At 37.9% G+C, this 43,444-nt stretch carries 36 protein-coding genes; 20 read left to right on the forward strand and 16 right to left on the reverse strand.

Annotation, left to right across the window (positions count from 1 at the left end):
- Positions 1 to 316 precede the first annotated feature (316 nt).
- The gene (locus tag KCG35_RS15870; RefSeq protein WP_215820775.1) at positions 317 to 1,336 is read left to right on the forward strand and encodes a hypothetical protein; all 1,020 of its coding nucleotides are present in this window, start codon (positions 317 to 319) and stop codon (positions 1,334 to 1,336) included.
- A gap of 47 nt (positions 1,337 to 1,383) precedes the next feature.
- Here the strand turns inward: KCG35_RS15870 and serA are convergent, their stop codons facing one another.
- Positions 1,384 to 2,613 (reverse strand): phosphoglycerate dehydrogenase, encoded by a 1,230-nt coding sequence (serA, locus tag KCG35_RS15875; RefSeq protein ID WP_215820776.1) that lies wholly within the window; start codon positions 2,611 to 2,613, stop codon positions 1,384 to 1,386.
- 364 nt (positions 2,614 to 2,977) lie between these two features.
- On the opposite strand from serA, the gene KCG35_RS15880 reads away from it, so the two are divergent.
- Complete coding sequence (locus tag KCG35_RS15880; RefSeq protein ID WP_215820808.1) at positions 2,978 to 4,372, forward strand: D-2-hydroxyglutarate dehydrogenase; 1,395 nt, start codon at positions 2,978 to 2,980, stop codon at positions 4,370 to 4,372.
- Positions 4,373 to 4,454: 82 nt separating this feature from the next.
- Here the strand turns inward: KCG35_RS15880 and KCG35_RS15885 are convergent, their stop codons facing one another.
- Positions 4,455 to 4,721 (reverse strand): DUF4404 family protein, encoded by a 267-nt coding sequence (locus KCG35_RS15885; RefSeq protein WP_215820777.1) that lies wholly within the window; start codon positions 4,719 to 4,721, stop codon positions 4,455 to 4,457.
- 214 nt (positions 4,722 to 4,935) lie between these two features.
- On the opposite strand from KCG35_RS15885, the gene KCG35_RS15890 reads away from it, so the two are divergent.
- Positions 4,936 to 5,616, forward strand: a complete 681-nt coding sequence (locus KCG35_RS15890) for a fumarylacetoacetate hydrolase family protein (RefSeq protein ID WP_215820778.1) — start codon at positions 4,936 to 4,938, stop codon at positions 5,614 to 5,616.
- A gap of 75 nt (positions 5,617 to 5,691) precedes the next feature.
- Here KCG35_RS15890 and KCG35_RS15895 read toward each other — a convergent pair whose 3' ends face one another.
- Positions 5,692 to 6,801, reverse strand: a complete 1,110-nt coding sequence (locus tag KCG35_RS15895; RefSeq protein WP_215820779.1) for a DUF3103 family protein — start codon at positions 6,799 to 6,801, stop codon at positions 5,692 to 5,694.
- A 593-nt stretch (positions 6,802 to 7,394) separates the two neighbouring features.
- Entirely contained in the window at positions 7,395 to 7,748 is a 354-nt protein-coding gene (locus KCG35_RS15900; protein ID WP_215820780.1) for a hypothetical protein, read from the reverse strand.
- 533 nt (positions 7,749 to 8,281) lie between these two features.
- Between KCG35_RS15900 and KCG35_RS15905 the strand changes: the two genes are divergently transcribed.
- A complete protein-coding gene (locus KCG35_RS15905; protein WP_215820781.1) occupies positions 8,282 to 9,073 on the forward strand; it encodes a GDSL-type esterase/lipase family protein in 792 nt (263 codons plus the stop codon).
- Here the strand turns inward: KCG35_RS15905 and rtcR are convergent.
- Positions 8,988 to 10,592: an RNA repair transcriptional activator RtcR gene (gene rtcR / locus KCG35_RS15910; RefSeq protein ID WP_215820782.1), complete on the reverse strand. Its 1,605-nt coding sequence runs from the start codon at positions 10,590 to 10,592 to the stop codon at positions 8,988 to 8,990. The genes KCG35_RS15905 and rtcR overlap by 86 nt on opposite strands.
- A gap of 172 nt (positions 10,593 to 10,764) precedes the next feature.
- On the opposite strand from rtcR, the gene KCG35_RS15915 reads away from it, so the two are divergent.
- The 6 genes from KCG35_RS15915 to KCG35_RS15940 all read left to right on the forward strand — a co-directional run bounded on the left by KCG35_RS15915 (position 10,765) and on the right by KCG35_RS15940 (position 19,847).
- On the forward strand, positions 10,765 to 12,015 hold the full coding sequence (locus KCG35_RS15915) for an exonuclease SbcCD subunit D C-terminal domain-containing protein (protein ID WP_215820783.1): 1,251 nt from the start codon (positions 10,765 to 10,767) through the stop codon (positions 12,013 to 12,015).
- An 11-nt stretch (positions 12,016 to 12,026) separates the two neighbouring features.
- On the forward strand, positions 12,027 to 15,272 hold the full coding sequence (locus KCG35_RS15920; protein ID WP_215820784.1) for an AAA family ATPase: 3,246 nt from the start codon (positions 12,027 to 12,029) through the stop codon (positions 15,270 to 15,272).
- Positions 15,273 to 15,836: 564 nt separating this feature from the next.
- Positions 15,837 to 16,547, forward strand: coding sequence for a tRNA-dependent cyclodipeptide synthase (locus tag KCG35_RS15925; RefSeq protein WP_215820785.1), 711 nt, complete (start codon positions 15,837 to 15,839; stop codon positions 16,545 to 16,547).
- A gap of 305 nt (positions 16,548 to 16,852) precedes the next feature.
- Entirely contained in the window at positions 16,853 to 17,383 is a 531-nt protein-coding gene (locus KCG35_RS15930; protein ID WP_215820786.1) for a hypothetical protein, read from the forward strand.
- Between the two features lie 246 nt (positions 17,384 to 17,629).
- On the forward strand, positions 17,630 to 17,890 hold the full coding sequence (locus KCG35_RS15935) for an FmdB family zinc ribbon protein (protein ID WP_215820787.1): 261 nt from the start codon (positions 17,630 to 17,632) through the stop codon (positions 17,888 to 17,890).
- Positions 17,891 to 18,542: 652 nt separating this feature from the next.
- Entirely contained in the window at positions 18,543 to 19,847 is a 1,305-nt protein-coding gene (locus KCG35_RS15940; RefSeq protein ID WP_215820788.1) for an NAD(P)/FAD-dependent oxidoreductase, read from the forward strand.
- A gap of 90 nt (positions 19,848 to 19,937) precedes the next feature.
- Here the strand turns inward: KCG35_RS15940 and egtD are convergent, their stop codons facing one another.
- The 3 genes from egtD to KCG35_RS15955 form a co-directional block, all read right to left on the reverse strand.
- Complete coding sequence (egtD, locus tag KCG35_RS15945) at positions 19,938 to 20,909, reverse strand: L-histidine N(alpha)-methyltransferase (protein WP_215820789.1); 972 nt, start codon at positions 20,907 to 20,909, stop codon at positions 19,938 to 19,940.
- A 16-nt stretch (positions 20,910 to 20,925) separates the two neighbouring features.
- Positions 20,926 to 22,200: an ergothioneine biosynthesis protein EgtB gene (egtB, locus tag KCG35_RS15950; protein WP_309227408.1), complete on the reverse strand. Its 1,275-nt coding sequence runs from the start codon at positions 22,198 to 22,200 to the stop codon at positions 20,926 to 20,928.
- A 537-nt stretch (positions 22,201 to 22,737) separates the two neighbouring features.
- Complete coding sequence (locus KCG35_RS15955) at positions 22,738 to 23,622, reverse strand: zinc ABC transporter substrate-binding protein (RefSeq protein ID WP_215820790.1); 885 nt, start codon at positions 23,620 to 23,622, stop codon at positions 22,738 to 22,740.
- A 237-nt stretch (positions 23,623 to 23,859) separates the two neighbouring features.
- Between KCG35_RS15955 and KCG35_RS15960 the strand changes: the two genes are divergently transcribed.
- The 4 genes from KCG35_RS15960 to KCG35_RS15975 all read left to right on the forward strand — a co-directional run bounded on the left by KCG35_RS15960 (position 23,860) and on the right by KCG35_RS15975 (position 27,133).
- On the forward strand, positions 23,860 to 24,342 hold the full coding sequence (locus tag KCG35_RS15960) for a Fur family transcriptional regulator (protein ID WP_215820791.1): 483 nt from the start codon (positions 23,860 to 23,862) through the stop codon (positions 24,340 to 24,342).
- Between the two features lie 8 nt (positions 24,343 to 24,350).
- On the forward strand, positions 24,351 to 25,091 hold the full coding sequence (gene znuC, locus KCG35_RS15965; protein ID WP_215820792.1) for a zinc ABC transporter ATP-binding protein ZnuC: 741 nt from the start codon (positions 24,351 to 24,353) through the stop codon (positions 25,089 to 25,091).
- Entirely contained in the window at positions 25,084 to 25,875 is a 792-nt protein-coding gene (gene znuB / locus KCG35_RS15970) for a zinc ABC transporter permease subunit ZnuB (RefSeq protein ID WP_215820810.1), read from the forward strand. Before znuC ends, znuB begins: the two co-directional genes overlap by 8 nt.
- Positions 25,876 to 26,245: 370 nt before the next feature.
- Positions 26,246 to 27,133, forward strand: a complete 888-nt coding sequence (locus KCG35_RS15975; RefSeq protein ID WP_215820793.1) for a hypothetical protein — start codon at positions 26,246 to 26,248, stop codon at positions 27,131 to 27,133.
- Positions 27,134 to 27,214: 81 nt separating this feature from the next.
- On the opposite strand, the gene KCG35_RS15980 is transcribed toward KCG35_RS15975, so the two are convergent.
- The gene (locus tag KCG35_RS15980; protein WP_215820794.1) at positions 27,215 to 28,711 is read right to left on the reverse strand and encodes a M64 family metallopeptidase; all 1,497 of its coding nucleotides are present in this window, start codon (positions 28,709 to 28,711) and stop codon (positions 27,215 to 27,217) included.
- A gap of 399 nt (positions 28,712 to 29,110) precedes the next feature.
- Between KCG35_RS15980 and KCG35_RS15985 the strand changes: the two genes are divergently transcribed.
- Positions 29,111 to 29,443: a PilZ domain-containing protein gene (locus tag KCG35_RS15985; protein WP_215820795.1), complete on the forward strand. Its 333-nt coding sequence runs from the start codon at positions 29,111 to 29,113 to the stop codon at positions 29,441 to 29,443.
- Positions 29,444 to 29,609: 166 nt separating this feature from the next.
- On the opposite strand, the gene KCG35_RS15990 is transcribed toward KCG35_RS15985, so the two are convergent.
- The gene (locus tag KCG35_RS15990) at positions 29,610 to 29,864 is read right to left on the reverse strand and encodes a DUF2164 domain-containing protein (protein WP_215820796.1); all 255 of its coding nucleotides are present in this window, start codon (positions 29,862 to 29,864) and stop codon (positions 29,610 to 29,612) included.
- A gap of 191 nt (positions 29,865 to 30,055) precedes the next feature.
- Here KCG35_RS15990 and KCG35_RS15995 point away from each other — a divergent pair, with 191 nt between their 5' ends.
- From KCG35_RS15995 to KCG35_RS16010, 4 genes are all read left to right on the forward strand, one after another.
- The gene (locus tag KCG35_RS15995) at positions 30,056 to 31,057 is read left to right on the forward strand and encodes an amidoligase family protein (protein ID WP_215820797.1); all 1,002 of its coding nucleotides are present in this window, start codon (positions 30,056 to 30,058) and stop codon (positions 31,055 to 31,057) included.
- Positions 31,009 to 31,707 carry a gamma-glutamyl-gamma-aminobutyrate hydrolase family protein gene (locus KCG35_RS16000; protein WP_215820798.1) on the forward strand — a complete coding sequence of 233 codons (699 nt, stop codon included), beginning with the start codon at positions 31,009 to 31,011 and terminating at the stop codon, positions 31,705 to 31,707. The genes KCG35_RS15995 and KCG35_RS16000 overlap by 49 nt, the downstream gene beginning before the upstream one ends.
- A gap of 9 nt (positions 31,708 to 31,716) precedes the next feature.
- Positions 31,717 to 32,154, forward strand: a complete 438-nt coding sequence (locus KCG35_RS16005; protein ID WP_215820799.1) for a YqaA family protein — start codon at positions 31,717 to 31,719, stop codon at positions 32,152 to 32,154.
- 152 nt (positions 32,155 to 32,306) lie between these two features.
- Positions 32,307 to 34,568, forward strand: coding sequence for a carbohydrate binding domain-containing protein (locus tag KCG35_RS16010; protein ID WP_215820800.1), 2,262 nt, complete (start codon positions 32,307 to 32,309; stop codon positions 34,566 to 34,568).
- A gap of 110 nt (positions 34,569 to 34,678) precedes the next feature.
- Here the strand turns inward: KCG35_RS16010 and KCG35_RS16015 are convergent, their stop codons facing one another.
- Positions 34,679 to 35,548: an extracellular medium-chain-length polyhydroxyalkanoate depolymerase gene (locus KCG35_RS16015; RefSeq protein WP_215820801.1), complete on the reverse strand. Its 870-nt coding sequence runs from the start codon at positions 35,546 to 35,548 to the stop codon at positions 34,679 to 34,681.
- Positions 35,549 to 35,615: 67 nt separating this feature from the next.
- Entirely contained in the window at positions 35,616 to 36,203 is a 588-nt protein-coding gene (locus KCG35_RS16020; RefSeq protein WP_215820802.1) for an NAD(P)H-dependent oxidoreductase, read from the reverse strand.
- Positions 36,204 to 36,361: 158 nt separating this feature from the next.
- Between KCG35_RS16020 and KCG35_RS16025 the strand changes: the two genes are divergently transcribed.
- Positions 36,362 to 37,282, forward strand: coding sequence for a LysR family transcriptional regulator (locus KCG35_RS16025; protein WP_215820803.1), 921 nt, complete (start codon positions 36,362 to 36,364; stop codon positions 37,280 to 37,282).
- Between the two features lie 696 nt (positions 37,283 to 37,978).
- On the opposite strand, the gene KCG35_RS16030 is transcribed toward KCG35_RS16025, so the two are convergent.
- The 4 genes from KCG35_RS16030 to KCG35_RS16045 all read right to left on the reverse strand — a co-directional run.
- Positions 37,979 to 38,518, reverse strand: a complete 540-nt coding sequence (locus KCG35_RS16030) for a hypothetical protein (RefSeq protein WP_215820804.1) — start codon at positions 38,516 to 38,518, stop codon at positions 37,979 to 37,981.
- A gap of 32 nt (positions 38,519 to 38,550) precedes the next feature.
- Positions 38,551 to 39,048: an anaerobic ribonucleoside-triphosphate reductase-activating protein gene (gene nrdG, locus KCG35_RS16035; protein ID WP_215820805.1), complete on the reverse strand. Its 498-nt coding sequence runs from the start codon at positions 39,046 to 39,048 to the stop codon at positions 38,551 to 38,553.
- Positions 39,049 to 39,069: 21 nt separating this feature from the next.
- On the reverse strand, positions 39,070 to 41,190 hold the full coding sequence (nrdD, locus tag KCG35_RS16040) for an anaerobic ribonucleoside-triphosphate reductase (RefSeq protein ID WP_215820806.1): 2,121 nt from the start codon (positions 41,188 to 41,190) through the stop codon (positions 39,070 to 39,072).
- Between the two features lie 625 nt (positions 41,191 to 41,815).
- Positions 41,816 to 43,444: elongation factor G (locus KCG35_RS16045; protein ID WP_215820807.1), on the reverse strand; the 1,629-nt coding region annotated here is incomplete at its 5' end.

Below are 43,444 nucleotides of genomic sequence, written 5' to 3' on the forward strand. Positions count from 1 at the left end.
TTATGTCGTTTATGATTTCGTAATAATAAATATCTATTCTCTTGGCTGTAATAAAAAAGCCCCTTCTAAACTAGTATCAGTTCTCGTTATAATTTAGTTGTCGTACTAATAAGTGATAACATCACTTGTTAATAAAACTATTTTCCTTTCTTATTCGCTTATATCTGTGCCGTGTTTTGCTCAACCAGTAAGACTTAGTACATTATGTTTATTAGCAAACTGTAAAGATACATAGTTACTGGACTGGATAGGCTGTTATTTCAATAAGTAATTGAGCACGGACGAGACGCTAGCGTTGGCTGTAGAGATGATTGGCATGGACAGACAGTTTAAGTTGTACGCCTTTATTAAAGAAATAATCAAAGACACATTCTCCCTTAGTTGGCTTCTTTTTAAAGTCATGATTCCTGTGTTGATTATCGTAAAGATAATGCAAGAACTTGGTTTCATTGAGTACTTTAGCATGGCATTAGAGCCATTAATGGGGTTGATAGGCTTGCCATCGTCTATGGGGCTAGTCTGGGCAACAACGATTGTAACGAATATTTATGGTGGCATGGTTATTTTCTTTTCTATGCAAGAACCTATGACTGTGGCTCAAGTAACTGTGCTCAGCGCCTTGATGTTATTAGCACATGGCTTGCCGATTGAGGTGAGAATTACACAATTAGCAGGTCTACGTGTTTTATTTGTTGTCCTATTACGGCTAATTGGAGCCTTTATTTTTGCTTATGTGTTGCATGTTATTTACAGCAGTGGAAGTTGGTTACAAGAGGCGAATGTTATTATTTTTGAGCCTCAAGAGATAGATAACTCGTGGTTGGGGTGGGTTAAAAATGAAACTCTTAATTTAATTAAAATTGTTGGTGTTATTTTTTCTCTAGTTACATTGCTAAAGATATTACGCTTGGTTGGGGTTGAAAGAATTTTAATATTTCTTTTGAAGCCAGTTTTAAAAAGAATTGGAATTGCTGAAGAAGCGACAACAATTACTATTGTGGGGGTAACCTTAGGTTTAACCTTTGGTGGCGGACTGTTAATTCAGGAAGCGAATAAGGGACATGTTTCAGCAAAGGATATTTTTTTAGCAATGAGTTTGCTATCTATATGCCATAGCTTAATTGAAGACACTATTTTAACGTCTTTATTGGGGGGGCATATCTCAGGAATTTTATTTGTGAGATTAATATTTAGCTTATTGCTTATTTGGGGCTTGGCTTGTTTAGTGAAAAAATGCCAACCGAAAACGATGGAACGGTGGTTTATGAAGGATAAAAAAGAGGATTGTGATGGGCCTAGTGAACAGCCTTTAATTGAGAATAAACAAAGTACTTAAAACAAAAAAGCCAGGCATCTTGCCTGGCTTTTTATGTACACTGATTGTTAATAAAGTACACGGCAGCGGATAGTGCCATTGACATGTTGAAGTTTTTCTAGGGCTATTTGACTTTGTTCTGCTTCAACATCGATAACTACATAACCTACCTTATCTTTGGTATCAAGAAACTGTCCACTGATATTAATATTATTTTCAAAAAATATTCGGTTAATTTCTGATAGTACACCAGGAATATTTTTATGAATATGGAGAATTCTATGCTGTCCAGGGTGTGAGGGCAGGCCAACTTCAGGGAAGTTAACAGAAGTGATTGTCGTACCATTGTCACTGTACTTCACAAGTTTTTCTGCAACCTCTTTCCCTATATTTTCTTGAGCTTCTACTGTGCTTCCACCTATGTGTGGGGTTAGCAAAACATTATCTATCCCTCTTAATGGTGAGATAAACTCTTCAGTATTAGACTTTGGCTCGACAGGAAAAACATCAATCGCTGCACCTAGTAGCTTTTGGCTACGTAACGCTTCGGCTAATGCATCTATATTTACCACTGTGCCACGAGAAGCATTGATCAGTACACTGCCAGGCTTCATTGCTGCGATCTCATCAGGCCCAATCATGTATTTTGTGGATGGTGTTTCAGGGACATGAAGTGTAACGATGTCACAGAGACCAAGTAAACTTTTCATATCTGCCAGCTGAGTGGCATTACCTAAAGGTAGTTTGGTGACGACATCATAGAAGTAAACTTCCATACCAAGCGACTCAGACATTACGCTTAGCTGGCTACCGATATTACCATAGCCGATAATACCTATCTTTTTATTACGAATTTCATAGGCATTGGCTGCACTCTTTTCCCAACCACCACGATGGGCTTTCATGTTTTTTGCCGGAATAGTTCTAAGTAACAGAATTGCTTCTGCAAGGACAAGTTCAGCAACGGATCGAGTATTTGAAAAGGGAGCGTTAAAGACAACAATCCCTTTCTCCTGGGCAGAGGATAAGTCTACCTGATTAGTACCAATACAAAAGCAGCCAACTGCAATGAGTTTGTTAGCCGCTTCAAGTACTTTCGGCGTTAATTGTGTGCGTGAGCGTATGCCAATGAAATGAACATCTGCAATTTTTTCTTTTAACTCCTCTTCAGACAGTGCTGTAGAGAGGTGCTCAACATTGGTATAGCCATTAGCATTGAGTAGCTCAATCGCTGAAGGGTGAATACCTTCCAACAGTAAAAACTTAATTTTGTTTTTTTCCAAAGATGTAGTGGCCATATCAGGAAGTTACCATGGTCATGAATTCATCAGAGAGACAGGTTTTTCCCATAGTCCGGTACAACGAGCTTACATGGTAAGCATTATTATTATCAGCAGAGCGCACACACCATTTTAAATCCTTTTATTAGCACGTTCTGTTTAACAAATAGTTAGTTTGAGCGTAATAGGTAACAAAGTTGGTGTATCTAGCTACGTTCTCTGCATCGATGGCTCATTTCGCAAACTATAAGGGGGGATAATCATACCATAGTGTGTCAGAATTATGAGCAAGTAAAAGGATGAAACTTATTCAGTCACATCTTGAGAAAAGCTGAATAGGGATAAGGATCGTGAGAAAGTGAACGTTAGTGAGAGTAAACCAATGAGTCAAGCGGAAATCATAGCTCAACTAAAGGACGTCATTGTTGAGGGTAAGATACTTACTGATGCCGAATCACTTAGCTACTATGGTAAGGACTGGACAAAAGCATATAAGCCTGCCCCATTAGCCATTGTATTTCCTAGAAGTATTCCTGAAGTGCAAGCATTGGTTCGGTTTGCCAATAAGCATAATGTTGCCCTTGTTGCTTCGGGGGGAAGGACAGGACTAAGTGGTGGTGCAGTTGCAGCAGCTGGAGAAGTTGTAGTTGCTTTTGACTACATGAATAACATTACAGACTTCAACCCTATAGATCGGACTGTGATCTGTGAGCCAGGAGTAATCACTGAACAACTGCAGGCATTTGCCGAGGAGAGAGAGTTGTTTTATCCAGTTGACTTTGCTTCGGCTGGGTCAAGTCAGATGGGCGGAAATATTTCAACCAATGCGGGTGGTATTAAAGTTATTCGTTATGGTATGACCCGAGACTGGGTTGCAGGGTTAAAGGTTGTAACGGGTACAGGTGAGTTGCTTTCATTAAATAAAGCACTGGTTAAAAATAATACAGGTTATGACTTACGCCAGTTATTCATAGGTGGAGAGGGGACACTTGGCTTTATTGTTGAGGCTACGATGAAGCTGGTAAGGCCACCAAAAGACCTCACAGTGTTGTTGCTAGGGGTATCAGATATGACCTCTATCATGAATGTATTACATAGCTTCCAACAACAAATTGACTTAACTGCATTTGAATTTTTTTCAGAAAAAGCGCTGCAAAAGGTTGTGGCAAAAGGTGATGTTCAGCGTCCATTTGAGACTCAGGTAGATTACTATGCGTTGCTGGAATTTGAATGCTTAAATGAACAAATTGCTGAGCAAGCAATGGAGGTTTTTGAACTCTGCCTGGAGCAGGGCTGGGTTATGGATGGTGTGATGAGTCAAAGTTTGACTCAATTGCAGAACCTTTGGCGTTGTCGAGAGGATATTTCTGAAACTATTGCTGAGTGGACACCTTATAAAAATGATATCTCAGTTATTGTCTCAAAAGTGCCTGAGTTTCTTGCTGAGGTTGAACGGGTTGTTACTGAGCACTATCCTGATTTTGAAATAATCTGGTTCGGTCATATTGGTGATGGCAATATTCACTTAAATATTTTAAAGCCTGAGCAGCTAGATCAAGCAAGCTTTATAGAAAAGTGCCACCATGTTAGCCAGTGGGTTTTTGAAATTGTGGAAAAATATCAAGGCTCGGTGTCAGCAGAGCATGGTGTAGGCTTGTTGAAAAAAGATTTTCTACAATACACTCGTAGTGCTGTAGAAATTGAATACATGAAGGCTATCAAGTGTATCTTCGATCCAAACAATATTATGAATCCTGGTAAGTTGATTGACCTGTAAATAGAAGTAAAACTGTTTGACTGTGCCTAATGGGCTATTCATTTAGGCACAGTGCTATCAGACAAAGAACGTTTTGCTAGGACTATATTCCCATATTATTTAAAGTATCCAGTACTTGCCGTGTTGCAGAGGCAATAGCAGGGTGGCTTTCTGCAAACTTAATGGCTTCTTGTTCTAGACGATGCTTGAGTGCTTCAATGGGAGGCTCAGCTTTGGGAGAATTGATAGCTGTATTTATTTCGTCAGCTATTTGACGTAGTTCTGCTGTAGTACACTCATCAGCTGCCTCTACATCATCGATGACTTTCAGAAGCTCATCCATGTCTGGTTGCAAACGTTTTGGCGTCATAGCGGTCATCCTAAAAGCTTATGTATTTATAAAGATAATATGCCAGGATGTACTAATCTGGCAATTTTACTCTTTTCATTAACATGTGACATAAGGTTTTTAATAGTCAGTAAGACTTTTATGTGAAGAATAAAGCTTACGAACAAGTTTCTCTGAAAGAGTAGATGAGCTTTAAAGATATTTTCACTTATTAATCAATGAGGTGGGGGAGAGCGTGGTTCATTTTTTACGGTGGGATAATCAACAGCAGGTTGAGTGGCCATTAGGAAAAATTGTTTGTGTTGGAAGAAACTATGCAGACCATGCTGCTGAGTTGAATAATCCTGTACCAGACCAGCCATTACTCTTTATGAAACCAGCAACTGCTTATAGTGAAGTCACTTCTTCGGTGAAGATTCCGGTGAGTAAAGGTCGCTTACACTATGAAACAGAACTAGCACTATTGATTGGTAAGCCATTGTCGGCTTATACCAACACGAATCCAATTGATACGATTGCAGGGATTGGCTTAGCATTGGATTTAACCTTTAGAGATTTACAAACAACGCTTAAGCAAAAAGGACATCCTTGGGAACGAGCAAAAGCCTTCGATGGTTCATGCCCTATAACAAACTTTGTAGGTTACAACCCTGCTTGGTCTCTAGGGGATGTTGAGTTTTTTTGTTGGATTGATGGAGAGTTACGACAACACGGGCTGACTAAGGATATGTTGTTTTCTGTCACAGCGTTATTAGAAAGTATTAAAACTGAGTTTACCTTATTACCAGGTGATGTCGTCTTAACAGGAACGCCGGCAGGAGTGGGGCGATTACAAGGTAAGGAAGCTATTAGATTAATGTTACAGCACAAGCAGATTACTCTTTTGGATCAAACCTTTTCTACTTGTGCTGGGTAAGTCAATACTGCCCTAATACATTTAAAAAGAAAGTGTTTAGGGCAGCATGAGTGGTACTATATTCTTCTTAATAAGTTAGTAGGGTAATGTATAGGGCACAAGTGTTATTTGAGCATTGCTTGAGGCTCCATAATAGGCACTATAACTTCTAGCTCTTTCTAAGGTATAGAAAGAATCAACATAGTCGTCTTCATTGCTAAACCAATTATCAGGCATTGCTTCAACAATAGCTTGACCAATTCCTATAAGAATGCCAATTTCTGGTTGTCCTGCTGCGGATACAATCTTACTAACAGCCCCAATCAGTTGCTTAGAAAGTTCTTTATAGTTGTAATTGTCATCATGCTCATACAACATGATATTGGCAGCCCCAAAGCGATATTGCCCCCACATTAGCATGATTTGATTTGGATAATAGGTTTTTTTATCTTCATCTAGGTAAGGCATGTCGACAACGCTGAGTACTGCCTCGTTTTTTGTTGGATTAATCCCTGAAACAATGGCATAGATTTCAGAGCTGCCAAGAACCCAAGGTTCATGATCTTTGTTTAACCGTATTTCCGTCAACTTAGCTGTTTCACGCATTCTTTGATTGTTGTTACCACTGCTATATTGAGGAAGATCTTTTTTATTAAACTTTAATCCTGCTTTTGCTATTTCTTGGTTTAGAACTTTCAAGCCTGCCTGTAAATCTTTTTTACTATTTATATCGATAACAAAAACAGGTATGTCAGGCATTTCATTTGGATCTAAATAGTGCACATTTCCTTCTTTATCAAATGCTTCAATGGTTGACCAGTTTTGCTCATTACCATCTGGTACATAAGCTACTAACCAGTCGTCACCAGCCTCCCAGTCAGCAAGCATTGATTTATCAGCTAATCTTATTTGTAATAAATTGTCTTCGTATGTTGCAATGCCTTTTCTTTCCGAAAGGGACAGGTTTGCGGCGGAAACTTTTTTACTTAGATTTTGATTATTGGTAGTAGAAGTAAGCTGCTGTAAGCTCAACGATTGTTGATAACGATGAATATTCTGGCGCAATTGACTATCTATAACTTCACTCTGTAAAGCAATATCTTTAGCAAGTTCGCGAGTAATAGGGGCTATTTCAACAAACTCTGATTGAGCAAAGGTTACAGAAGATAGGCATGATAAGACAAAGCCTGCTAATGTTTTTCTCATTTAACACTCCTTGGTATTTACCTAATTGGTAGGCAAGGATGGTAGTTTTCATTAGTGAAGATAATATTATTAATATTTTAAATGCTGAATAAATTTAAAAATAATAACATTATCGATTTGTAAACTGAGTAGACACTATTAAATGAATACGCTTAAATTGTTTTGTTTCACATGTCAGTTATGGATTACAAACAACAGGCTAAGCGGTAGATATTTTTGCCGCTATTTTATTATTCTTTTGGAATTAACTAACACTAATGCACTTTTGGTGCTTGTTAGAGCAAAATACTAGTATAAATTACGCTTAAAATAATACTCAAAAAAGTGCTGCTGATTAATCCCTGCAGAGGTGCTTAACCAATAAGTAAATAATAACTTAAACTTTTTGTGGGTAATATTTTTAACTAAGCACTAATCTCTCTTTTGCTGAATGGTATAGCTCTAATTGTGCTTTTACTAATTAATCAAACTATGTTCTGGTTAGTTCTGTTGTTGATAAAGATCAAGTCATTAGTATCAGAAAAAATATTAAGAGCGCAAGCATTATTTTTGCACATTAAAAATAAAATTGAATTGTAATAAATGGTTAACAATTAGCGTGTGTTAATATACCAGTTGTTCTCTGTTTTAAGCTCATTACATAGATATCTTATTGCATAAGATGACAGAGAGGAATTATTCTTAGGCATACTATAAGAGACTACGATAGTTGACTCTTTAATCTGTACTTTATTGCCAATTGGTGATACAGAAATAATTGACTCTGCTGAAGATAAAAGTGACGTTTCATTCGATTGACAAATTAACACTCTATCAGGTGAAAAAACGCCGCCTTTACAAGAGAAGCCTATATCAGTCAAAACAGTTTTAGATTTATTTAATGCTCTATCGATAAATAGACTTTTATCATCATGACTGGTTTCTACAAAAGCTTGAACTGTACTCACTTGTTTCTTTGCTGAGCATGAACTAAGTAGGAATGTTGTTATGAAGATAAGGAGTATACAGGTGAATGTGAATAAAAAATGATTTGTCATATCTTCGTTGTTTGTTAAATCGTAAGTGTACTTCGATAAACATGATTGGTGCACTGATATCAATTGGCTAGTGCATACCTTATTTTTAGCCGCTTTTTTTATATGGTAAAAAGCTTACGAAAAAAAGACTGCTTAGGGAAGTTACTATTATAATATTTTAAGTAATATTTCGGATATTCGCACTGCATACTAAAGACGTTATGACACAATCAAAAGATGTTAGCTTTTGAGTTTATACTTTGTTTACTTAAGGTTTGTATTCTACATGGTAATACACGATGTAATATGACAACATAAAAACTAAACGAGTCGTAGTATTTTATCATATACAATGAACTTTGACTTTGAAGTGAGTCGCTATCTAAGTAAGAAAAATGATTTAATAGAATACTGATAAGTATCAGTATTAAACGCATGCTAAACGATTACCTACTGCCTACTGGATGGTAAATAAAAAACATACAGAATCACTGAGTAAACGAAAAGTTGTAACTGTCGTTTTATTGATGGTTACATGCTTAGCGATTGGATTTAAGTTAGGCTTAAACTCAGATGCTGACTCTCCATTAATATGGCAAGAAGAAATAGCAACGTTTCAAGCAGAAGACAGAAAGGATTCACCTAAGGCTGGTAGCGTATTATTTGTTGGTAGCTCAAGTATTCGCCTTTGGGAGACACTCGCTGATGACTTTGCTCCATTTAGTATTATTAAACGTGGTTTTGGTGGAGCAACGTTAAATGATGTGATCTATTATATTGAAGAAGTTATTTTTGCTTACCAGCCTCAGGCGATTGTACTTTATGTTGGCTCAAACGATATAAAGCCTCCCACACCTAAACCTCCAAAAGAAGTGTTGCAGCTAACGAAGCTCTTAGTCACTAAAATCCATAAGCGATTACCTTCAGTACCTGTATTTTACATAGCGATAAATCCTACACCAAAGCGTTGGCATTTATGGCCAACAATTCAACAAGCCAATAAGCTGATTAAAAACTATGCAGACAGAAAACCAAACATGATATTTATTGATAGCGCTGGACTCTTTGTGGACAAAGATCAAACACTTATACACTCTTTATTTAAAAACGATCAACTGCATCTAAATCAGACAGGTTATGCTCAATGGCTAGGAGCAATTAAGCCTGTACTTATGAAACACTTGATGAATGAAGCTGTTCAAAGCTCAAGTTATATTTTCCCAGGTATGTTCTCAGGCGGTGGGAATCGTTTGTAGTCTTTTTCTGCATTCTGGACACATTAAACAACTTTCTACCGGCTTCAGCTAAGTTTTTAGTGCTCAAGCATACCTCTATGACATACAAAAGCTGTTGTTGATCAAAAAGATCAATTTCTTCTAGCGTTTCTTTAGAAAGGAACTGCTGAAGCGTTCTAATTCGTTTATCGAGTAATGGTGTTGGCGATTGCCATGCTTTTTTGAGTCGGAGAATTTCTTCTTGTACGATATTTTCAGTAATCCGCCCTCCTGGTGCTAAGGTCGCCATTCTTAACACACATGCATTGAGATCCCGGAAGTTAGCTTTCCATAATGCAGCTGGTGATAAAGCAAAGTTTAAAAATAACTGTTTTGCATCACTATTAAATGTTACTAAGGAGCCATGCTGTTTGGCGAACTGCTGTAATTCATACTCAAGGTTTGGTTCAAGGTCTTCAATCCTTTCTCGAAGCCCTGGTAGCTCGTAGCTCCACAAGTTAATACGAGCCAGTAAATCTTCTCTGAACTTCCCTTCCAAGACAGCTTTGTGTAAATTTTGGTTTGTTCCAGCGATTAACTGGAAGTTACTTTGAATAGGCTGATCGCTTCCCATGGGGTAGAATGTCTTTTCTTCGATAGACTTCAAAAGCATAGCCTGCTCATCAAGTCCTAACTCGCCTATTTCATCCAGAAATAACAGTCCATCATGTGCCGTTTTTAATAAGCCCAAACGAGTTTGTAGTGCCCCTGTAAATGCCCCTTTTTTATGACCAAAAAGCGTCGACATAGCGTTATCGCCGTGTAATGTTGCACAGTTTACAGCGACAAACTCACCTTTAACTTGCCCTCGTTGTTTTTTTAGTGTGTAGATTTGTCTGGCTAGCTGTGATTTTCCTGCACCAGTAGGACCTGTGAGTAAGATAGGTGCAGAAGAGCGAATAGCGACTTGTTCAAGTTGGTTGATCAGTTTATTAAATTGAGCATTGTGGGTTGAAATACCAGATTTTAGTAATTGTTCTCCTGTCAGTTGTTCATGACGGAAACGCTGAGCTATTTGGTCATATTTAGATAAGTCCAAGTCGATGATGTGGTATTGCCCTTTGGCGCCAGCACTAGGTGAAGGCGAAGTTTGTAAAAGCTTACCAGGAAAATAGTGTGCTTCAGTCAGGAGGTAGAGGCAGATTTGAGCAACATGAGTGCCTGTAGTGATATGAATGTAATATTCGTCATTCTCGCGATCAAATGTATAGCTGTTCGCAAAGTCATGTAAAGCTCCGTAGACTTGTTCAAAGTCCCATGGGTCTTCCCAACTCACTTTATGGATGTTAACTACGGTATTGGGTGATACTTCATTAATATCTTCGGCTACTTTTTGCCCCATACGTGTATATTTGGGGTGAAGAATCATTTCAAATCGGTCAATGCTGAGTTCAGGGTGCATACAAACAGCCACGTTAGGGCGCCATTTATCCCAACGATTGTTACCACGGCCCTTTTGATCAAGTACTGTTCCCAAGAGGCTGATTACTACTGTAGCCATTTACTTATCCTGTCAGATATTTAATATCACATAAGATAATAGTAGAAAGGGTGGATCCCGTATATATGCCTTGATCAAACCCTTTAAAAATCGTGACTTTTACTAGTTCACATCGTTTACCTGTATTGGCAGGTTATACTGCAACAGATTTATTGTAAGGAAATCAGTACTGATGAGAATTCTTCACACTTCTGACTGGCATCTTGGACGTACCTTGTATGGCAAGAAACGTTATGCAGAATTCGAAGCATTTTTATCCTGGCTTATTTCGACGATCCAACAACATAACATTGAAGCTTTGTTAGTTGCTGGCGATATATTTGATACAAGTACTCCCAGTCATCGATCACAGGAATTGTATTATCGTTTTCTGTACGATGCTTCTGCAACCTGTTGTAGGCATATCATAATTATTGCAGGGAATCACGACTCTCCTTCATTTCTCAATGCACCAAAAACACTATTACGCGCATTAAATGTGCATGTGGTTGGCGCTATTACAGAAAGCCCTGAAGATGAAGTCATTACTTTGTATGATGAGTTGCAAATACCACACGCAATTATTTGTGCTGTACCTTATTTAAGGGACAAAGACATCCGTATGGTAGAGCCAGGTGAGACACTTGAAGAAAAAAATACAAAACTTGTCGAGGGGGTTAAGCATCATTACGAAAAGGTGTGTGCTATTGCTGAACAAAAACAAGCAAGCTACAAAAGTTCTGGATATACACATGTCCCCATTGTTGCAATGGGACACCTTTTCACTATGGGAGGGAAGACAATAGAAGGTGATGGTGTCAGGGAGTTGTATGTTGGGTCATTAGCTCATGTTGGAAAAAATGTTTTTCCATCTTCGATTGACTATCTTGCACTAGGTCATTTACATATTCCACAGTGTGTCGCTGATACACACCACATACGTTATTGTGGCTCACCAATTCCAATGGGCTATGGTGAAGCATCCCAACAAAAGAAGGTGGTTATTGTTGAATTTGACAACAGTGATAACAGGACAGCCTTAATTCATGAGTTAGATATACCTTGTTTTCAAAAGTTGGAGCGAATTTCAGGCTCATTCGCTGCGATTTTAGCTAGCATTGAGCAACTTAAAGCAGATAAAAGCTCAGCATGGTTAGAGATTGAGTATATCGGTAAGGAGATTGTTAGCAATTTGCGTGATATGTGTAATGAGGCGCTGAAAGGATCTGCTATGGAAATCCGTAGAATAAAGGATAAACGGGTTATAGAAGCTGTCATGCGAACGATGCAGGAGGAAGAAACACTTGATGATCTGAATGTAAATGAAGTGTTTGAGCGGTGTTTGCAAGCTAACAATATTCCTGTTGACGAGTACGCTGAACTCATAAGTGCATATAATGAAATCGTAAAGTCTCTCCATGAAGAAGACATAAATGCTGAATAGAGAGGCTGGTAATGAAGATTCTGGAGCTTAGATTTAAAAATTTAAACTCACTGTATGGTGAGTGGTTTATTGACTTTACTCATCCTGAATATGAAGCCAATGGTATTTTTGCACTAACAGGGCCAACAGGGGCAGGAAAGTCAACAATTTTAGATGCTATTTGTTTGGCTCTCTATGGCGCTACACCTCGACTGGGAAGAATAACAAAAAGTGGTAATGAAATTATGTCTCGGCAAACGGGAGAATGTTATGCCGAAGTAGTGTTTGAATCTCAAGCAGGGCGGTTCCGTTGTCATTGGGGGCAACATCGCGCACGAAAAAAAGCCTTAGGTAAACTTGCTGAAGCTAGACATGAGATTAGTGATGCTGATAGTGGAAAAACGATAGAGACTAAAAAAAGCTTAGTTCTAGGTGTAATTGAAGAGAAAACAGGAATGGATTTTGATCGTTTCACTCGCTCCATTCTTCTGGCTCAAGGTGGATTTGACACATTTCTTAAAGCAGATACAGAACAAAAGTCAAAAATTTTAGAGCAAATTACAGGTACTGAAATTTATTCCAGTATTTCACTTCATGTTCATCAGCGTTCACGCAAAGAGAATGAAGCACTAAATTTTCTTCAGGCCGAAGTGACAGGAATTAATATACTAGATGAAGAACAGGAAGGCAGTATTAAGCAACAAATGGCAATAAAGGAACAGCAAGCGCTTATAATAGAAACACAAATAAAAGAAAACATGAAAGCCATTGCATGGTTAACAAACATAGATGAGTTACGGAAAGAAATAAATCTTCTTAATAATGAAGAAGAAAAATTTCAGTTGGAGAGTAAACAGTTCATACAAGAACGTGAGCGCTTAAAACAGGGGTTAAAGGCTTCTGAGCTTGAAGGGAGCTATGCGGTATTGAATGAGGTTCGTAAACTACTAGAAACTGAGCAAATAAGCCTAAATAGTGAAGAAACGAAAGTTCCAAATTTGCAGTTAGATGTATCGAAAAAAGAAACATTATTAAAACAAACAGAGCAAAAGGTTATTGAAATTAAAAAGGCACAAAAAGCACTAGTGCCTTTACTTCAAAAAGTACGCTCAGTTGATCACCAGCTCACAAACAAAAAACAGGCAATAAGCCATTGTGAAGATGGTTGTAAAAAAGTGTCTGAAACTATTTTGCGTGAAGGTGACCGTCTCCAAAGCTATAAAAGTAAGTATCATTCATTACAAAATGAATTGGACGCTGTAGAGGTATATTTAGACCAACATCAGGCTGATGAGTGGCTTTTGAGTGGATATACAGGGGTAGAAACTCAACTAGAAAGGCTTAACACAATACAACATGATATATTAGAAAAAAAATCAGAAAAGCAAAGGCTTATAAGTCGTTTAAGTGAAACAGACAAGGGCTTGGAGTCTATCAATAAAGAACTAAAACAAGTTGGTCAGAAACAGTGCCAAGCAGAGGGTTTAATTCAGTTGAAACAGCAAGAACTAGAGGCGCTGCTCAATGGACGACTGCTTAGGGAGTTTTTTGCTGAAAGAGAAATGTTGTATAGGGAAATAGTTTTACTGCAAAAAATTTCGGATCTTGAATCTGAACGCACGAGACTGGAAGACGGAAAACCATGTCCATTATGTGGTGCTAAAGACCATCCTTATGCATTGGGAAATGTTCCAGAAAAAGAAGAGTGTGAAAAAAAGATTGCTGCATTAACAGATTTACTTGAAAAAGTGAATTTATTGGAAGAGGATATTAATAAGCAAGAAAAGATAAAACATAAATATCAACAAGAGCAAGTAAGCGCAGAAAAAAGACAGTTTATTTTAAGTGGTGAGCGTCAAATGATAGAAAAAGAATGCTTAGCTATAAATACTCTGCTGAGTAGTTTGACTCAGGAGTATGAGGAAGTGAAGCATTCGATACGCGATAAATTAAAGCCTCTAAATATAATAGAATTGCAAGAGTTTAATGCAGTCATATTACTTAAACAACTTAAAGAACGAATAACGAATTGGCAACTCCAGAAACAAAAAAAAGAGGTGTTAAGCCAACAAAAACTCCAGTGTGATGGTGAAATTAAAACGATTAATGCAGTACTTGAAACTCATAACTCATCTCTTAATGATAAACAAGCAGAACTAAGTGTTCTTCAAATAGAGCTGGAAGCATTGCACAAAGAACGTCATGATTTATTTGGCTCTAAAAAAGCAGATGAAGAAGAGAGTCGAGTAAGTGAATCTATTAGTGATGCTGAGCTTGAAGAAAAAAATGCTAGAGATAATTATATTTCAGGGCAGCAGCAATTAAGCTTATCTGAATCAAAGATTCAGGACTTAAAAATACAAATTGCTAAAAAGAAAGTAGATTTAAATAAAAAAGAATCTGAGTTTAAGGCGTTGTTATCTGAAAAATCATTTAGCAATGAGCAGGTATTTATTGATGCTAGATTGTCTGTAGACGAACGAAATAGACTGCAGCTGAAAGAGAGGGAATTGGAAAAGAAGAGAGTTGAGTTAGAACATAAGCAGAAAGATAGAGAAATGCGTTTGGCAACAGAAATTAGTAAAAATATTACTGACCTGACGCTTGATGAACTGGAATTTAAGCAGAAGGGTTTTGAAGAATCATTTACACAACTACGAGATAATATTGCTGAACTGAAACATAAGATAGCTGAAAATAGTGAGGCAAAAGCACGTGTTAAGGAAAAACAAAATAAAATTGAAGCGCAAAAAAAAGAGTGTCTTCGTTGGGAAAAGCTACATGCATTGATAGGCTCTGCTGATGGTAAAAAATATCGAAACTTTGCTCAAGGACTAACGTTTGAGCGAATGGTTTCACATGCGAATCGACAACTTGAGAAAATGACAGACCGCTATCTGCTGATTAGAGATGAAAAACAACCACTTGCGCTGAATGTTGTAGATAATTATCAGGCAGGAGAGGTAAGATCTACTAAAAACCTTTCAGGGGGGGAATGTTTTATTGTTAGCTTGTCATTAGCCCTTGGTTTGTCTCATATGGCAAGTAAAAATGTGAGGGTTGATTCATTGTTCTTAGATGAAGGCTTTGGCTCTTTGGATGAAGAGGCGCTAGATATTGCTTTGGAAACTCTGGCTGGACTAGAGCAAGAGGATAAGTTAATTGGAGTTATTTCACACGTAACAGCACTAAAGGAAAGAATTAGTACACAAATCCAGGTTAGCCCTCAAACTGGAGGGCAAAGTTTGATTGTGGGTCACGGTTGTAAAAGAATTTAGAAAATAATAAAACATATGTTCGTTTGTAGTGAATTTTATGTTTATTTTTCTTTACGAGTAAAGTGAAGCTATACTTATCCGTTGTCAACACATTTTTCGTGCTTGTTGACTACATCCATCATCGCTGTAACCACCAAGAGCGCTTTAATAAAAATTAAGGCTGTTATTGTTAGTCTTAAAGGCCAAGCTTGCGGAAAAACTCCACTATGTATTTGTACTAAATATAGTAATGCTGTGAGGAGGGGATATGTAAAGATAATAATGATTATTATTTTGAAATTGTACTTGTTGTTTGTGTCTTATAATTTGTAATTAATGAAACAATTAAAATTTCAAAATATGTTTGGTAATGAAGTATGAGGTAGTGGATAATTAAACCGTATGCAGTATTTTTTGTGAGCATCTTTTCGTTTTTGATAGTGTGTTTTTTCCTGGTTGAAATATGCACTTTTGAGCGTCCCGTTAGTAGTGAATGAATTAACGAGATAGCGAAGTGATATATAAAGTTGCATTATTAATATTTTTATATCTTGGGTTTTACTTAAGGTGATAGGGATATTAGCTATGGTTATGTATAATAATGTGATTAATCGGGTGTCAATTGTTAATAATCATAATAAATTATATCAAAAAGGGTACGGGAAACTTGGTAAAACAAGTATCCTTGTGGGTATTAGTCCTGGTAATGGCTATTTCAGTGAGAGCAACATAATTAGCATTTTATCTGGGATGTGCAAACACTCTCCTTTTGTTTATATTTTAGTTCCTGGAGAAATCCATATTCACAATTTTATTGGAATTGGTTATCCCGCTGATATGGCAAGAAAAAAAGCTAAAAGAGATATAAATCAAACTAATAATAGACTGGATCGTGCAGTAAATATTATGCAAACTGACCTAAGTATTGATAATTTCAGAATTATTGATTGGTTGAGTGAAATAGAAAGAAATATGGAGTATAAAAATAATTTATGCTTAATATTAGAGGAGTATAACTCTAATCAGGAATTCCAGTTGGCTGTAAATACGATAACCTACCGTTACATGTCTTCCAGAGCCAAAAATAGAAAGATAAATAGAATAAATGTATCAGAAGGTGTTTTGTATTATTTAAAAGAACTTTCACTGTTCGCATCGTTTGCAACTATTTTTGGTGAAAAAATAATAATAGCTTACTATAAGGTGTGGGGAGATGATTTAGTATACATTGAAAAGCTGTTTCCTGATTTTACAAGGTGCTGCTCCATGATTCAGTATGAAATCAGTAAAGTATAGTGGTTCTGATTTTAAGATTATAGTGAGTGTTATTTTAGTTATTGGTTTGTAGTTAATGGTTCTTATTCTATAAGGTTTCTTGGTATTATTCTTTCTTGTTATCAATTTGTTTTTGGTATAAATCACGCTGCGCTAAAAATTTGGTATGTGTTGTATAGTTTATGATAGGTGATTTTATTTTAACCAAAATTATTTTGCAAAAAATACATAAGCCTTACTAAGTAAGGCTAAGTGTGGAATAATTCTAATTAATTTACGCTGAGTAATCGTATATTGAAAATATGTATTAGGAAACAAAGGAAGTTATGATGAAAAGTGTAAATTTAAAAAGAATCCAAAAATATATTGGTATAGCTGTAATATCTGCTTTACCGCTCGCTAGTTTTGTTCAGGCTGACACAGAAAATTTTAGACCAGGTCATCATGGTGGTGGTTTTATATCTCCGATGATTGTCTTTAAATTAGCTGAGTCACAAGATATTGATAAAATTCTAAATGATTTAGAGTTAACGCCGGAACAAATCACCAATATTAAAACATTGGTTACTGAGGCTAAAGCTGAAAAAGATAAGGCTTTTGCTGAAGCGGGTGTGACTGAAGAGCAACTGAAGCAGTTAATGCAAAACGTGCATAAAGCTGCCAGACCTTCAATGGATAGTTTGAAGGAAGAACTAACAATCTCCAAGTATCAAAAGTTGCGTAAACTGCTGCATCCGGGACGGTCTGATAAGCCAGGCAAACCTGGTGATCCTGATCGTCCCGGTAAACCAGGAGGACCAACAATTCCTGATGAGCCAACGCCTCCAACTCCAGATGATGTGATTATCGTTCAATAATTAGTTGATCCCTAGGTTTGATTAATTTTATAGGCTGCTTAATGCAGCCTATTTTTTTGCTTTCACAAGAAGCTTGAAAATAGGGCTTCTATGATGAGAGCTGAAAGCATATCGTTTTTTTGGGGGGGGGGAAATCACCCTTCTCCATCACTATGGCCTTTGGTAGCATATAAGCTATAACTCAGGTATCTCTACCTGTAACAAAGCGTATATAAAGCTTAATCAATTGATGATGGGGTACTGGCAATGCCAACGTATGATTATCGTTGTCCAAGTAATGGGCAGGTTGTTGAAGTATTTCATGGTATGAATGAAGAAGTTCTTACTTGGGGAGTACTTTGTCAGCTAGCGAATATTGCTCCTGGAGATACAGATATCAATGCTGAGGTTATTAAGCTTGCAACAGGTGGTAATGTTGTGTCGAGTCATGCCTACAGAACAAATGAACCACCTTGTGCAACAGGGAGGCCTTGTTGTGGAGGAGGTAGCTGTGAGTTCAGTGGGTGATGTTATGTTATAAGTGTGATAACGGGGATCAATGGCCTTTCCAATCATCTCTCTACCAATTACAATCAGCCAGTACTCCCTTCGTGATAGTTTTAGGAGTAGTTAGACGTACGTTTCATGATCAATTTGTGGTGTTTTATCAGTATTCTGTTTGATCATTAGTCTGTGAAGTTATGTTTGATAGATTTTTGGAATCATTATGGATAACAGACTTAATTCACTGATATTGAAACGTTTAGCTTGAAAATAACCCAAAACTAGGAGCTAAGGTTAATAAAAAGTAGTTACATAATTAAAAATAAGATAATACAGGCTATAGCGTTCAATCGTTGCTCTCTATAACAGAAAAACAATACGAAAAGCTTGATGAGAGTGACATTTTGCTAGGACCATATTAGCCACCAGCACTTGGAATGATTTTGAAAGCAACACAAGTAACAATGTGTTGTGGAGCAAACGCGTAAATAATTGGCCGGATACCCAACAAGAACCTGACTGAGACTTAAATCTATTTGAAGTCTGTGAATCTTAGCAGGAAGTATAATTGTGGTGAGGAATGGGATGGCTCTTTGGAGTATGCCCCAAGTGATACAAATGTCAGTTATACGTGTTTGTAGACAAGTTTTATCATTCGTTAAAGGTAAAACACCTTATGAGCATACAAGAAAATGGCCATCATATAGTAATTATTGGTGGGGGTGCTGGCGGTCTTGAACTTGCCACGAAGTTGGGAAAAACACTGGGCCGAAAACAACAGGCTCGAATCACCTTAGTTGATGCTAATTTAACCCATGTTTGGAAACCGTTGCTGCACGAAGTAGCTGCAGGCTCAATGGATTATACGGCAAATGAGGTAAACTATCGCGCACAAGCTAAGTGGAATGGTTTTGAGTTTCAGCTTGGTCGAATGGTTGGTCTTGAGCGGGACAAAAAACAAATTCGTTTAGCGCCTGTCATTGATGAGCAGGAAGGTGAAGTCATTGGTGAGCGAATCATTAACTATGATAGTTTAGTGATTGCTGTAGGCAGTCAGACAAATGACTTTGGTACCCCTGGTGCTGCTGACAACTGTTTATTTTTGGACAGCTTTGCCCAAGCTAAACGCTTTCATAAAGTTTTGCTGAATAGCTTTCTTAAAGCCAATTATGACAAGGTATCATTAGATATTGCGATTATCGGAGCCGGTGCTACTGGAGTAGAGCTTGCTGCTGAGTTAAGAATGGCTTCAAGGGAGTTACCTGTTTATGGTCTGAACCATATCTCTCGTGATGATATCAATATTTCTTTAATTGAGGCATCTCCTCGTATCTTACCTGCCTTACCTGAGCGAATCTCTTTAGCGGCAACAAAAGAGTTGGAGCGTTTAGGCATTAAAGTGGTTACCCATGATTCTGTTAAAGAAGTGCAGGCTCATGGTTTACAGTTGGCAAGTGGTGAGTTTATCCCTGCACAGCTAAAAGTCTGGGCAGCAGGTATTAAAGCGCCTGAATTTTTAACCACTTTGGATGGCTTGGAAACAGCCCGAAATAACCAACTTGTTGTAAAACAGACACTACAAACAACACAAGATGAATCTATTTTTGCGTTGGGGGATTGCGCTAACTGTCCACAGCCTGACTCAGATAGACCTGTACCCCCTCGTGCTCAAGCTGCACACCAGCAGGCCACGGTATTAGCCAAGACGTTGAAGCGGCGATTGCAAGGACTTGATGCTGTACCTTATGTGTATAAAGATCGTGGCTCACTGATTTCATTTAGTCGATATGGCAGTGTGGGTAACTTAATGGGGAATTTAACGGGTAAAAACTTAATGATAGAAGGCCGGGTAGCACGGTTTATGTATGTTTCACTTTATCGACTCCATCAGATTGCGTTACATGGTTTTTTTAGAACAAGCCTTATCTGGCTGAATGATAAAATCAATCATGTAATTCGTCCACGCCTTAAATTACACTGAGTTGTGTTGGCCAGGGAAGGCTTGTGACTCTAATTGTATATCACGTTGTATAGTTAATACGGCTTTAATTTATATGAAAGGCATGCCGAGCTACACCGCGTAAAGGTTAACGATAGCAAACCGATTTTGGTCATCAGACCATATAGCATCTATTTTAAATCCAGCAATTCTAACCAGTTGTTCAAAGCTATTCAGTGAATATTTGTAAGAGTTTTCCGTGTGGATATTTTCATTCATACGAAAATGAAATGCCTTGCCCGAAATATGCGCAATTTGATCAAGATTGCTGGTTAAATGCATTTCCATGCGAGCGTGTTTAGGATTAAAAAAAGCACAATGGCTAAAGTAATCGACCGTTATATTACCGTCTAGTTCACGATTAATATGATGAAGAATATTTAAATTGAATTGAGCGGTTATTTGCTGTTCATCATTATATGCTGCATGAAGCACTTTAACATCTTTTAATAAGTCGATACCAATTAACAAATGACTGCCTTTTCCTTGAGCATCATGGATCCGTCGTAGTAACTCTATTGCTCTACGAGGTTCAAAGTTTCCTATACTTGATCCAGGGAAAAAACCAACAATTGATGGTTTATGAAGGTCACTTAACGTGGGTAATTTCCAGGGTTTGCTATAGTCTACGCAGGTTGCATGGATTGCCAGGTCAGGAAAGTGGTTAGCTAAAGAATTTACTGAATTAAGTAAATGTTCTTTGGAAATATCCAGTGGCATATAAATAGCGGGTTGTACTGCTTCCAGAAGAATTTTAATTTTTTGACTACTACCACTGCCATACTCAACTAGAATGCTTTCGGGGGCAATATGTTTGGCTATATCGTTAGCGTATTGTTGCAGTATGCTTATTTCACATCGGGTTAAGTAATATTCTGGTAACTGTGTGATTTTATCAAAAAGAGCTGATCCACGCTGGTCATAAAAGTACGTTGCTGGCAACCGTTTGGGGTGAGCAGATAAACCTGCAAACACCTCATCTCTCATACTTTCCAGCTTAGGCTGTAAATCATGAAACTGTATTTTTTTTTTAGTTGCAGTCATGACGCTAAACTCTTGCTTAATTCATTACTAGTCGAATACCACTAAATTGCCAGCGGTGGTGAGGGTAAAAAAAGTTGCGATACGAGGCGCGTATGTGGCTTCGAGGTGAAACACATGAACCACCACGAAGCACTATTTGGTTACACATAAACTTGCCATTGTACTCACCAACTTCGCCACTAAAGGTTTGAAAGCCTGGATAGGCTTGATAACTGGAAGAAGTCCATTCCCATGTATCTCCAAACAACTGTTGTATGCCATTACTTAGGCGAGCAGCTTGGGGGTGATAGTGGCCACTTTCTAAAAAGTTACCATTTTTTTGTGTCGTTGATGCTGCAGCTTCCCATTCAAACTCAGAAGGTAAACGACAATTTGTCCATCGGGCATAGGCATCAGCTTCATAAAAACTAATATGCGTTACAGGTAAATTTAAATCCAATGGACGAAGCCCTGCGAGGGTGTATTCGAAAAAGTCGCCTTCCATTTTTTTCCAATACAGTGGTGCTTGCCATTGATGACGTTGTATACAGTCCCAACCATCAGCTAACCATAAGGCAGGTGTTTGATAGCCTCCGTCTTCAATAAACTCCAGATAATCACCATTGGTTACTAGTCGAGATGCTAAACGATAGGGTGGTAAAAAAACTTTATGGGCTGGTATTTCATTATCAAATGCAAATGCATGACCTTGATAACCAACGGTATGTTCTCCACCAGGTAATTCAATAAACTCCAACATTGGGGTTTCATTATGAGTAGGGTCGGAGATTTCTTCATAGGCAGGATAGAGAGGATTCTGAAATAAATTATACTTCAGGTCAGTTAAGAGTAGTTCTTGGTGTTGTTGTTCGTGGTTAAGCCCTAGCTCAGTTCGAAATAAAATATCATTGTAGCTTATAGAGGAAGGATTACACCTGTGAAGTAATTGCTTCATCTCGTTATCAACGTAACGGCGATAGTTATAAATATCTCTCACCGTTGGACGAGAGAGTAAATGACGTTTTTCTCTAGGGAAGGGCGTACCTACCCCTTGATAGTAAGAGTTAAATAATTGTTCGAAAGACCAATGGTATGGTTCGTAATTTTTAAGCTCACGTTTAAGTAAAAAAGTTTCAAAAAACCAGGTTGTGTGTGCTAAATGCCATTTTACCGGGCTTGTTTCAGTGATTGCTTGTAGGCAGTAGTCTTCGATAGCTAAAGGGTTGCACAGCAACTCAGTTTGTTTGCGTGTATTGATATATTCTTCATAGAGCTGTAGAGGTTTACTCAACTCTTTTATAGCAGAAGTCACAATACCTTCCTTGTAGTATAATCCTTTGTTTCTAATAATAGATCAGACTAAATATTTAACCAGTTATGTTTTAAAGCTTTTAATGACAGTCAACACGTTAGTTTAATATACCCTCAGCGAAGGATTTTTATACCCCTAGGGCACAAGGGGGCGGCCATCAAGTGATGAAGCCCGAGGAGCTTATGCTACCCAAAGTAAAGGGGGTAGTTATCTTTATAGTAAGAGTAAACCTGCTACTGTTTCATTTTTTTATTTTGAGTAAAGACATTTAAGTGATTAAAACGATGACGGTTGTTTTAATTTGTTTGCGGTCATGCAAACAGGATTTATCTCCCAATAAAGACTAATTTTCTGATACTACATCGGAGTGAGTATAGTCAAGCTACTAGAAAAAAATGAAAAAGTGGATAGGGGTTAAGAAAAAATTCAGATAAGTGTAAATAATATGTAAATCTATAAGCTGCGTTGCAGCAGCTTATAGAGAGTTAAAAATAATTCACAGGCGTTTAGGTTAGGCTGAGGACGGTGAGATAAACGTTATTTATTATGTTTGCATTGACTCACTGTTGTCAGTATCTGCTTGAGAAAGACGATATACGAATCCCCTTTAACTGTTATATTAGAGGCCAGTGGATCGAGGGACGCAATAGTAACGGGGAGTTCATCAACCAAATTATCAACAATGGCACTGTTAAATTGTGGTTCTACAAATAAGCAACTTTTACCTAGGGACTTAAGGTGTTCTCTAAGTGAAACAACTTGTTTTACACCTAACATTCTTTCTGGCGATGCACTTACATAATCTACAACAGGTAATTGGTAGTAGTGTTCAAGGTAGCCATATGCATTGTGGAAAACAACTAAAGGTAAAAGTGAATCAGGCTGTAGTTGAGGCTTGAAGGTTTTATTTAAGTCGTTAAGTTTATGTTTGAAGCTCAGATAATTATTTTGATACAAAGTAGCTCGTTCTTTATCCATATCACTTAATTTAAGCATTATATGCTGAGCAATCACTAATACATTATCAGGTCCTAACCAAATATGTGGGTCAATATCCAGTAGGTGCTTATCATGCCCATTGGCATGGTCTTCTTTATCACCATGGTCATGAATGTCATGCAATAACGTAATGTCTGGTAGTGAGATTAGTTTTAATGTTGAGTGGGGCGATTTTTGTTCAAGGAGTTTAGGTAAAAAGCTTTCAAGAGAGGGGCTAACCCAGATGAGTAAGTCAGCGTTTGTGACTTGCCGAATATGGCTGGGCTTTAATGCAAAATGATGAGGAGATGAGCCAGGAGGTAACAATACTTCAGGTGAAGATATTCCGTCGGTAATGGCTGCAGCAATCAATTGGATGGGCTTTATTGAAGCAACAACTTTTGGCGGGGAAGGTAAAGCCGCATTAACAGGTGTAGTTGCCAATGCTAATACACAAATTCCCAGCCCTTGAGTTAAACGTTTATGAAAACTCGATCTGCAGACAGTATAAAGTTTCGATATTCTGTTTAGTTTAGGCTGAAAGCGCTTTTTTATAAGTTGTAATAAGAGATGAAACTTAGGCAGCATAGGACGTCTGATCACCGGAATTTTAAACAGGGAGTGTGCATGTTACACTAGTATGTTATATTATAACAATTATGTTTCAGGTTTGCTTTCCGCATGAATACCAAGAACCCAACAGCGTTGATACCTCATAATCATGCTAGCTGTATTGCGAGTGCGTTGGATAAGGCGCAAACAGTCTGTCAACGTAATAAAGTAAGATTGACTGAGTTACGGCTGCGCGTATTAGAATTGGTATGGCGCAGCCATAAGCCATTGGGTGCTTATGATATTCTGGCCGTACTCGCTAAAGAAGATGGGCGAAATGCTGCACCTCCTACTGTGTACCGTGCGTTAGATTTTTTACTAGAGCAAGGACTCATTCACCGAATCGCGTCACTCAATGCTTTTATTGGTTGCTCTGACCCAGAGTGTCTACACCAAGGCTATTTCCTGATTTGTAACCAGTGCGGTATAACCCTGGAATTACACAGTGACAAGGTGAGCAAAAGTATTCATCAGGTTGCGTGTGAATATGACTTTGAGATTTCCCACGAAATGGTTGAAGTGGTGGGTGTTTGCCCAAATTGCCAGGTTTAGGATGCTTTATGACGGTACCATTACTGCAGCTCACAGATATCAATGTTCGCTATGCAAACCAGTCAATCCTACAAAATGTATCACTAGCCATCTCGGAGCATGAAATTGTAACGCTCATAGGACCAAATGGTGCTGGAAAAACAACTCTGGTTAGAGTGGTACTAGGTTTGTTAAAAGCAACTTCTGGAACACGACAGATGCGTGCTGATGTGACCATTGGCTATATGCCACAGAAAGTGAGTGTTGAACCTACGCTCCCCTTATCAGTTAAACATTTTCTACGGCTGGCAAGAAAAGATAAAGAGGCTGATATTTCAAGGGTTTTGCAACAAGTTGGAATAGAACGCTTAGTAGATCAACCTGTGTATGGGTTATCTGGTGGTGAAATGCAAAGAGTGCTTTTAGCAAGAGCATTATTGCAAAAGCCAAATTTACTCGTCTTGGATGAGCCAGTTCAAGGTGTTGATATTACAGGGCAACGAGAGTTGTACAAATTAATAACAGCATTACGCACGGAGCTGGGTTGTGGCGTATTAATGGTATCTCATGATCTTCATTTGGTTATGGCTGCGACAGATCAGGTAGTTTGTTTGAATAAACATGTGTGTTGCTCGGGCCACCCAGAACATGTGACAAATGATCCTGCATTTATTGCACTATTTGGTGAGCAAGAAAGTGAGTTTGCAGTATACGCTCACCATCATGATCATACCCATAGTACGAATGGAGCAGTTATCCACAATGATTGAGTTTTTAGTACGTGCTTGTTTAGCGGGGGTGGGCATTGCAGTTATTGCTGGTCCACTTGGTTGCTTTGTAGTCTGGCGACGGATGGCGTATTTTGGTGACACGCTTGCACACTCAGCATTGTTGGGCATTGCGCTAGGCATAATGTTAGAAGTCCAGTTGAATATTGCGGTCATTATTTGTTGTATATTACTGGCGTTATTATTAGTGGCACTTCAGCAAAATCGTAATATTGCAACTGATACGCTACTCGGTATTCTTGCTCATAGTACGCTTTCATTGGGGTTGGTTATTGTCAGTCTGATGGAAAACATCCGTATAGACTTGATGGGCTATTTATTTGGTGACTTGCTAGCAGTAAATAATGTTGACTTGATATGGATTTATAGTGGTGGAATATTGGTGCTTGGTTTGGTTTGCTGGTTATGGCGCCCCTTATTATCAATCACCATTCATGAAGAGCTTGCGCGTGTTGAAGGTATTCCAGTAAATACTATGCGCATGGTATTAATGCTTTTGATAGCTATGGTTATTGCTGTTGCAATGAAAATTGTAGGTGTACTTCTGATTACCTCCCTGCTGATCATTCCTGCAGCAACGGCACGAAAACTCGCGTCTTCTCCTGAGAAAATGGCATTCTGGGCAAGTGGCTTAGGTTGTCTGGCTGTTATCCTGGGTATTGCTTTGTCATTTTATTACAATACCCCAACAGGACCATCAGTGGTTGTTGCGGCGGGGCTTTTGTTTATTTTAGTAACGGCCTTGCCCATGAAACGACAATATTAGTCTATGTTAACTTTCGTTTTAAACTATAACTAAGTTATTAGCATTGATGCATAAAATGTATCAATTATGTAAAAAAACCATGATTGTTTTTGCGTAAGTCAATTAAAAAATGATAAATAGTTTGTAGCTTTGTATCCCTTCAAAGATCATGCTTGAACGATTCAGCTTGATTGTTTTTGGCAGCATGGCGTGTAATCTTATTATATATCCCTGATGTCATTGGCAATCCCAAATGAGTTGTGGGGGGTATCACTATAAAAACGATTATAAATAGAAGCATAATACAGCTAGGTTGACTATAAGTAAGTTCAACACCTCTATAACAAAAATAACATGTCAGATGTACAGCAAGCGAGATAATTTAAAGGTAATGAATAAACAGCACTGTGTACCACCCGTACTTTGTTACGGTTTTTGTTTAATTATCAGTATGAGTTGGTTGTGTTCAGGTAATTTATCTGCAGCAGAGGAACTACAGACAAATTCAAGTTCAGTGAACCCTTCTTCAGAAAATCAAGATAAAGCGTTATGGTCCACACAACAGCTTGACGAGTTGGTGTTAGATATTGAGCAATCGATAAATCAATTGCAATACTCGATAGATCAAACTAATTCTACAATTATCAAGTTAGAAACCTTACGTCGACTTCAGCCTGTTCACCCTAAACTAAGTATCTTAGAACGTCGATTAGCGCAAACACTATCATTTTGGGCTGTTAGGTTTTATAACCAGTTAGATTACAAAAATGCGTTACATTTTGCTGGGCTTGCGAAAAATATTGTACCTAATCAGGCTGAAGCCAATCAGGTTATTAAGTTAGTCGCTATAGCACAACAGCAGCGTGCTGAAAAAATCAAGCGTGCAACCGCTGCTATGCCATCAGTTCCCCGTGTGCATCAGTCTAAAGTTCAAGAACGAGAAAAGGCCTTTCTGGAGCATCTTAATTCTGATCAGCGAGCGATTCTTGAAGAGTTACCTCAAGATGCTCAGGCTGAGTTGATCAATATAATTATTCTTGATCAACAACAGATTTCTGAGCGTTTATTTGATATTCGCCATGTGTTGGACAGTGTGGTTGATCAAATGATTAAAGAAAATGCACGTGCGGTGATGACAAGTCAGTCTGACAGTGATGCGCGATGGATAATGGCATTAATGAAAACACGTATACGGCAGATTAATCCATACTTTGAATTAAACTTAAAAAAGCGTATTAGTCCTGGCATGCGCCCCAATATAGCACTTTATGCTCAGTAATAAGTAAAACCAGTCTACCTAAAAACAGTATCTGGAATACACTTTGGATGGGTATTCCAGATACGCGTCATCATCAATTTACTAGTATGGGTAGATCGTTATTGACCAATTTACACTGTCTTTCAATTTTCCATCAGTGTCTTTAATTACCTGAGAAGTTGCGTCTTGTACTTGTACTGTTAAGGTATAATCGCCAGGGTTATAGTTATTGGCTGCTAAGGTTAATTGGGTTGAGCTTCCAACTTCTTGGCCATTCAGCTGCCAGCGTGCTTCTACTGTTGGATTATGAGGCTGTAACAGGTTTACAGAGAAAGTTTGCTTCTGGTTACGATAGAGCTTCACGTTCGAGTTTTCAGGTGTTGTGCTATCGATGGGCGAAACATAGTCATAAACACGTCGTATAAGTTGTTCTGAATTAACTGACTGAAAAGGCTGACCTAATGAACGCATTAAAGAGTTGGTGGTAGGTCGATACATGCCTCGCTGGCAGTATTTTGCACCTTCAAACACATCAACTGCTTTGTCTACGCCTATCCAATGTGACCACTTACGGCCCGAAGAGTAGTATGTAACATTTGCTTCACTTGTTGGTCCTGCATAACAGCTTCCGTAATTATATTCGTCAGCGAGAAGGCCAAATGTATGTCCGGATTCATGTAATGCTAAATCTACAGCAGAACTATGCAAAGACATTGTGGCAACGCTACCACCAGAACCACCATATTGTGTTGAGTTAACGACAACAATGATTAAATCTCGCGCTTCAGAAGGAAGACGTTCACTGACATAATTTTTAACTCTTTGCGTATCTACACATAACAAGCGAGCGATATTATAACAGTTGAAATAAGATCTAAATTGCGTATTTTTGGGGTAGGTATAACCTGCGCCTGATTCAGCGCTTATGCTTTCAACAGCCCATACATTAAAGCTTCTTTGATAATTATCCATGGGACTTTCATCAAAGAAGCCGGCTGTTATAGGTTTTAAATCTTTCTTAAAGCGGGATATTTCATTTGAGGTATAGCCTTCTGCAACAAAAACCACATCAACACGATTATTTGAAGGACCGTTATCAATAAATCTTGTTACTGAGGACTGATTGGACTCTCCCATAAATGAAGTATGTTGAGCAGGATATTGACCTAAAGGAGACCATTGCCATTTGTTATTGGCGTAATCTGGTTTATAGATGATAAACGCTTTGGTATTTGTTGGTGCATTATCTATAAAAAGAGATGCAGTACGTTGGGTGATTCGTTTTGCTGATTCTATAAGACCTGTGGTGGGGTTAAAAGATTCGGCTCTGATAATCAAGGGGTTCAGAACAAAGCGTGTCAACAACGGCTGTCCTGTGTTTGATACAGCAATAACAGCAAGAGTGTCTTTAATGTTAGGAGGTTGTAACTGTTTTTCAATGAGGGTAGTAAAATAGGATAAAGGATGATTGGTATTTAAAAGGGCTATTGTTGATTTTGACGTATTGCTGTTAAGCGAAATGATGAAGTCATCTGCAACTGTGGTGCTGGATGAGCAAAGTACAGCTAAACAGCAGAAAAACAGTCTAACATTTTTCATAATCACCGTTCCCTGGCTTTAAGGCTAATGGGTAAATTATACTCTCAGTGAAGGGGATATTTTCCTTGTTTGTTAAGTGTATGAATTGAGGGGTATAGCTAAAGTGAAATCTCCTTTTCAATCGCTGTGTTGAAATAAAAATACTTCAGTTACACATTAAGAATAAGAATTAGCAATATAACTTACGAGTAATAACATAAGTTTATTAATGAGTAGTTGATATCGAGTTTTAATGGATAAACTCACTTTTAGGCTAGCAGAAATACAGTTGAATCCTTAGTACTATTTTTAATATGTTTTTAGGATTAAATATTCAGTCCATGATGTATACTTACTATTAAGCCAAGCCGGTTATAGAAGTGGATAACTAATCAGACTAAAGGATGTTAATGATTTGTTATGAAAGGATTAAGCACAAATGAATATACTCATTATTCACGAAAAAGAGTTACATGGCCAGCAATTATTGATTTTAATAAACAAAGACTTCCTGTAAAAATTGTTAATATTTCAGAACATGGAGCGCTGATAGAGCTTGATATAAAATTAGTTATTAATCAAAAGCTTATGTTTATATGTAAAGCATTTCATCATGGAAAACAAATGAATCTTAAGTGTTCTGCACATGTTAATTACGTTATTATTAGTCGTTATGGATACCATATAGGTATTAATTTTGATGCAGTTAAAAAGGAAGAGAAAAAATTTCTAGCTGATTATACGCATGAATAATCGTTTGATTTTTGTTAGGTATTTCAGTTGTTTATTAATATAAACGCCCGACAATTTTTTAAAACGATTGTTGTTGCTATTGTTAGTCTTAACAGGCCAGTCTAGCCCTACTAAAAACACTTCGTTATAGGTATATAAATTCGTAATAAATGATTGTTATTCTGAATTATCTCAAAAAATCGGTTGGTTTTTCTATTTCGTAAATAGCTTCGGTTATGGTTTCAAGTCTTTTTTCTAGAATGGTTTGTGCATCATATAATGCTCGATTATAGAAATATGGACCTACTTCTTCTGAGAAAAAGTCTAATAAGAATTCGGCATCAAATTGACCAAGGCTATAATCTAGTTCTTCTTGGAAATAAAGTTGTATTTTTTTTGTTATAATTTCTTTTTCTTCTTTTGTAAACTTAATTTTTGACATGACCCACCTTACCTGTTTACTGTATAAGCATATAACAATTTATGAATGAAGGCTTGAGTAAAGTGCTAATATTGCAATCGGCAACAAAAAAATTATTAGGCATATTTATGCCTTACAAGCTACATAAATATTACAACATTCTACTATGATAATCGATTAGATTTTACTTAACTAGCGCTATGAGTAATAAAATGCACTATTGTATACCTTCAGCAATCAACAACTTTGAAGGAAACCCTCGACGAGTGGGGTTTGAGTTGGAATTTGCTGACTTAGATCTTGAAGACGTCACAGACATTCTGTGCAAGACATTAAATGGGAGAGTACAAAGTAATAATCCTGCAGAATCTAGAGTGCTTGTGGAAGGGATAGGTGAGTTTACTGTTGAATTAGATTGGCGGTTTGCAAAGGAAACAGCGAAAGAGCGAGCAAAGCAGCATGCGATTGAGTATGGAGAAGGTAATATTGATGATCACTTTATGATCTGGCTAACAAAACTCGCAAGTGTTGTCGTGCCAATAGAAATTGTATGCCCACCTATAGTGATTAGTGACTTATCTGTATTGGATAACATGGTATTGGCACTTAGAAATGCAGGAGCAAAAGGAACTGAAGAGTCACTACTGTATGCCTTTGGTGTTCATATTAATCCAGAAGTGACGAATAATGATCCTGAAAAAGTCATGAGAATTCTAAAAGCTTATGGTATTTGTCAAGATTGGTTGTTGAAAATACATCAAGTTGATCCTATTCGGCGGGTAACTCCATATATTAATTTGTTTCCAAAGTCTTATATTAATACGTTGATTGAGTATAAAGATAATATTTCCTGGTCTAAACTGATTGAAGACTATGTGGAATTTAATCCTACAAGAAATCGAGCACTGGATGCCCTTCCATTATTCAAGTATATCGATGAACATTTAATCAATGAGCGTCTAGATGATCCTCGAATTAAAGCGCGGCCGACGTTTCATTACCGGATGCCTAATTGTGAAATAGAGAAAAACAATTGGTTTCTTTATAAAAGCTGGAATGTATGGTGTGTTATTGAGTATCTTGCTCAAAATGATCAATTACTAGAGCAATTGGCAACTGAATGGCAGACTTATAATCAAGCACTGATAAATATAAAACCTGCTCCATGGTTCAGTATACTCGACAAAATATATCAAAACCTGTTATTGGCGTAACAGGTAATGCCAGACGTTTTTCACCTTCCTGGTTATGTATTCGGTTGGCATTATCCCTTGCTGGTGGACATGCACATCGAATTAGTGTACGACACTCGGTTCCACAGGAACATCTTGATGGCTTAGTGATAAGTGGTGGAGATGATATTCACCCATCTCTCTATGAAGAGGAGATTATGGCTAAAGCGCATTATGATGAAGCGAGAGATGAGCTTGAGCAGCGATATATTGATTATGCGCTTATAAATCACTTACCCATTTTGGGAATTTGCCGAGGTTACCAGTTATTAAATGTTCAATGTGGCGGTAGTTTATATCAGGATATTCGTCCCTTGCGAGAAAAAACACATAACAGAGCCACATTTTTGCCACGAAAAAAAGTTGTATTAAAGAAAGAAACTGAGATTTATAGAATAATTGGTCATGAGATAATCAAGGTAAATAGTTTACATCATCAAGCCATTAACATATTAGCAAGTGATTTTCGTGTAGCAGCCTGGGATGCTGATCATTTTATACAAGCCATTGAATATAATGAGGTTAAGCCTGTCATAGGTGTACAGTGGCATCCAGAATATTTATTATATCTTAAACATCAGCGGCAGCTCTTTCAGTGGTTAGTTGCTCAAGCCAAGCGTACAACAACCTAGGTTTATGTAGTGATAGCCTATTTATCCTTATTTGCATCATCATTTTTAGCGGCAACAATTCTTCCCTTTTATTCAGAGGTTTTGCTATATGCATTGTTACAAACAGGAGAACCACCCTGGTTACTTGTTTTAGTAGCCTCAGTAGGAAATACGTTAGGGGCTGTTGTAAACTGGTACTTAGGTCGCTACTTACTTCATTTCAAAGATCGGCGTTGGTTCTACTTTAAGGATGAGCAAATTGAACGAATGCAATATTGGTTTCAGCGTTATGGCGTTTGGAGTTTACTGCTTGCCTGGATGCCGATGGGAGGCGATGTACTTACTTTAATTGCTGGCATCATGAAAGTACGTTTAGGAGTATTTTTAACATTAGTGGCAATAGGCAAAACCATGCGCTACATAGCAGTGCTGTATTTTGCAGAAATGACGCATGGATGGTTTGTATAATATAAATGATGTGAAGTATAACAATATATATTTGTATTTTTAGTGCGACACTTAATGTTTTGTAAGTATTTAATTATCTATCATGGCTAGTAAAACATATATACCTAAATAAAAACGGTATAGCGAATATTAGTATTTGATAGGCTTTACTTATGAAAATAAAAGAAGTATCGTCGCCTTCATTTTATGTTAATTTATTAACGTCATTTATAGTGCTTGGTTCTGCAGTTCAGGTTGAGGCTCATCTCATTATACCTGGAGTGGTGAGTTATAATTCAGAGCATTATTATTCAGAAGGTACCCAAAAATCAGAGGTTGAAACACAACCCCTTATAATGACTTATGAAGATAACAATGGACTTTGTGAAAAACCGGCGCTTAGTAGAGGAAATTTAATACGTCAGCCTGACTTTAATAGTTTGGATGGATGGCGGGGTTATTACACTTCAGGTGTAAATGTTACGCGAAATAAGCAGACAAAAGAATGTGGTATTGATTACCAAGTAGTGATATCCAGTCGTAATAATTATTATGATGGACTTATCCAAAAAATTAAACCTACCTTGAGTACGACAAAAGAATATACATTTAAAGCAAATCTAAAGTTAAATAAGAGTGAAGAAAAAGAGTTTGGTCTTGCTGCATTAGCCTTAAAAAATGATTTGGGAATTGTTTACTGCCAATATCTTGCGGTAGATCAAATAAGTAGTAATGATAAAACATTAACAGGAAAATTTAAGGTCAATGCGCTGGGTGAAATAAAACAGTCTTACTTGTTATTATTTGGGCCTAAAGGAAGCAAAGAACTTGTTATTGATGAAGTAAGAATTGCAGAAGTTGATAATAATACACACGACCCTAATACTCTCTTTAAACATGACTTTGAAACAGATAATGCTGGATGGTTACCTGCTTGGCTTAATGAGGTTCCAGTAATTAGTGGTATGCAGGCCAAGTCTGGAGGCTTTAGTTTATATGTAAAAGGTCGTGATCATTGGTATTCAGGGGCTAAATTACCTATCACACAGTGGTTTTCTGATAAGAAAAAATATACGCTGAATCTTTCTGCTCTATTGAGTGCAGGTACGAACCAAGCTCAAAAACTTAGTCTGCAACTTTATTATGTTGATGATAAGGGAGCACATTGGCAGCGAATTTACTCAACCTCAATTCCTGTAGCAGAACAATGGGTTGATATTGCATCTGACTTCACTGTTAAACCTCAAGGTACTTTAAAAAAGGCAGAGATTTACGTATTTGGTCCAGAAGCTAATGTTGATTTTTTTCTGGATGATATAAAGCTCACTCAACAAGATGCAAAACCTAGTGATGGGGACAAACCAGGCGATGGGGACAAACCAGGCGATGGGGACAAACCAGGCGATGGGGACAAACCAGGTGATGGGGACAAACCAGGTGATGGGGACAAACCAGGCGATGGGGACAAACCAGGTGATGGGGATAAACCCGGAGATGGAGACAAACCCGGCGATGGAGATACAAACGGCTCAGGTTTATTTAAAAAGATGACTTCAGCCGAATGTATTGATGGCCAATATCGAGAGCCACAACGGGCAAATCCACAGATAAATATTGAAGATATTTTAAGCAATCATAACCCTAATGCTGCTGTGAGCGTTTTATCTAAAACGGTAACGAAAGCCCTAGAGAAGCGCTATCCTTTTGGGGCAGAAATATTGAGTCAAGCACCTGATAGTTCTGGGCAAAAATGCTTAACGTATTGGATGCAACGTGCAAAAAGCACATGGGGGGATTTACCAACCAGTGAGCTGTTTCATGGTGCAGACTTATCTGTACACGAATGTGGACATGGGTTATCACATAAACTATCTGGTTGGTCAACACAGGCGTTACCTTTAACTAAAGGTACAGCACCTGTCTGTCCTGTGAGAGGTCCTTATGAATACCCTCCTCTTTATAATTTACAGCATGATAATTTCTCAAAAGACGTGCCCAATAATCACTATGATTCAACTTACATAAATAAAGGTAGTCCTGTAGGTAAGCAGGGGTGGGAATCAGTAATTGATGAAGCGGTACAATATAGCCATTCCTTGGCAATTGGTTATGCGTTCCATGACTATACTACCTATGGTAGTGATGCCGATGGCGCGCTAAGCTTTGCGTGGTATATACAACGTTATCTGTATTTCCTCCATGACAATTATCCAGAAATTTACCAAGAGATTTTAGGTAATGCCTGCTGGCGTGAAGCTATTTTGAAATTATGGGGAAAAATCTGGATGTATGAAGATTTAGCATTAGCGTTAGATGAGCCAAGTAACCATGATAATTTGACATCCGAAAATACCACGCTATTTATTAAAGCGATTCAACGCCCAGAGTTAATGGCTGAAATTGAGGCTGTAAGAAAAGCACATCAGTGTAATTAATATCAACAGAGACATTATTAAAAGGCCCACCAATATTGTCAAACATTATGGTGGGCCTTTTTTGTATATGCAATTTTCCTGAGTGATGACGGAAATGTAAAATAATTAAATTAAAATCGGTTAAACCATTCAACAATTTTTTCTGGCGACTCTTCAAACCAAGCATGCCCCTTATAGGGATTTACCCATTTTTCGGTATGAATACCATGCTTGATTAAACGGTTATAATATTGTGTCATTGTCCATACTGGCACAATTAAGTCTAATGCGCCATGAATGAACAATGTTGGAGGATGATTGCTGGGTAATGATTGTGGTACAAGACAGGCAGGACCAAGGCAAGTTGCATAAGACGCTGATTGAATTGCTAATGCATTAAACTCCCCAGAAAATGATACAGCCATTCGACTGGTATTATAACCTCCACTTGAAATTCCTGTAGCGAATTTTTTCTGATTATTGAGTGGTCCAAATAATCCCTTTCGTATACCAGTTAATACACGAGTTAAGAATTGATAGTCCGTTGTTAACTGATAAGGTGTTGCACTGGATAGTATGTTTGTTTGCCAAGCAAGATTTATAGCTGCTCTAGGGGCAATAATCGCGTAGCCCGAATCTAATAGTTGTTTGATAAGCATTGCTTCATGAAATCCACCAAATGGATCAGATTTCTGCCGCTGAAACTCAACAGGAAAGAAACTACCTTGAAAGATCAATACTACTGGCCAGCCATCTCTGGGTGGATTACCAATAGGTATCTGATATTTCACCTCACGTTTAATGCCAGCGTTAGCTTTGATATGAAGTGATTGGTAGCTGCAATTTATTGAACGATCAGTTAAATGACCATATTCAATTGAACAGCGTGAGTGTGTATCTGGATTAGCCAAAGTTGTTTCTAACGTTGAGCCCCCAAGGCAAAGTGTCGAAGTTAGTGAAAGTACTGTCAGAAAAAGAAAAACTGTATAATTATTTTTCATGGTGCTTCCTTGCATTTATGGACTTTTCACAATCGAGTTTAGTTGAGAATATATTATTAGCTAGAATTTACAGGCTATTATTCTGAATCCGTGTATTGAGTAGTGAGCTATTGATGTATTGCGTAAGATGTGCTTGCCACTGCTTTTGCCAATGTGAGAAGTTTGGTTGTTTCACAATGTTAAACGCTGAAAAGCTTGGTAGTGGCTGCATTCCGATATATTGTTGGGTAGTATGTATTGCTAAAAGTAAGTCATCAGGATGCTTTTTAGAGAATAAACCATGTGTATGAGAGAAAGCATCAATAGGTGCATTCCATGTTGTGGATAACATGTAGAACTTATCTGTTAAATAACCACCTTCTCCATAGTGCTCAGAAGGACCAAAAAATAATCCATACTCATAGACATTATCAAAGAACTTTTTAAGGCTAGAAGGAACATTAAACCAGTAGACTGGAAATTGAAAAATAATAATATCAGCCCAAATGATTTTTTCTTGTTCTTCCTTAATATCATAATGACTAGCGGCATGAGTGACTCTAACTTCAGTATAAGAGGTGAGTGAGTTTTGTGTGGTTTCAATCATGCTTTCATTAAACTTTCCGGGTGCCATTTTTCGTTGTTCTGCACCATTAATAATTAATACTTTTAACATGAAAATCTCCTAAGTATATATGCATATAAAATATTGTGCGGGTACGATAGACTACCTTTAATAGACGATGTACTTTTACATTGACTATCTATTTTAACGCCTTCATACTTGGTAATTAATCAGATTTTTTAAATTTTATTATTTGAATAATTGCAATAATGATTCGTTCACTTGACTCTTTGAGAGCTTTCCTATCGGTTGCTCAACATACAAGCTTTGCAAAGGCCGCTACGCAGTTGAATCTTTCCAGCTCATCGGTTTCTCGTCATGTTGCTGAGTTGGAAAAGGAGTTAGGCGTGACACTTCTGACTCGCAGTACACGTAATGTTGCCTTGACTGCTGCAGGGAAAATATTGTTTGAGCAAGCGTCCCAGATCGTGTCCTCTTTAGATGAGCTAGGGGACAATTTAAAAGAAAGTAGTGAGTATATCTGTGGAGATGTGAGTATTTCTGCTCCTTGGTGGTTTAGTGCTGAATTCTTGCCAAACGCTTTAGCAGAATTGCATCAACAATACCCAGAGGTGATAATTAATCTTCACAGTGATGACAAATTATTAGATCCTAATGAAGGTCAGTATGATATTTATTTACGTTTTGGACGTATACAAGACTCAGGATTAATCGCTAAAGAGATTGTCAAGAATGAATATTGGCTGTTGGCTGCACCAAATTACCTTAAAGAATTTGGCTTACCTTTGACACCACAGGATTTGCAAGCACATCAAGTATTTGCATTTCGCTTTACTCAATCTCACTCAAGCTGGTTTTTTAAACAAAATAAAAAACAGTTTAGATTTAATTTACAGCATGCATGGCTTAAAACGAATAACCCTGCCGTTATTTATCATAATACATTAATTGGTTCAGGTATAGCATTACTACCTGCATTGAGTGTAAGTAATGACGTACAACAGGGTACATTGGTACGATTATTAGCTGACTACCAGATTACACCTAATCGGTTAGAGAATCACCTCTTCTTAATTTATTCAAAAGATAAAGTACGTATTAAACGGGTAAAGTGTGTGATAGACTTTTTAGCCAAAAGTTTAAAACAGTATCTACATACTTTTACCTAGCATTAAAATATACGAGTAGCTACTCGTATATCCGTATAGGATAGTAATGTCTTTCATTGTAAATGAATTTGATAGTTTTAATTTGAAATATTGAAACTCAGAAAACCATTCATATTTGATATAACCAATGCGAAGGGTATATATCAGTATTAATAAATGCTGTAGTTTACGGTTATGGTTCATAATAGGTTAATGTTTTATCGTCTAGTATTATCTATACATATTATTATGTGTGTAAATTGACTTTAAAGGTGAAAGCTGTCTTTATGGTTTTAAATTGTACTTATTATGGGATTTTAAGCCATTATCTATGGTGTTTTTGCAGTTATATAGCCTTTATAAACATATAATATACCCATCACGAATCATTTTAAGGGTTTGTTGTCGGTACTCTTGACCAACAAGGATGTTGGGAATGCAGTTCATGCAGGAGCTTTTAACTGCCACCCCAATCACTTATTAATATAACTGCCCAGCAGCGCTGTTATATCAATTAAAGTCACTACCGCAAGTTTCACAGTAGTAAACTTGCTCTGGGGCTTCATCACTTGACGGCCGCCCCTAAAAACCCTTCGTTATGAGTATACTAACCTGATACTTTTCGGAAAAAGCTAATCTTAAGTATTAACTATTAGCGCGTTGAAAATAGGAAGGGGATGTTTGGAGGTATGGGTGTTATCTTACCTGAGCCTGTATTTACTGATTTGAAACTTCTTGTGTGACGATATTAATAATTTCTTTATCATTTAAAACATGGTTAGATTCCTTTAATAGTGTGCCACCCGGTGAAAATATTAGTACATTAAAGGAGTTATCTTGAAGCAGTTGCACAGCAACATTTTTATCAGTGTGATAGTTATCATCAGTTGCTTGTGTAACCAGAGATTGGATGTAAATTAAAGACCACTTTTCAGCATCTAATTTGCTTAAATACTTTAGTTGTTGCTTGTACTCAGTTGAGAGTTTAGTCGCTGCTACAACAATGGCATAGGGTTTTATCTCATAACCATAAAGTTCTGTGAATTGAGCAGCCATTTTCGTTATAGAATATTGATGCCTTTTGTCAGAATCATAAAATATAAAGTCTGCACTATATACGTTTGCAGTAAATATTAGTAATAAAAAGGCGGTAAGCACAGTAGGCCGATAGCTCTTTTGTAGCTTAGCAGGAGGGTATGACCACTTAAAGACAATCTTGTGGATAGCCTTTGTTAAAGAAGAAAGTGGTGTTTTCATAGTTCAACATCTTTTGAGTAAGTGCTTAACTATTAGTCTAGCGTTAATTTCTGACTATTACTGTGGTTATCTATTTGGTAGATCATTTGATTAGCACTGCCTCGCCACATCAACATTGGATCTGCCTGTTCTGCTTCGAACTTACCATCAATCAGTACATCGATAAATGGTAGAACTTGTCGCTGATGTGCTGTCAGGTTGGCTAGCGTATAACCTGTCCATAGCCAGATGTCTTTATCGGGACATTCTTTCTTCACGTTTTTAACCAATTGTAGAATTGTATCCACGTTGGCTGGGAGGAGGGGATCTCCTCCAGTGAGTGAGAGACCACGCCGTTTGATACGGGGGTCATTTAAGTCGCTAATGATTTGAGCCTGTAGCTCTTCAGTAAACTTGTTCCCAGAATTTGGATGCCAGGTTGCCTTGTTATAACACCCTTCACAGCGGTGTTCACAACCTGATACAAAGAGGGTGCAACGGGTGCCAGGCCCGTTGATGACATCAACTGAAAAGTACTTGTGATAGTTCATGGTGATTGAATCAAGCGAAGCTCATAAGTGTTTAACCCGACGTTTAACTTCTTCCTGTTTACCATCATTAAAAGGACGTGCATCAGGACTACCTAAGTATCCACATACGCGACGTATCACTGATACTTTCTCTGGGTCTCGGTTACCACACTTAGGACATACAAAACCTTTACTGGTACAGGAAAACTCACCCATAAAGCCGCAGCTGTAGCATTCATCAATTGGGGTGTTGGTGCCATAGTAAGGCACGCGGTTGTAGCTGTAGTCCCATACACCTTCAAGGGCTTCTACGTTGCGCTGCATATTGGGGAACTCGCCATAGCAAATAAAGCCCCCGTTAGCGATGGTAGGGTAAGCCATCTCAAAATCGATTTTGTCATAAGGATTGGCTTTTTTCTCCACATCTAAATGGAAGCTGTTAGTGTAGTAGCCTTTATCAGTGACACCATCAACCACGCCAAACGTCATAGTGTCTAGTTTACAAAAACGGTGACAAAGGTTTTCACTTGGTGTGCTGTAGAGACTGAAGCCATAACCTGTTTCCGCTTTCCAGGCATCAACAGCGTTGCGTAGCCGTTGTATAATAGCTATTGCTTTGTCTTGCAACGCTTTGCTATCAAATACATGTTGTTTGGTGCCATAAAGGGCATTGACTGTTTCATGTAAGCCAATATAACCCAGAGATATTGAAGCTCGGCCATTCTTGAAAATATCTGCAATACTGTCGTCAGCTTTCAAACGCACACCACAGGCACCCTCCATATAGAGTATGGGAGCGATACGGGCTTTAACATTTTCCAGACGAGCAATACGCGTATCCAGTGCTTTACGAGCTAAGCGAAGTCGTTGCTCTAATAGTTTGAAAAATGTTGCTTCATTCCCTTTTGCTTGTAGGGCAATACGTGGCAAGTTAAGGCTAACAACACCAAGATTGTTTCGTCCATCATGGACCAGTTCACCATTTTCAGCATAAGCACTTAAAAAGCTTCGGCAACCCATGGGGGTTTTAAATGAACCTGTAACCTGCTCAACTTGTTCATAGTTAAGTATGTCTGGGTACATTCGCTTAGCTGCACACTCAAGTGCTAACTGTTTTATATCGTAGTTTGGATCACCAACCTGGTGATTGACTCCAGCTTTAATAGCAAAGACTAATTTGGGAAATACAGCTGTTTTCTTATTTTTTCCAAGCCCGGCAATTCGGTTTTTAAGAATAGATTGTTGTATAAGACGAGCTTCCCATGAGGTGCCAAGACCTAAGCCAAAGGTAACAAAAGGAGTTTGTCCATTGGCAGTATGAAGCGTGTTAACTTCATACTCAAGTGACTGGAAAGCATCAAAACACTCTTTTTCTGTACGGGCTTTAGCAAAAGCATCAGGGTCATTGATATCCCACTCCTGGGCCACCTTATGGTGTTTGGCATAACTGGCTTTAACATAAGGAGCAAGAATTTCATCAATACGGTTGATTGTAGTGCCACCATATATATGACTGGCTACCTGGGCAATAATTTGAGCTGTTACGGCTGTTGCTGTAGAAATGGATTTTGGTGTTTCAATTTCAGCATTGCCCATTTTAAAGCCATGCGTCAACATGCCTTTCAAGTCAATAAGCATGCAGTTGAACATGGGAAAGAAAGGTGCGTAGTCAAGGTCATGATAGTGAATATCGCCTTCAATATGAGCCTGTGTTATGGGCTTAGGTAACATATGTTGTAAGGCGTAGTGCTTGGCAACAATACCAGCCAGCAAATCGCGCTGCGTGGGGATTACTTTGCTGTCCTTGTTGGCATTTTCATTGAGAATAGCGGCATTGGTTTGCTCTATGAGTCCTCGAATCTCAATGTTGAGTCGGCTGGTGCGTTCACGCATCATATCGCGATCATGACGATATTCAATGTATGCTCGGGCTAATCCCTTATAGGGTCCCTGCATAAGTTGGTTTTCAACCGCATTTTGAATCTCTTGAATATCAACTTCATCAAAGGCGTTAAGCTGCTGACTTACATTGTTGGCAACCCACTCAGCATAGGCATCATCTTTACAGTTTACTGCAATACAAGCACGTAAGATCGCTTCTTTTATACGTTGACAATCAAACGGCACACGACAGCCATCACGCTTGATAACTATGGGTTTCACCTGGTTTCCTCACGACTGCTTTCGATAATGATGTTGAACAATCAGCTTTATTGGGTGATTTTTAACCAATGTTTTTGTATCGAGTACACATGTAGTACTTAAACAGCACGTTGTTTGATGTACTCAACAGAAAAACTGCTACTACCTTCGACGGTAGCGGCTTTTAGATATACTACAAGATGTTGTAACTTTGGTATGACTTACTACTAAATATGGTATATCAAAGAAGAAAATTTGCGAGCTGAATACTTTGACTTAAATCAGTGTAATTAGTTTGTGGCTAAAAATCACACAATGTGTCTTATTAGATATCTATGGCTATATGATCAGTTGTTGGTGATAAAAGCTGGTACTGTAAAACAGTATGGTGGGTTGGATAAAGTTGCTGCCTGGCAATCAGTGAAGTTAACAAGTATAAAAAATGATTAACTGATGTACGCAAGGTTCAAACAAAGATGATCGTTGTAAAAGACTATATTAGGTATTGAAGTATTAAAAGTATTACCAAAAAACTAGTTATTTCTTTCTTTTAGGCGAGGCGAATCTAGCATAACCTAAAAAATTATCACGTAGTAGTAATAGTATTTAATATTAAAGGCTACCAAAATTGGCAGCCTTTTTGTGATTATTTTTTATCTCCTATAATATTTGTGACTAGCATCTTTGGAACAGCCTCATAATGGGAGAAGGACATGCTAAATTGTCCTCGCCCTGCTGTGAGAGCTCGTAAACAACCAATGTAGCCGAACATTTCAGCTAATGGAGCTTGGGCTTTTAGAACGGCCCGTTGAGGATCATTATTTTGTTCAATTACCTGTCCGCGTCGACGGTTAAGATCACCAATAACCGAACCAATATAGTCAGATGGGATATTGATATCTATTTTCATTATGGGCTCGAGTAATTGAATACAGGCTATTTCCTTAAGTTTCTTAACCGCTTGTTTTGCAACTAATGAAAAGGCCATTTGTGATGAATCATTTTGATGATAACTACCATCAATTAACTCAACTTTAAAACCTCCACAAGGATAGTGGCTTACAATGCCTTCATTAGCACTTTGGCGGATACCTGCCTCTATAGCAGGGATAAACTCTTGAGGGATAACACCACCAACAATTCTATTTTCAAAAATTATTGCCTCATATGCATTTGATGAATCAAGTTCTTCCTTTGTAAAAGGAATAAACTGTAGTTTTGCTTCAGCAAATTGCCCAAGGCCACCGGTTTGTTTACGATGTAAAGCATGAATCTCTGTTGCTTTGATCAGGGTTTCCCGGTATGCCACTTGTGGAGCTCCAACCCTGGTTGTGATGCCAAAATCGGTTTTTAAGCGATCTACGGCAATTTCCAAATGTAATTCTCCCATGCCTGCTAAACAGGTTTGTCCTGTGCGACTATCTGTTTTTATTTGCAAGCTAGGATCTTCACGACACAAGGTTTGCAATGCCAAACTAAATTTAGTTTGATTTTTGCGATCACCGGGCTCTATTGCAATCTCCATTACTGGTTCAGGTACTGAGATCGTTTCAAAGGCAACAGGCATATCTTCTGTACACAGGGTATCTCCAGTTTGTACGTCTTTTAGCCCTGCAATAGCTACTATATCGCCACAGATCATAGCTGGTTTTTCTGTACGGATATTGGCGTGCATTTCATAAATAGGGCCAACCTTTTGTGCTTTATTTGTACGAGTATTTAGCACTCTATCTGCACGCTGCAGTTGTCCTCGATATACCCGGGTATATGCCAAAGAGCCGTGAGGATCATTAACTACTTTAAAAACTAAAGCAGCAAAAGCACCGTCAAGATCGTTAGTTACCGGTTTTTGACTTAGGTTATCAACACTTTCAAGGCGCTCTATCGGTGTTGGTAAATACTGAGTAATAGCATCCAATACAGGCTGAATACCAATATTTTTATAGGCTGATGCCGCAAAAATAGGTACTATTTTACCTGCAATAGTTTGTCGTCGAATGGCTACTACCAACTCAAAATTAGTTGGTGTTTTGCCTTCTGCCCAAGATTCTAAGATGGACTCATCTTCAGCAGCTAACCTTTCTACTAATTGTTCACGAGCTAACTCTGCCTCAACTTTATACTGTTCTGGTATTTCTGCTAGTACAAAATCATCAATTTGACTTAAATTACTCCACTGAACAGAGTGCATATTGATTAAATCAATGATGCCAGTAAAGCTATTCTCTTCAATGATTGGCACCTGTAAGGGCAGTGGTTTTTGTACAAACGTGTT

This window comes from Zooshikella harenae, assembly GCF_018837975.1.
GTDB classification, from domain to species: Bacteria; Pseudomonadota; Gammaproteobacteria; order Pseudomonadales; family Zooshikellaceae; genus Zooshikella; species Zooshikella harenae.

Excerpts from the sequence above, each read along its gene's own strand:
- KCG35_RS15870 (WP_215820775.1), top strand. The coding sequence starts at position 317 with ATGGACAGACAGTTTAAGTTGTACGCCTTTATTAAAGAAATAATCAAA.
- serA (WP_215820776.1), bottom strand. The coding sequence starts at position 2,613 with ATGGCCACTACATCTTTGGAAAAAAACAAAATTAAGTTTTTACTGTTG.
- KCG35_RS15880 (WP_215820808.1), top strand. The coding sequence starts at position 2,978 with ATGAGTCAAGCGGAAATCATAGCTCAACTAAAGGACGTCATTGTTGAG.
- KCG35_RS15885 (WP_215820777.1), bottom strand. The coding sequence starts at position 4,721 with ATGACGCCAAAACGTTTGCAACCAGACATGGATGAGCTTCTGAAAGTC.
- KCG35_RS15895 (WP_215820779.1), bottom strand. The coding sequence starts at position 6,801 with ATGAGAAAAACATTAGCAGGCTTTGTCTTATCATGCCTATCTTCTGTA.
- KCG35_RS15905 (WP_215820781.1), top strand. The coding sequence starts at position 8,282 with ATGGTAAATAAAAAACATACAGAATCACTGAGTAAACGAAAAGTTGTA.
- rtcR (WP_215820782.1), bottom strand. The coding sequence starts at position 10,592 with ATGGCTACAGTAGTAATCAGCCTCTTGGGAACAGTACTTGATCAAAAG.
- KCG35_RS15915 (WP_215820783.1), top strand. The coding sequence starts at position 10,765 with ATGAGAATTCTTCACACTTCTGACTGGCATCTTGGACGTACCTTGTAT.
- KCG35_RS15920 (WP_215820784.1), top strand. The coding sequence starts at position 12,027 with ATGAAGATTCTGGAGCTTAGATTTAAAAATTTAAACTCACTGTATGGT.
- KCG35_RS15925 (WP_215820785.1), top strand. The coding sequence starts at position 15,837 with ATGGTTATGTATAATAATGTGATTAATCGGGTGTCAATTGTTAATAAT.
- KCG35_RS15930 (WP_215820786.1), top strand. The coding sequence starts at position 16,853 with ATGATGAAAAGTGTAAATTTAAAAAGAATCCAAAAATATATTGGTATA.
- KCG35_RS15935 (WP_215820787.1), top strand. The coding sequence starts at position 17,630 with ATGCCAACGTATGATTATCGTTGTCCAAGTAATGGGCAGGTTGTTGAA.
- KCG35_RS15940 (WP_215820788.1), top strand. The coding sequence starts at position 18,543 with ATGAGCATACAAGAAAATGGCCATCATATAGTAATTATTGGTGGGGGT.
- egtD (WP_215820789.1), bottom strand. The coding sequence starts at position 20,909 with ATGACTGCAACTAAAAAAAAAATACAGTTTCATGATTTACAGCCTAAG.
- KCG35_RS15960 (WP_215820791.1), top strand. The coding sequence starts at position 23,860 with ATGAATACCAAGAACCCAACAGCGTTGATACCTCATAATCATGCTAGC.
- znuC (WP_215820792.1), top strand. The coding sequence starts at position 24,351 with ATGACGGTACCATTACTGCAGCTCACAGATATCAATGTTCGCTATGCA.
- znuB (WP_215820810.1), top strand. The coding sequence starts at position 25,084 with ATGATTGAGTTTTTAGTACGTGCTTGTTTAGCGGGGGTGGGCATTGCA.
- KCG35_RS15975 (WP_215820793.1), top strand. The coding sequence starts at position 26,246 with ATGAATAAACAGCACTGTGTACCACCCGTACTTTGTTACGGTTTTTGT.
- KCG35_RS15980 (WP_215820794.1), bottom strand. The coding sequence starts at position 28,711 with ATGAAAAATGTTAGACTGTTTTTCTGCTGTTTAGCTGTACTTTGCTCA.
- KCG35_RS15985 (WP_215820795.1), top strand. The coding sequence starts at position 29,111 with ATGAAAGGATTAAGCACAAATGAATATACTCATTATTCACGAAAAAGA.
- KCG35_RS15990 (WP_215820796.1), bottom strand. The coding sequence starts at position 29,864 with ATGTCAAAAATTAAGTTTACAAAAGAAGAAAAAGAAATTATAACAAAA.
- KCG35_RS15995 (WP_215820797.1), top strand. The coding sequence starts at position 30,056 with ATGCACTATTGTATACCTTCAGCAATCAACAACTTTGAAGGAAACCCT.
- KCG35_RS16000 (WP_215820798.1), top strand. The coding sequence starts at position 31,009 with ATGGTTCAGTATACTCGACAAAATATATCAAAACCTGTTATTGGCGTA.
- KCG35_RS16010 (WP_215820800.1), top strand. The coding sequence starts at position 32,307 with ATGAAAATAAAAGAAGTATCGTCGCCTTCATTTTATGTTAATTTATTA.
- KCG35_RS16015 (WP_215820801.1), bottom strand. The coding sequence starts at position 35,548 with ATGAAAAATAATTATACAGTTTTTCTTTTTCTGACAGTACTTTCACTA.
- KCG35_RS16020 (WP_215820802.1), bottom strand. The coding sequence starts at position 36,203 with ATGTTAAAAGTATTAATTATTAATGGTGCAGAACAACGAAAAATGGCA.
- KCG35_RS16025 (WP_215820803.1), top strand. The coding sequence starts at position 36,362 with ATGATTCGTTCACTTGACTCTTTGAGAGCTTTCCTATCGGTTGCTCAA.
- KCG35_RS16030 (WP_215820804.1), bottom strand. The coding sequence starts at position 38,518 with ATGAAAACACCACTTTCTTCTTTAACAAAGGCTATCCACAAGATTGTC.
- nrdG (WP_215820805.1), bottom strand. The coding sequence starts at position 39,048 with ATGAACTATCACAAGTACTTTTCAGTTGATGTCATCAACGGGCCTGGC.